This is a genomic window from Slackia piriformis YIT 12062, from assembly GCF_000296445.1.
In the GTDB taxonomy this organism is placed as follows: Bacteria; Actinomycetota; Coriobacteriia; order Coriobacteriales; family Eggerthellaceae; genus Slackia; species Slackia piriformis.
This window is the reverse complement of record NZ_JH815198.1, coordinates 2501-60171: the sequence shown is the minus strand read 5'-3', so window position 1 is coordinate 60171 and position 57671 is coordinate 2501. Positions and strand designations below refer to the sequence as shown.

General features: G+C 57.6%; 45 protein-coding genes, 1 tRNA gene and 2 rRNA genes (2 of these 48 running past the window's edge). 12 read left to right on the top strand and 36 right to left on the bottom strand.

Annotated elements, in window-relative coordinates; genetic code table 11:
* The 10 genes from HMPREF9451_RS00255 to HMPREF9451_RS00210 all read right to left on the bottom strand — a co-directional run.
* Positions 1-1310, bottom strand: partial view of a helix-turn-helix domain-containing protein gene (locus HMPREF9451_RS00255; protein WP_009138290.1) — the 5' portion only. Its footprint begins 208 nt before the window's first position; only the first 1310 of its 1518 coding nucleotides appear in the window; the start codon lies at positions 1308-1310; its stop codon lies beyond the left edge, outside the window.
* A gap of 165 nt (positions 1311-1475) precedes the next feature.
* Entirely contained in the window at positions 1476-2468 is a 993-nt protein-coding gene (locus tag HMPREF9451_RS00250) for a 4Fe-4S binding protein (protein ID WP_009138289.1), read from the bottom strand.
* A complete protein-coding gene (locus tag HMPREF9451_RS00245) occupies positions 2465-3160 on the bottom strand; it encodes a 4Fe-4S dicluster domain-containing protein (RefSeq protein ID WP_009138288.1) in 696 nt (231 codons plus the stop codon). Before HMPREF9451_RS00245 ends, HMPREF9451_RS00250 begins: the two co-directional genes overlap by 4 nt.
* On the bottom strand, positions 3157-3918 hold the full coding sequence (locus HMPREF9451_RS00240) for a TorD/DmsD family molecular chaperone (RefSeq protein ID WP_083851879.1): 762 nt from the start codon (positions 3916-3918) through the stop codon (positions 3157-3159). The genes HMPREF9451_RS00245 and HMPREF9451_RS00240 overlap by 4 nt, the downstream gene beginning before the upstream one ends.
* A 126-nt stretch (positions 3919-4044) precedes the next feature.
* Entirely contained in the window at positions 4045-4866 is an 822-nt protein-coding gene (locus HMPREF9451_RS00235) for a DmsC/YnfH family molybdoenzyme membrane anchor subunit (RefSeq protein WP_009138286.1), read from the bottom strand.
* Positions 4867-5463, bottom strand: a complete 597-nt coding sequence (locus HMPREF9451_RS00230; protein ID WP_009138285.1) for a 4Fe-4S dicluster domain-containing protein — start codon at positions 5461-5463, stop codon at positions 4867-4869.
* The gene (locus tag HMPREF9451_RS00225; RefSeq protein WP_009138284.1) at positions 5463-8267 is read right to left on the bottom strand and encodes a molybdopterin-containing oxidoreductase family protein; all 2805 of its coding nucleotides are present in this window, start codon (positions 8265-8267) and stop codon (positions 5463-5465) included. Before HMPREF9451_RS00225 ends, HMPREF9451_RS00230 begins: the two co-directional genes overlap by 1 nt.
* A gap of 32 nt (positions 8268-8299) precedes the next feature.
* Positions 8300-9091 carry a hypothetical protein gene (locus HMPREF9451_RS00220; protein ID WP_009138283.1) on the bottom strand — a complete coding sequence of 264 codons (792 nt, stop codon included), beginning with the start codon at positions 9089-9091 and terminating at the stop codon, positions 8300-8302.
* A gap of 394 nt (positions 9092-9485) precedes the next feature.
* The gene (groL, locus tag HMPREF9451_RS00215) at positions 9486-11132 is read right to left on the bottom strand and encodes a chaperonin GroEL (protein ID WP_009138282.1); all 1647 of its coding nucleotides are present in this window, start codon (positions 11130-11132) and stop codon (positions 9486-9488) included.
* Positions 11133-11214: 82 nt separating this feature from the next.
* Positions 11215-11505: a co-chaperone GroES gene (locus tag HMPREF9451_RS00210; RefSeq protein WP_009138281.1), complete on the bottom strand. Its 291-nt coding sequence runs from the start codon at positions 11503-11505 to the stop codon at positions 11215-11217.
* A 704-nt stretch (positions 11506-12209) separates the two neighbouring features.
* Between HMPREF9451_RS00210 and HMPREF9451_RS00200 the strand changes: the two genes are divergently transcribed.
* The 3 genes from HMPREF9451_RS00200 (at position 12210) to HMPREF9451_RS00190 (ending at position 15328) form a co-directional block, all read left to right on the top strand.
* The gene (locus HMPREF9451_RS00200; protein WP_009138280.1) at positions 12210-13028 is read left to right on the top strand and encodes an ABC transporter substrate-binding protein; all 819 of its coding nucleotides are present in this window, start codon (positions 12210-12212) and stop codon (positions 13026-13028) included.
* A gap of 87 nt (positions 13029-13115) precedes the next feature.
* Entirely contained in the window at positions 13116-14570 is a 1455-nt protein-coding gene (locus tag HMPREF9451_RS00195) for an amino acid ABC transporter permease (RefSeq protein WP_187364023.1), read from the top strand.
* A gap of 11 nt (positions 14571-14581) precedes the next feature.
* The gene (locus HMPREF9451_RS00190; RefSeq protein WP_009138278.1) at positions 14582-15328 is read left to right on the top strand and encodes an amino acid ABC transporter ATP-binding protein; all 747 of its coding nucleotides are present in this window, start codon (positions 14582-14584) and stop codon (positions 15326-15328) included.
* Between the two features lie 207 nt (positions 15329-15535).
* On the opposite strand, the gene HMPREF9451_RS00185 is transcribed toward HMPREF9451_RS00190, so the two are convergent.
* The 5 genes from HMPREF9451_RS00185 to HMPREF9451_RS00165 all read right to left on the bottom strand — a co-directional run bounded on the left by HMPREF9451_RS00185 (position 15536) and on the right by HMPREF9451_RS00165 (position 21356).
* Complete coding sequence (locus HMPREF9451_RS00185) at positions 15536-16177, bottom strand: TetR/AcrR family transcriptional regulator (protein ID WP_009138277.1); 642 nt, start codon at positions 16175-16177, stop codon at positions 15536-15538.
* Positions 16178-16404: 227 nt separating this feature from the next.
* Positions 16405-17763: an MFS transporter gene (locus HMPREF9451_RS00180; protein WP_009138276.1), complete on the bottom strand. Its 1359-nt coding sequence runs from the start codon at positions 17761-17763 to the stop codon at positions 16405-16407.
* A gap of 298 nt (positions 17764-18061) precedes the next feature.
* Positions 18062-18622, bottom strand: a complete 561-nt coding sequence (locus HMPREF9451_RS00175) for a hypothetical protein (RefSeq protein ID WP_009138275.1) — start codon at positions 18620-18622, stop codon at positions 18062-18064.
* Positions 18623-18820: 198 nt separating this feature from the next.
* The gene (locus HMPREF9451_RS00170; protein ID WP_009138274.1) at positions 18821-19957 is read right to left on the bottom strand and encodes a DMT family transporter; all 1137 of its coding nucleotides are present in this window, start codon (positions 19955-19957) and stop codon (positions 18821-18823) included.
* 250 nt (positions 19958-20207) lie between these two features.
* Entirely contained in the window at positions 20208-21356 is a 1149-nt protein-coding gene (locus tag HMPREF9451_RS00165) for a serine/threonine protein kinase (RefSeq protein WP_009138273.1), read from the bottom strand.
* Between the two features lie 553 nt (positions 21357-21909).
* Between HMPREF9451_RS00165 and HMPREF9451_RS00160 the strand changes: the two genes are divergently transcribed.
* Together HMPREF9451_RS00160 and HMPREF9451_RS00155 are read left to right on the top strand one after the other, a co-directional pair.
* Positions 21910-22686 carry a dimethylarginine dimethylaminohydrolase family protein gene (locus HMPREF9451_RS00160; protein ID WP_009138272.1) on the top strand — a complete coding sequence of 259 codons (777 nt, stop codon included), beginning with the start codon at positions 21910-21912 and terminating at the stop codon, positions 22684-22686.
* Positions 22687-23321: 635 nt separating this feature from the next.
* Complete coding sequence (locus tag HMPREF9451_RS00155) at positions 23322-25283, top strand: DEAD/DEAH box helicase (RefSeq protein ID WP_009138271.1); 1962 nt, start codon at positions 23322-23324, stop codon at positions 25281-25283.
* 106 nt (positions 25284-25389) lie between these two features.
* On the opposite strand, the gene fusA is transcribed toward HMPREF9451_RS00155, so the two are convergent.
* The gene (fusA, locus tag HMPREF9451_RS00150; protein ID WP_009138270.1) at positions 25390-27459 is read right to left on the bottom strand and encodes an elongation factor G; all 2070 of its coding nucleotides are present in this window, start codon (positions 27457-27459) and stop codon (positions 25390-25392) included.
* A gap of 389 nt (positions 27460-27848) precedes the next feature.
* On the opposite strand from fusA, the gene thiC reads away from it, so the two are divergent.
* Positions 27849-29150, top strand: a complete 1302-nt coding sequence (gene thiC, locus HMPREF9451_RS00145; RefSeq protein ID WP_009138269.1) for a phosphomethylpyrimidine synthase ThiC — start codon at positions 27849-27851, stop codon at positions 29148-29150.
* A gap of 133 nt (positions 29151-29283) precedes the next feature.
* On the opposite strand, the gene HMPREF9451_RS00140 is transcribed toward thiC, so the two are convergent.
* Complete coding sequence (locus HMPREF9451_RS00140; protein ID WP_009138268.1) at positions 29284-30714, bottom strand: helix-turn-helix transcriptional regulator; 1431 nt, start codon at positions 30712-30714, stop codon at positions 29284-29286.
* Positions 30715-30948: 234 nt separating this feature from the next.
* Between HMPREF9451_RS00140 and HMPREF9451_RS00135 the strand changes: the two genes are divergently transcribed.
* Entirely contained in the window at positions 30949-32601 is a 1653-nt protein-coding gene (locus HMPREF9451_RS00135; RefSeq protein ID WP_009138267.1) for an FAD-dependent oxidoreductase, read from the top strand.
* Positions 32602-32723: 122 nt separating this feature from the next.
* Here the strand turns inward: HMPREF9451_RS00135 and HMPREF9451_RS09580 are convergent, their stop codons facing one another.
* Positions 32724-33662: a TM2 domain-containing protein gene (locus HMPREF9451_RS09580; protein WP_009138266.1), complete on the bottom strand. Its 939-nt coding sequence runs from the start codon at positions 33660-33662 to the stop codon at positions 32724-32726.
* Positions 33663-33785: 123 nt separating this feature from the next.
* Complete coding sequence (locus HMPREF9451_RS00125; protein WP_009138265.1) at positions 33786-35006, bottom strand: MFS transporter; 1221 nt, start codon at positions 35004-35006, stop codon at positions 33786-33788.
* Positions 35007-35195: 189 nt separating this feature from the next.
* On the opposite strand from HMPREF9451_RS00125, the gene HMPREF9451_RS00120 reads away from it, so the two are divergent.
* Together HMPREF9451_RS00120 and HMPREF9451_RS00115 are read left to right on the top strand one after the other, a co-directional pair.
* The gene (locus HMPREF9451_RS00120) at positions 35196-36254 is read left to right on the top strand and encodes an aldo-keto reductase family protein (protein ID WP_009138264.1); all 1059 of its coding nucleotides are present in this window, start codon (positions 35196-35198) and stop codon (positions 36252-36254) included.
* Positions 36255-36350: 96 nt separating this feature from the next.
* On the top strand, positions 36351-37238 hold the full coding sequence (locus HMPREF9451_RS00115) for a trimeric intracellular cation channel family protein (RefSeq protein WP_009138263.1): 888 nt from the start codon (positions 36351-36353) through the stop codon (positions 37236-37238).
* A gap of 35 nt (positions 37239-37273) precedes the next feature.
* Here HMPREF9451_RS00115 and HMPREF9451_RS00110 read toward each other — a convergent pair whose 3' ends face one another.
* The 13 genes from HMPREF9451_RS00110 to serS all read right to left on the bottom strand — a co-directional run bounded on the left by HMPREF9451_RS00110 (position 37274) and on the right by serS (position 50539).
* A complete protein-coding gene (locus tag HMPREF9451_RS00110; protein WP_009138262.1) occupies positions 37274-37879 on the bottom strand; it encodes an HD family phosphohydrolase in 606 nt (201 codons plus the stop codon).
* Positions 37880-37933: 54 nt separating this feature from the next.
* The gene (locus HMPREF9451_RS00105; RefSeq protein WP_040625885.1) at positions 37934-38878 is read right to left on the bottom strand and encodes a putative manganese transporter; all 945 of its coding nucleotides are present in this window, start codon (positions 38876-38878) and stop codon (positions 37934-37936) included.
* 153 nt (positions 38879-39031) lie between these two features.
* Entirely contained in the window at positions 39032-40000 is a 969-nt protein-coding gene (rsgA, locus tag HMPREF9451_RS00100; RefSeq protein ID WP_009138260.1) for a ribosome small subunit-dependent GTPase A, read from the bottom strand.
* Positions 40000-40764 (bottom strand): hypothetical protein, encoded by a 765-nt coding sequence (locus HMPREF9451_RS00095; protein WP_009138259.1) that lies wholly within the window; start codon positions 40762-40764, stop codon positions 40000-40002. Before HMPREF9451_RS00095 ends, rsgA begins: the two co-directional genes overlap by 1 nt.
* Positions 40754-42277, bottom strand: coding sequence for a TrkH family potassium uptake protein (locus HMPREF9451_RS00090; protein WP_009138258.1), 1524 nt, complete (start codon positions 42275-42277; stop codon positions 40754-40756). Before HMPREF9451_RS00090 ends, HMPREF9451_RS00095 begins: the two co-directional genes overlap by 11 nt.
* Before the next feature lie 280 nt (positions 42278-42557).
* Positions 42558-43415, bottom strand: a complete 858-nt coding sequence (locus HMPREF9451_RS00085; RefSeq protein WP_009138257.1) for an exodeoxyribonuclease III — start codon at positions 43413-43415, stop codon at positions 42558-42560.
* Positions 43416-43504: 89 nt separating this feature from the next.
* Positions 43505-44347 carry a TVP38/TMEM64 family protein gene (locus tag HMPREF9451_RS00080; protein WP_009138256.1) on the bottom strand — a complete coding sequence of 281 codons (843 nt, stop codon included), beginning with the start codon at positions 44345-44347 and terminating at the stop codon, positions 43505-43507.
* Positions 44348-44386: 39 nt separating this feature from the next.
* Positions 44387-45445, bottom strand: a complete 1059-nt coding sequence (locus tag HMPREF9451_RS00075) for a PRC-barrel domain-containing protein (RefSeq protein ID WP_009138255.1) — start codon at positions 45443-45445, stop codon at positions 44387-44389.
* Positions 45446-45517: 72 nt separating this feature from the next.
* Entirely contained in the window at positions 45518-46222 is a 705-nt protein-coding gene (locus HMPREF9451_RS00070) for a YtxH domain-containing protein (protein ID WP_009138254.1), read from the bottom strand.
* A 53-nt stretch (positions 46223-46275) separates the two neighbouring features.
* Positions 46276-46785, bottom strand: a complete 510-nt coding sequence (locus HMPREF9451_RS00065; RefSeq protein WP_009138253.1) for a cyanophycin synthetase family protein — start codon at positions 46783-46785, stop codon at positions 46276-46278.
* Positions 46785-48104, bottom strand: coding sequence for a hypothetical protein (locus HMPREF9451_RS09295; RefSeq protein WP_051000942.1), 1320 nt, complete (start codon positions 48102-48104; stop codon positions 46785-46787). Before HMPREF9451_RS09295 ends, HMPREF9451_RS00065 begins: the two co-directional genes overlap by 1 nt.
* A 51-nt stretch (positions 48105-48155) precedes the next feature.
* Complete coding sequence (locus HMPREF9451_RS00055) at positions 48156-49094, bottom strand: hypothetical protein (RefSeq protein WP_009138251.1); 939 nt, start codon at positions 49092-49094, stop codon at positions 48156-48158.
* Positions 49095-49246: 152 nt separating this feature from the next.
* Entirely contained in the window at positions 49247-50539 is a 1293-nt protein-coding gene (serS, locus tag HMPREF9451_RS00050) for a serine--tRNA ligase (protein ID WP_009138250.1), read from the bottom strand.
* A 325-nt stretch (positions 50540-50864) separates the two neighbouring features.
* Between serS and HMPREF9451_RS00045 the strand changes: the two genes are divergently transcribed.
* Complete coding sequence (locus HMPREF9451_RS00045) at positions 50865-51056, top strand: DUF6724 family protein (protein WP_009138249.1); 192 nt, start codon at positions 50865-50867, stop codon at positions 51054-51056.
* Positions 51057-51281: 225 nt separating this feature from the next.
* Here the strand turns inward: HMPREF9451_RS00045 and HMPREF9451_RS00040 are convergent, their stop codons facing one another.
* Positions 51282-52166 (bottom strand): PfkB family carbohydrate kinase, encoded by an 885-nt coding sequence (locus HMPREF9451_RS00040; protein WP_009138248.1) that lies wholly within the window; start codon positions 52164-52166, stop codon positions 51282-51284.
* Positions 52167-52482: 316 nt separating this feature from the next.
* On the opposite strand from HMPREF9451_RS00040, the gene HMPREF9451_RS00035 reads away from it, so the two are divergent.
* Positions 52483-52569: transfer RNA gene (locus HMPREF9451_RS00035), tRNA-Leu, on the top strand.
* Positions 52570-53093: 524 nt separating this feature from the next.
* Positions 53094-54416 carry a homoserine dehydrogenase gene (locus tag HMPREF9451_RS00025; protein ID WP_009138247.1) on the top strand — a complete coding sequence of 441 codons (1323 nt, stop codon included), beginning with the start codon at positions 53094-53096 and terminating at the stop codon, positions 54414-54416.
* Positions 54417-54578: 162 nt separating this feature from the next.
* Here HMPREF9451_RS00025 and HMPREF9451_RS00020 read toward each other — a convergent pair whose 3' ends face one another.
* The 3 genes from HMPREF9451_RS00020 to HMPREF9451_RS00010 all read right to left on the bottom strand — a co-directional run.
* Positions 54579-54812, bottom strand: coding sequence for a DUF1653 domain-containing protein (locus tag HMPREF9451_RS00020; protein WP_009138246.1), 234 nt, complete (start codon positions 54810-54812; stop codon positions 54579-54581).
* 243 nt (positions 54813-55055) lie between these two features.
* Positions 55056-55170 (bottom strand): 5S ribosomal RNA (gene rrf / locus HMPREF9451_RS00015).
* Positions 55171-55283: 113 nt separating this feature from the next.
* Positions 55284-57671, bottom strand: a 23S ribosomal RNA gene (locus HMPREF9451_RS00010) (it continues 587 nt past the right edge of the window).

Sequence of the window (57671 nt, the reverse complement as noted above, 5' to 3'; positions counted from 1 at the left end):
TATTTCTCGCACGCACGCTCAATGATTGCGCAGAAGGGGCTTTTTTTCGCATCAACACCATGAAAAGGCTCGATGTCGAAAAGGCGCTCGAGGCTTTCCTGGTCGCCTTCGGGCGAGAAAAGCCTATCGAAATCGCGCTCCGAAAACAGGACGAACACGCACCCGAGCACCGTCAGAGCCAACACGAGATAGACCGCGAACTGAGAAGACGGCCCCGCAATCAAGGGGATGACATAGATGCTTCCCATCCACCCCAAGGCGCTGCCGAGCATGAAGCTTCCGTATCCGAAGCCGAACACCACGATGGACGAAATCCGCTTCTGAAACGCCACGAAAGCCAGAATGCACCAGATGACGAACTCGAAAACCACCGATACCGCCGAAACCGACATGCCCCATCCCACGTTCAAAGGCCCGAAGACTGGAACGAACGCAACGAAGACGACGGCTGCGACCATGACGAACGAATAGATGCGGCCGAAGTCGATCTTGCGCTCGAGCATCGCCATGAACGCCAAGACGGCGGCCATCGCGATGCGCACGATCATGAGAACCGCATTGGTGTCCTGGGTGACCTCGGGCGGCATCACGTAGACGATATTCGCCCTCACGGAATTTTCAACCAATGCGAACACGAAGATGGCGACGACCATCTTCCAAAATACCGGCGGCACGTCTTTTCTATCCGTCGTTACCGCATGGTCTTTGCCTGGCACCATGGCGGGAAGACAGGCAAGCAGCGCCGTCACGACGGGCAGGCCAACAAGCGCGATGATTCCCATCAAAGACGGACCACCCGCAACAGGCTGCCACTGGGGCGCTCCCATGGCGACGAAATACACGCATGCGATCACGACGTGCGAAAGAGCCGTGTAAAGAATGGCCTTCCTCGGTACGAGCCCCGCATACAGCCTGGCACAGCGCAAGCCCAGAAACGACGTCGCAACGCCGGTCAAACAAGCGCCCGGATAGAAAAGATCCGAAACCGCAAGATAATACGAACCCGCAAGGATAACCATGACACATCCCAGCGAGGCGGACAACCCCGCCCCGAGCGCGCAGGCATCACTTTGCAGCAAGCGCTCGATGAAAGGCGTCTTCAGCGGAGCAGCAAGCATAGCGATTGCGAACGAGACCGTCGAGGCGATGTAGAACCCCGCGATGTTCGCACCATTCGTTTCCACGTCGGAAAGCCACATCGACCCGCTATACGCAAGATAGGCCCAGGCAAGCCAAACACCCAAAGCGATATAGGGCAGCGAGGGCCAGGCGGCCGTCAGATCATTCGCAATGCGGGAATCTCGAATCATACATCCCCCCTTCGAGACGCAAGCGCTCTTCCAAAATATCGCGCGCAACAAACGACCGTCAAGGCCGTAATCCGCCGCCAAGCAGGGTCGAGCACACACAAAAAAGAAAGCGCCCCCACGACAACATGCCGCGAAAGGGCGCAGAGAGGGGTTGACCGAGGCGTGCTAATAAGGCCTCGATGCGTTTTCGGACGATGCCGCGTCGCTCTTTTCAAGCGTTGCCTCGCCACGATTCTGAGACGAGGCATCGCGCATCGCGGCCGGACGCAAGGGGAAACGGATGGCCGACACCGGGCATGCTTGCGCACAGGTCTTGCATTTCGTGCATTCGACCATGGAGCGCTCGCCCGCATCGGCGTACGGGTCAATATGCTCGGGACAGACCGACGCGCACGTTTCGCACGCCACGCCGTCGCAGCGCAGGCACAGCGAACGATCGACCGTCGGCCTGAAAGTCTTGTTGCCGCGCGCAAGAAGCGACAGCAAGGCGCCGAGGGGGCAGATCTTGTGGCACCATCGACGCAAGACGACGAATTCCACGATGAGGATCGCGGGAAACACCAGAAGACCGATCGTGGGCTCGTTGAACTGGACGAACCGCCACATCAGGATGAACGTGGCGAACGTAAGCCCGACCGGGCAGATCAGGCAGAACACCGGGAACCCGAACACGGCCGCCGAAAGCAGCGTCGCGCCCAAAACCGCATGGCGGGAATCGAGCGCAGGCTTCGTGCGCTCTTCGCATCCTTCGCGCCATGCGACAATGGATTTCTTCGCAGCCTGGACGCGTTCGTCGTGTTCGGCCGCCTTCGCCTTCTTCGTCGTGAAGAAGCGCTGGAAATGCGGAACGGGGCACACCCAGCCGCAGAAGGCCTTTCCGAACACAATCGCGACAAGGGCGATGCCTGCGAACAGCAGCAACGCACGCGGCAGGAAGGCCCATGCACCGAACATGGCCTCGAGTGCCCCGAGGGGGCAGATCGCGGCAATCTGCCCGACGCCGATGGCCGAAAGGGTTCCCGTGCCCGTGGAAAACGCCAGCCCTACGCCGACGAGCACGAACACGACCACGAAGACGACCGTGCGCTTCGTCGACGTTTTCATACGGCCCGTCTTGCCGGGCCGCTGCTGCTCGTCATGTCCGCGATTCGCGCTCACGATGCATCGCCTCCCCACGCTTCGATATTGATTCCGCGCCTCGACGAGCCGGTATACGACCCGTAAGACGACGAGGGGCAGGCATGCTCGCATGCCCCGCACCCGTTGCACGCATCGACATCGACGCGAAGATACCCCGAGTCGTCGACGGATAAGGCCTCGTAGGTGCACGCGTCGATGCACTCCTTCGAACAACGCCCCGAGCCGCTGCGATACAGCAGGCATTCCTCGGAATCGACCACGGCCATGCCGATCTTGTTGCGGGCGGGATCGAAGCCGAACCGTATGGCCTCGGTGGGACACACCTCGGCGCATTTGCATGCGCCGTCGCAAAACGTGCAGTATCCCTTCTTGAAATCCATCACGGGGGTTCGCGCATTGACCAGCCCGTCTTCAAGGTGGGCCACGTCGATCACGCCTTCGGGGCACACGCTTCGGCAGCGGTCGCATTTGATGCATGCGCCCCAAAGGCGCGCCTCATCTTGGGCGCCCGGGGGACGCATGAGCACCTGCTGCCCCGCAATCGCCTTGCCGGCGCCGCCAAGGGCGAACAAAGACGCCACGCTCAGGGCCCCGGCCACGAACATTCGCCTCGAAGGCGCATGGGCGCGCCCCTCGGCGCTTTCGGGCTTTTCGGAAACGGCCTCAGGCGACGTTTGCGATTCCGTGGCTTTCACGCTTTCGTCGTTCATGCCGCCCTCCTTGCCTCCACCTCCTCGAGCATTTCGCGCATCACATCGCGATCGAGCTCGAAAAAGCCTTCCGTCATCTCAAGGACTCCGCGGTAGAAGCGGCCCTTGAGGATCTTTTGCGCCAGGTCGGAGAAATCGGCGAACCACGACATGATGTGCGCATCGAGGAAATCGCGCGATGTCTCGAGGTCTTTGCGCGCCTTCACCCACTCGCCCGCGCGCATATGGCTTTCCGCATGGTCGGAAAGAATCGCCATGAACTCGCACATGAACGAGAGATGGTCGTCCGGATAATCGAGCCCGTCGCGGCGGCGGACGCAGTTCTGCTTGAAAGCAGAGAAGACCTCGCGGTAGCCGTCCTGGTACATCAGGCCCTCGTCGCTGGTGAACACCGACTTATACGGCACTGCATAGCGGCCTTCCCAGCTCGACGTTCCCGCGAAGGCGGCGGTGAAATCGACGGCGAGGTCTTGCCTGGTGCCGGTGTTGCGCTTGCGCAGCATGCGCCCGATGTCCGCAAGCCCCTTGTCGAACGCCTCGTTGACGCTTTCATAGGCTGAGAAATCGGCCTGGGCCATGCGGTCGATCTGCTCCTGGGAAAGGGGTTTGAAATAAAGGGCGGATATCATGCGATAAAACGCCGATCTGCCTTTCAAAGCCGCGCCCATGGCCTCGACGTCCGCATCGGCGGCCACAGACCCGCATGCGTCGACCGCCTGCACGCCGTGCTCTTTTTCCTGCAATGCACTTCCTGCCATACCAATCACCATCTCGCAAAACCCGGCGGCGTCGGCGCAACCGAGGCCGAAGCGGCCGCGATGGCCCGCCCCGAAACGCCGACGCCGCACCCTCAATACCGTCGCATCGAAAACGCCCGTTCGCCGCTATACGCCGAGCACGGCCCTTCCTGCCGCAAGGGAGAACATGTCGATGAATCCCGTGCCAGCAAGCCACATGGCCGCACGCAGCGCGATACCGCCGACGAGCGCCGCCGCGAAGACGGCCCACCACGCAAGAGGCGTCTTGCGGGCGAAGATCGCGCACGCCAGGGCCACGACCGAACCGACGCCGACGCAGCCGCCCCAGTACAGAGCCGCGTCGATCGCCGATGCGACGACTGCCCCGTAGGCGGCACACGCCGCAAGCTGGATGACGATGGCGACAATCGCCACGACGCCGACGAGCTTGAATTCGGCGATATCCTCCTTGAAGGCGGCCATAATCGCACAGTACAGCGCGCCGCCGCAGGCAAGGCCGCTTCCCATGTATGCGAGGGGAAGCAGGACGGTGTTCCAGTTCGGCTGAGACTGCATGACGTAACCATTGCCGACGACGAACGTCATGACGACGCCCGCGATGACTCCGACCACGGCAATTCCCCGCATCACCGAAGACGACGCTTCCTTACGCGAGGCGATCAGATACGCCACGCCCACGATCACGTTGACGCCGAGCATGATCAGCTCGACGGAAATGCCCGAGAAGCTGAACACGTTGGCGGCAGCAGCCATGATATTCGCCGGCTGGGCAAGGTGCACAACGCTTGCGCAGCCTCCCACTACCAGCAAGACCAGCGCACAGGCGACGGCGGCGTTGCGCGTCTTCTTGGCGACGCCCGTCGCCTCGGCCACGCCCGTGAATGCAAGCAGCGCGCCGCCGCTGCCTGTCAAAAGGCTGAATACCAACAAGGGCCATTGGATGCTCATTTACACCAGCCCCTTCCATTCCGCAGTTTTCTTCGAGAGGATATACACCGTTGCGGGGTGGGAATCGCCCGGGTCGGGGAGATGGTGGACGCTTTCGCTGTCCTTGGCCAGCGCCGCCGCAACCGCCTTCGACGCATCGCTTTCTGGATCGTCCAAATCGCCGTAATAACGCGCACCGCAGCAGCAGTTGTGAACGCAGGCGGGAATGCCCGATCCGTCAGCGGTCAGATGGCTGCACAGCGTGCACTTCTCGACGACATTGGTTTTCTTGTTGAGGATGCGCACACCGTAAGGGCAAGCCATCATGCAATACTGGCACCCGATGCACTTATCCTTGTCCACGAGCACGACCCCGGTCTTCTCGTCGCGATACGACGCCCCCGTAGGACAGACGTGCACGCATTGGGGGTTTTCACACTGCTGACATTGAACGGGCAGCCAATACTGCTCGATGTCGGGAAACGTACCCGTCGGCCCGACAGGAACGACCCTGTTCCAGTAATTTCCCAGGTCGATTCCGTTTTCGTGCTTGCACGCGACGACGCAGGAATCGCATCCGGAGCAACGGTCGAGGTCGATAACAAGACATCTTTTCATCAGAACACATCCTTCGTCTGCGGTTCGCTCTGAAGCGTCGGCATGAACGGCTCGAACTCATGCGGCTCGACCCATACATTCGAAGGCTTCTCCGACTTCTCGATTTTCACCGTGAAGCCGCGGTTGGTGTACGACCCGAACACTTCATTGAACGGCGCGTCATTTTTCGTGAGCACGTTGACGTTGCACTCGCGCCAGCCGGCCGTCTTGTTCGGCTGGGACTCGTCGTAGCATTCAGGATTCCAGAAGCGCTCCATCCATACCGTGCGCGGAGCGACGCCTTCGGTCAGGTACGCACGGGCATGTACTTCGCCGCGGCGGCTCGACACCTTCACCCAATCCATATGGCTGATGCCCAGTTCGGCAGCCGTGCGGGTGTTTATGCGAATCTCCGCCGTCGGGAACAGCTCGCGGGCGAACGCCGCATGGCGCATGGTTCCGTGATGGAAATACGGCACTCGTCCGCTCGTGAGAACAAAGGGGTATTCGTCGTCATCGAGCGGGCTTTCCGCAGGCTCGATATAGGTGCAGATCGGGCTGTAGTCGGCACAGGCTTCCTGCTCGTACGGATAGCAGAAGGGGTATCCCGTACGCGCCATCTTGAGCAGAAGGGTGCAATACACCTCGAACTTACGCGACTCGGTGCCAAACCCCGCAGGCAGTCCATCGTCCACAATCGTTTCGTACTGCTTGTAGTGCCAGTAGTCCTCGGGCGGAATGACGCACGGGACGTACTTGTCGGTATTGTTGATAAGCTCTTCCCAGCTTGGAGCCTGCAACGTGGCCGCCACGCTTTCCTTCACCTCGGCCTCGGTCGCGCTGCCGATATAGCCCGGAGTCAGCCCCGGCATCGTGCCGCCCCATTTCTCCTTGCAGCGCGCGATTACCTGCGCTGCGGGAATGCTGTGGGAAACCGTCTCGCCGATATGCACGCATTCGTTCTGGAGCCACGAGGTGTTAAGCTGCGTCATGTTCACCATGGGCTCTTCGAGCCATTCACGCACGGGGAACACCAGGTCGGCCGCCTCCACATGGAACGACGTCAGCATGGGATACTGTCCGATTATGAAATCGATTTCAGGGAACACGTCATACCACGACTTCGCATTGCCGAGCATAGCAAGCTTGTTGCCCGACATATCGAACCACACACGCGGTTTGAACGGCTCGCCCGTGGCAATCGCCTCGCGCACGGTGGGGATATGCGAGTGGCACCACGTGTAGAGGCCCTTGTGATCTTTCATACCTAGACGGTCGAGCAGGAGCCTGCCAAACTGCTCTTGCACCGCAGGGTCGAACGAGGCGATGCGCTCTGCGTTTTCCTCGTCCGATAGCCCAACCACGGCGCCGCAGCCATACATGTCGGAAAACATGCCATCGAAGCCGTTGTGGTAAGTGACCGGACGACTCGTGGGATTGGCCACTACGCCTGTGCCGTACTGCGTCATCGTGCAGCCAGGAATGTCGACATAGCCCATGATGGCATCGAGACCCATGCATCCGAGCGGAACCTGACTCGCCGATTCGGTCATGTCCGACGCAACGCCGTTGACAATGCCCGCAACGCTTGCGCCTGTGTACAACTTGACGGCCTCTTCGATCTTGTCGGCCTGAAGCCAACAGTTCTCGGCGGTGTGCTCAAGCGTCCACGGTTCGGCCTCTTCTTTATAAATCTGGCCGGCAGACTTGTACTGTTTGCCATCGATTTCCACCGTTGCGAAAATTTCGGGGTCCACATCGGCGTTTTCGGGGAGTGAGAACACAAATGGCTTCGGTTCGCCCGATGCAGCATCGACGCACACGTAGGCGGGCGTGTTCTCAGGAGTCGGCGAGACGAAGTCTTCGAATAGCTCTTCGGCTTTGACGGGGAGCTTGGTATCGGGGTCGATCAGGAACGGCAGATTCGTCCAGAACTTCGTGAACTCCTCGTTGTAGAGCTTGTTTTCGAAGATGTAGCGGAACCAGCACAGAAGCAGGCCCGTGTCGGTACCGGGACGGACAGGAAGCCACACGTCGGCCTTTTGCGCATCAGGGCTGAAGTTGGGGTCTACGACGATTGTCTTGACGCCCTGTGCGCGCAGCTCGGCCATACCGCGGCCTGATTCGGCCGTCTGACTCACCGAAGGCTGAGCGCCCCAGAGAACCACGGTGTCCGCCTTGTTGTCTTCCACCTTGAAGATTTCCTGCACGGCGTTGTCGGCAACGGACTGGTCGTTGCCGCCGTACATGTATTTTGCCATGGCATAACGGGGAAGATAGCACTGGGCGCAACCAGGCTCGAACACCGTGGGCGATCCGAAGGCCATAGGAAGCGTCATTGCCTCCATGAACGAATAGGAGCCGCCTCCACCGACACTGGCGAAAAACGAATATGGACCGTACTTATCAATGGTGCTCGTGATCTGCTCGGCCGCCAGGTCGAGCGCCTCATCCCAGGAGATGACCTCCCACTTGTTTTCGCCACGCTGCCCTGCACGCTTCAAGGGATGCAGAACGCGGCGAGGGCTGTACATGGTGTGCAGCTGATTGAGGCCCTTCAGGCATAAGGAACCCCTGCTCACGGGCGCGTCCGGATTGCCTTCGAGCTTGACCACTACACCGTTTTCGATATAAGCACGCACGGGGCACATCTGGATGCACCCGTGACACGACGTCTTGACGACCTTCGTCTCGACGGGCTCGTCGGCATAGGCCGGTTCGGTTTCAACAAGGGCGTTCGGCATCGATACGCCGATTGCGGCAGCTGCGCCAGCAAGAGTTGCAGCCTGCACGAAAGAACGACGCGTCAAGTTTCTTTCTTGCATCATTCCTCCTATCGATTTCAGAAACGTTATCCTTACTCACCTCTCAAAGCGTCCAGGCATCCCCTCCCCTCCTGCGACAACGACCAGCCATCGCGCCATTCAAGGATCCCCGCACGCTCAAGCTTGTCGACGAACACGCTCGGCTGCAACGGCAGGCCAGATTTCTTCTCGGAAAGCAGCACTGCGTTGCTGCGAAGAAGCGTTTCTATTTCGGTGTAAGGTCGGGGGCGCTCGTTGCAAAAGCCGAGCAGTTCGATATAGCAGTTTTTACGAACAGGTTCGGCGTCGAGAAGTTCGGCGAAGCGACGTCGCGGATCGTGCTGACGCACGAACGTCCTGCCCGTTTCGGTGGTCTCGAATAGAACCGAAGCCACAAGATCGTCCGCCTCGTCTTCAGTCGACTCCCTCTTTTGCAGGTCGGTAACCTCGCGGCCTTCTCCATCGAGCTCCGTGCGGCGTAAACCGCCCGCATCCTCGAGGAGGCATACAAGGTGATAAGGGTCCTGGGTTGCTTGGGCTGCTTCGGGGAACGAGAGCATGCGCTGTTCGAGAGCGCTCAATTCCAAAGGATCAAGGCAAAGTTCGAGAGTTTTGTACAAAAGCTCCCTGTTTAAAGGATGACGACAGACTTCCCGTTCAAGAAAGTCGAGACATTTCTCCTGAGACCAAGCACCCGCATTGGGCTTCTCAGGCGTTGCTTCGGACGATGCAAGATCCGTCTCGGCGGGATCAAGCATGCCGTTGTCGCTCTCAATGCCGTCGTCGGCATCCCCCCAAGAAACATCGCGGCCGTATTCCGCATTGCGCAAATCCCAATCGTTCATGCCATCCCCCTTCATGATCATGAATCGTTTCGCATCCGGCGCTTTCGCGGCCAAGCAGACGGTACAACGGCATGGGACGCAGGCGAAAACTGCGCGGTGCGTGAAAGGGGCTCATTCGGAAGAAAATTTTTCGTACGGCATGCGCTAACGCAGAATGCGTGAGACGATGACTAGGAGATACATGACATGAAAAAACGCATTATGCGCCTTTTCAAAGCCAGTTGATTGGCTAAATCAGGCTCGAGAACATATGATCACGGACGAATGCGCGGGCCGACACCGCATTCCTCAGCATCGCATCCTTCCTCAACAAGATTTCTACTGCGCAAAGAAAGAGGCCGCGCCGAAGCGCGACCTCTTTCTCATGCATTGGATTTCAGCGTAAGCATGGAGCCTACATCATGCCGCCCATGCCGCCGCCGTTACCGGCTGCGAGAGCGGACAGGTCCGGACCCTCCTTCGGGATCTCGGAAATGGTGGCCTCGGTGATGAGGATAAGGCCTGCAACAGAAACTGCGGACTGCAGAGCGGTGCGGGTAACCTTCACGGGGTCGGAAACCTGCATGTCGATCATGTTGCCATACTCGCCGGATGCGAAGTTCAGACCCTCGCCCTTGGGCAGAGCCTTCACCTTCTCGATCACAATACCGGCTTCCATGCCAGCATTCTGAGCGATGGTGCGCATGGGGGCCTCGAGGGCCTTGCGGACGATGTCAACGCCGACCTGCTCGTCGTGGTTTGCGCACTCAACGTTGTCGAGAGCCGGGATAGCGTCGACAAGAGCGACGCCGCCGCCTGCGATGATGCCCTCCTGGACAGCAGCGCGGGTTGCCTGAAGAGCGTCTTCAATGCGGCTCTTCTTCTCCTTGAGCTCGGACTCGGTTGCAGCGCCGACCTTCATGACGGCAACGCCGCCGGAAAGCTTAGCAAGGCGCTCGTTCATCTTCTTGCGATCGAACTCGGAATCGGTGCGCTCAAGCTCTGCGCGAATCTGCTCGCAGCGATCAGCAATAGCCTGCTTGTCGCCAGCGCCGTCGATGATGACGGTGGAGTCCTTGGTGACCTTGACGGTCTTGGCGGTGCCGAGCATGTCCAGCGTAGCCTCGCCGAGAACCAGGCCGAAGTCCTGAGCGATAACCTGGCCGTTGGTGACGACAGCGATGTCCTCGAGGATGCGCTTGCGACGGTCGCCGAAACCAGGAGCCTTGATGGCAGCACAGGTGAAGGTGCCGCGCAGACGGTTCAGGAGGATGGTGGAGAGAGCCTCGCCCTCGACGTCCTCAGCAACGATGAGCAGCGGGCGGCCCTGCTTGCTGATGGCCTCGAGAATGGGGAGGATATCCTGGATGGAGGTGACTTTCTGGTCGGTCAGCAGGATGTAGGGATCCTTGAGAACGGCCTCCATACGCTCCATGTCGGTAGCCATGTAGGGAGAGATGTAGCCGCGGTCGTACTGCATGCCCTCGACGACCTCGATCTCGATGCCGAACGTCTGGGACTCTTCGACAGAGATAACGCCGTCTTTGCCAACGACCTCCATAGCCTCGGCGATTTTCTCGCCAACGCCGTCGGCGGTCTGGTCGTCACGTGCGGAAATAGCACCGACGGAAGCGATCTGCTCCTTGGTGGAAACAGGAATGGCGTCTTCAGCAATGGCGCCGACGACAGCATTGGCAGCCTTCTCGATACCTGCACGGATGGAGATGGGGTTAGCGCCCGCAGCGATGTTGCGCAGGCCCTCGCTTACCAGGACGTCGGTGAGAAGCGTTGCGGTGGTGGTACCGTCACCTGCGACGTCGTTGGTCTTAGTGGCAGCTTCTTTGACGAGCTGAGCGCCCATGTTCTCGACAGGATCGGGAAGCTCAACCTCTTTGGCGACGGTAACGCCGTCATTGGTTACCAGGGGAGCGCCGTAGGTGCGCTCGAGAGCAACATAGCGACCTTTGGGGCCAAGGGTAACCTTGACAGCGTCGGCCAGCTTGGTGACGCCTGCAGCAAGAGCGCCACGTGCGTCGGTATCAAACTGAATATCTTTTGCCATGGAAATTCACTCCTTTGTGAAACATAAGCATATCGGCCATCGCCATGCGACCACGGCCGATGAAGAGCGGGAAAACCCGGATTTAGTCGGTATAAACGCCGTAGAGGTCTTCGGAGCGAAGAATAACTACTTCCTCGTCATCAACGGTGACCTCAGTGCCGCCGAATTTGCCGTACAAAACGCGGTCGCCAACCTTAACGGGAACGGGAACCAGGTTGCCGTCCTTATCGAGCTTGCCCTCGCCGACTGCCAGAACGATGCCGCTCTGGGGCTTTTCCTTGGCAGCGGAAGCGATGTACAGGCCGGAAGCGGTGGTCTCTTCAGCTTCGTCGCGCTTGATGATGACGCGATCGCCCAAAGGCTTGAGATTCATATTCTTGTCCTCTCTCTAGCTACCCTTAGTAATGGGGCTTCGTGAGTGCTAGCACTTCACGACTCCGAGTGCTAACTGATAGCAATAGTACCATCGCCGACAGCGGATGCAAGAAAAATCATGGGGTTTCGCCTCGTTTCTTCTCATTCGTTACGCCGCCGTCATATTCATCGCCTTACCCCGCAGCAGCACTGGCGCAAGACGACCGCACCCGCCCCGCTCTACGCCGCTTACCGATCGCGTGCATTATTCGTCATTTTTCCCTCATTTGTATGCAGAAAAATGTTTTCTGCCGCAAAAACGTTCTCCATGAACTAATGCGCCTGATTTACCTGGTAAAACTGTTGCCTTTTTCGAAAAACCACGACGTTTTCTTCCTTTATTTTCATGCATGTATTGCGCATAAAACCAGACATTTACTCTCTTGCGTCAAAACCACTATTGCAAAATGGAGTACCGTGGTACATAATATCTTCACTATATTTTTGTTAGACTGCACAAAAATATTGAGCTTGAAAATACAAAACACCTATTCAACACCGCTTTTTTTATTGTGTAGGTGCATAAGATTTATTCATTTAGCCCTCTAATACTTGGCATTTACTCCAGCAATCATCTCTTTTTCAGCGTCGCATGGCGCACCGTTCGTCCGACCGCGGCCTTGTGCCGCTTCGGTATACCTGCCCTGCATAGAAAGGATACATATGAAGATGAAGAAGCTCCTCTTCCTCGCCATGGCAGCCGCATCGCTGTGCGCCCTGCCACTGATGGCCTCCTGCTCCGGCGGGGCCGAGACCGACACCCCGGCAGAGCCTGCGGCGGACGGAAGCTACACCCTGGTCGAAGACGGCAAGCTCACCGTTGCCGCCTCCCTCGACTTCCCGCCGTTTGAAAACCTCAACAACGGCACCGTGGAAGGCTTCGAGGTCGACCTCATGAACGCCATCGCTGAAAAAATGGGGCTCGAGTGCAACTACCTCCCCACCATGAAGTTCGACACCATTATTCCTGCCATCGTTGCCGGCGGTACCGCTGACGTGGGCGTCTCCGGATTCACCATCACGCCGCAGCGCGAAGAGGAAGTCGACTTCTCCACCCCAATCTGCGACACCAACCAGTGCATCGTCGTCCTTAACGGCTCGGACATCACGGACGAATCCATGATGGCAGGCAAGCGCATCGGTGCCGAAACGGGAACCACTGGCCTTGACTGGGCCAAGGAGAACCTGACCGATGATCAGGAGATTGTTGCGTTCGATGAATACCCCGCGGTGTTCGCCGCCCTTCAGTCCGGTCAGGTTGCTGCCGTCGTTCTTGACAAGCCCGTCGCCGACTACTACATCAAGGTGGCCTATTCCGACTGCCAGGTCGTGAAGGAAATCCCCACGGGCGAGCAGTACGGCATCGCAATCAGCAAGGACAATCCGAACCTCACCGCCGCTATTGATGACGCCATCGCCCAGCTTGAAGCCGACGGCACCATCGACGAGCTGAACCAGAAATGGTTCGGCACCAACGCCTAGCACATTCCTTCTCCATGCAGCTGCCGCATCACCTACAAGCGCGCGGCAGCTGCGTCCATGGGGCGCACGACAGCAAACGTGCGCCCCATGGACGCAATGCGCCCCGAACGCCAAGTCCGAAACCGTCAGAAAGGCACGATCGTCATGGGCACCTGCTCTTATGCAACCTCAGCACCATCGACCGCAAAACGCATCATTCGAGCCGCTCTCGTTGCGCTTGCAACAGTTCTCGTCGGCATGACGCTTTTTGCGGCCGCACCTCATAATGCCTACGCACTCGAGGTCGAATCCTGCACTGCTTCACCCAACGAGGACGGCGGCGACCGCATCCTCGGAGACACGCCCACCCGTGTTACCTGGCGCGCACACGCTGACGAAGCAGAGTCTCTTTCTAAAGTGACGCTGGCATTCCCTGAAGGCGCGGAATTCAATGCAGACAAAGCTAAAGTCACGGGTCTTTCCGGTCTCGAGCGTGTCGAGCTCAATGCCGAAGTCACCTCGCCTGGTGACGGAACCCTGGTCATCTCCATGCCCGAAGGCGCACCCGCCGGCGTTTCCTTCCTGGTAGAGATTTACAATGTGGTCTTCCCGGGAGAGGGCGGAGAATTCCAAATATCTGCTTCCACCGAGTCCGTCGACGGACAAAGCGTCGACCTTGGGCCTCAAGGCGGCGTCATCACGGTAGCGGGCATCAGCACGGCCGAACAGATTGCTGCATGGCTCAATAACCAGGCCTGGGTCCAAGCCTGGAACACCAACAAGTTCCTCCACCTCTTCTTCGACCCGGCCATCATCGTCACCAGCATCCCAAATGTTTTCAACGGCTGGCTGACGGCCCTCGGCATCGTCGCCGTTTCCTTCCCGTGCGCTATTCCGGTCGGTTTCATCCTCGCCCTTATGCGCATGGCGCGCTTCCGCGTCCTTCGCGCGCTTGCGGCCACCTTCGTTAATGTCGTCCGCGGCACCCCGATGTTCTTGCAGATTTACATCGCATTCTTCGGTCTTCCTCTGCTTGGCCTCAATGTGAACAATTTCGCACTCGGCTGCTGCGTTATGGCCCTCAACTCAAGCGCCTACCTTTGCGAAATCTTCCGAGCCGGCATTCAATCCATCAGCAAGGGCCAATTCGAAGCTGCTCGATCCCTGGGCATGAACGGCGCCCAGACGATGATTCACGTCATCGCTCCGCAGGCTTTCCGTCGTGTCATTCCCACCATGACCAACGAGCTCATCCTGTTGTACAAGGACACCTCCCTGCTCGCTGCCGTCGGCATCATGGAAACCGTTATGTATGCGAAAACCATCACGGCAGCCACCGGAAACATCACCCCGTACATCGTTGCCGCCATGTTCTACCTTGTTGTCACTCTTCCCATGAGCCGTATCACGCGAGCAATGGAAGACCGCACCGGCAACCGCAAAGTGGCAATCAAGAAAAAACCCGCCGACAAAAAGCCGAAATCCGTCACCAAAAAACAAGGTTGGTCCCCCGATCTCAACCAGGCTAAAGACGAGCTCGAAATCAAGACGGCCGACCTGTAGGAGAGTTCATCATGGCTATCGATAAGACGAAATCCATCATCCGCATTCGCGACCTCCATAAGAGCTATGGAGATACCGAGGTGCTCAAAGGCATCGACATGGACGTTTACAAGGGAGAGGTGGTCGTTATCCTGGGTCCTTCCGGCTCCGGCAAGTCCACCATGCTCCGCTGCGTAAACCGCCTAGAAGAACCCACGAGCGGCCATATCTATTTCGAAGACACCGAAATCACCGACAAGAAAACCAACATCAACGAGGTTCGCAAGCATGTTGGCATGGTGTTTCAGAACTTCAACCTCTTCCCTCATCTGACCGCGAAGAAAAACGTCATGATCGCCCAGGAAAAGGTCCTGAAACGCTCCAAGGAAGAGGCGGAACGCATCGCCATCGAGCAGCTCCAGCGCGTAGGCCTGGGCGACCGCATGGACCACTATCCTGATGGTCTTTCGGGCGGCCAGCAGCAGCGCGTGGCCATTGCCCGAGCTTTGGCCATGAACCCTCATGTCATGCTTTTCGACGAAGCGACAAGCGCCCTCGACCCCGAATTGGTCCGCGGCGTATTGGACGTTATGCGAGAGCTTGCTCGCGAGGGAATGACCATGATGGTAGTGACGCATGAGATGGGCTTCGCCCGAGACGTTGCCGACCATGTGGTCTTCATGGAAAACGGCGTGGTCATTGAACGCGGCGCCCCCGACGAGGTGTTCAACAATCCGAAATCGGAACGCACGAGGGCATTCATCGGCAATATTGCCTAATTGGAATTCTGCTCGATACCACCCGAACGCAGCCCTGTTTCATTTCGCTTCATGCGAACCTTGGCAGCGAACACCTTGCCAAGCGGCAGCCTCAACGGCTTCCCAAATTCGGCACGGCCTTCTGACGCAGGCCCTAATTATCGCGAAGTTCATAATACAAAACCGGCCGGGAATGATTCCCGGCCGGTTTTTTGCACTCAACAGGCGTTAGTTGCCATTGCCGCTTCCGTGCTCTTCGGCCAAAAGACCGTCTCGCCTCATAACGGGATAAACCCATTCCGCAAGAAGATCGCGTGCGCGCTGATGGGCCGATTCGCCCTCGGAAACCGCCGAAACAGCCGCACCGTCAACGAGGGCTATGACGAAACGAGGGGTTACATCCTTCAGGCCCACTCGTTCTATTATCCTGCCGATTGCAGCATCAAGACGAATACGACCGGCACGGTAAGCTTTCGTTACCGCGCCCGACTCGGAGGCAGCGAGCAGCTGCATATAATGCGGCGCAGCCGTTCCCGTATCCGCGGGCATGCAGGCAGATAGAAACAAATCAACTACATGCTCGCGACAGGACGCCACGTCCATTTCCTCCGCCTCGTCTGCAACCGATTCGGCACGTCTCGCCCAAGAACGCATGTTGTAATCCCCCGCCTCATAGAGAAGGTCGGATATGGAATCGAAATAATACCCCGTAGAAGAGGCGGCAGTGTTCGCCCGCTTTGCGACGCTTCTGTAGGTGACAGCGGAAGGCCCTTCTTCCTGCATAATTGCAGCTGCCGCAACGACAAGAGAGGCGCGAGTGATCTGAGCCTTTATAGACTTTGGCTCTTGCGTTGTTTTCTTCACAACCATAATAAGACCCTAATCATGCGTACGAATATGAATACGCTCAATACGACAAAAAGGCGGCGTCCACGCCCTTGCGTAGACGCCGCCCAACCGAAGATACAGAATATCATCGGCCCGCCTCATGACCGAGTTGAAAGACCGGCTCAATAAGATGAACAGACTCTACCACCCGAACAACTCAAACAGAGGCGCAATCGAAGCGAGCACGTACAACCCGAAAACAAACCAAACTAGTCGATTTCGGTCAAATCCTTGCCGGTGTGCTCATGCGAAAGAAGCATTGCGATAAGGGCGATGGCGGAAATAGCTACCATATACCATGCCGGAGCAATAGCATTGCCCGTTGCTTCAATCAAACCGATCGAGATAAACGAAGCAGAGCCGCCGAAAAGCGCATTGGCCAAGTTGAAGCTCAACGCGAAACCAGAGTAGCGCACGTCGGTCGGGAACGTCTCGGTCAGATAGCTCGAAAGCGTACCGTCGTTAATCGTCAGCAGGAAGCACATCACCAACTCAACAGCAAGAATGGTAAAGAAGTCTTTCGTACCCAGCAGATAGAACGCGGGAATGGTCAGGACAACAAAACCGATACATGCCGTGACGAGCATCTTCTTGCGACCGAACTTATCCGAGATATGCCCGGAGAAGAAGATGAATGCGATGTAGACAACCAGACAAATCGTGGTAATCAACGAAGCCGAAGCGGAATCGTATTGAACCGTATCGATGAGATAGTTCGGCAAATACGTCAGGACTGCGTAGAATCCGACAGCATTCAGCATGCATGCGCCAAAGCTAATGAGCAAAACGCGAGGATGCTTCTTGATGAGCGTCCTGAAGGGTGCACGCACCGTGTTGCCCTTCTTCGACTCAAGGTCATGCTGCATCTTTGCATACACGGGAGAATCGCTGAGGTGCTCTCGCATGTAGTGGGTGATAAGACCCAGCGGACCTGCCAGCAGGAACGGAATACGCCACCCCCAGTCGGTGACGAATGCGGAGTCGTGGCCGAAGACGGAATACATGACCGTTGCAAACATCGATCCGCACAAAAGACCGGTGGCCGTAGACGCAGGAACGACAGAGCAGTACAGTCCACGCTTGTTGGTAGGCGCATATTCAGCCAAGAACGTCGCAGCACCGGCGTACTCACCCGACGCAGAGAAGCTCTGCACCATGCGGAGCAAAAGCAGCAGTACGGGAGCAAGCAGGCCGATCATGGCATATGTAGGAAGGCATCCGATAAGGAACGTTGCGCCGCTCATCAGCAAAATAGATGCGGTAAGGGCCCATTTGCGACCCTTCTTATCACCCATATTGCCCCAGAATACCGCGCCGACCGGGCGCATCAAGAAAGAAAGAGCAAAGACGGCGAACGTCTCAAGAAGAGCAACGGTCGGGTCGCCGGATGGCATGAAAACCAATGCAATGACCGTTGCGAAATACGAATAGCTCGCATAGTCGAACCATTCGATGAAGTTTCCCAGGAAGGAGGATACGACGACGCGTCGAAGAGTTTTTCCTTGTTCTTCCTGGCCAGGGTTCTGCATCTCCGCAACCTGCGAAGACGTGGCGGGTTTATCCGTCATAGAGAATCACTTCCTCTGGGATTCGCTTCCGGCGAATTCAGAAACGATATCCCCTAGGCAACTCGTTTGAACTGGTCGAGTTGCGAAACCAAGGCGAATCAGCATCATAGGACTCCCCATGTACCATAATACCTCATCATGCCTACGCTCATATTTCAGAGCGATTTCGACGAATCCAACGGCCGCGACACAGACTCCCCTTGTCCACGATTCGCCCACGGCCAAAGAGAATGGCCTGTTGAATCCGTAACGACCATGGGCCGATACGCCTAAACGCATCGGCCCATGGAAGTATAGCTTAGTAGTCCTCGACCATGTCGACCTGTGCCTTGCTGGCGCGCAAGACAAAGGCACGTTTGGCCTTCTGACCGCCCTGTGCGAGTTTGCGCAGGATAACGCGCTTCAAGCGAGGATAATCGTTGATGCCGTACCAAGCAAACGCGGTACCGCCAACATATACCTCGACAATGCTGTGCACGGGAGCGGAGGCATCGCGCTCAGCATCGAGCTTGAGATATTCCGCAATCTCATCGGAGCAAACGTCGCGGATGACTTCGGGGGCAATCTCAAGGTCGTGCGCCAACTGCTTCAGCTGATACTCAACTTCAGCATCATCAGCGTGCGGGAAGAACGTTACATCATAAGTGACTGCAGCGACGCCGGAAGCCTTGGCAAAGCCAAGAAGAGTGTCCAAGGAAACCATCTGAACATGGTCTTCCGTGCGTTCCGCGATGTCAAGCTCAGCCTCAAAGCCCTGAATGCCGAACTCTTCGAATTTGGCCTTCAAAGCATCCTCGGTAACAGCAGGCTCGAATTCGACTGCCGTGGCAATGTGCGTCAGATTCGTGGTGATCTTCATATCCGCACCTTCCTCTCCTGTGATAGCCCAATCCATGGGCCAACGGTGCTACGAAAACCATTCAATCGCTCATAGCACCTATAAAGCCATCAAATGAGACTCTGCGCACGAAGATAGTTTTCGTGCAATCAAGAACGAATTTGGCAAAGCGGCCGAACAGAATCCGGCCGCTTCCAGCCAAATTAAGCTACGAGGAAATTACTTCAAACCTTCCTTTTCCGCTTCAGCTTCAAGGTTGGCAGACAAAGTCTCACGGACTCCCTCTTCCTGCTTCTGCTTCCTGCCGGCAATCATGCCCCTGATGGAAGGAACAGCACCGCCACCAACGATCAAGATAGCACCGATGATGGTATTCGCGGTCAAAGCCTCACCGAAAACGACCAGGCCGATGAAGATTGCAACAGGGACTTCCCAGTATGCAATGGTACCGTAGTCAGCAGCCGGAAGGTTACGGCCAGCAACGAGCAAGAAGCCCAAAGCGACGGGGCCGCAGACAATCCACAGAAGGATAGCGCCAACCCAGTTGAAGGGAGTGAACTCGAAAGTGAGAATCCAGTTCTCAGCACCAGCTGCCACGCCATAAACGTTCATAAGGACAACGATGACGACAGCGCCGATAGTTGCAAAAATAAAGTTCCAGACGCCACGAGCGGTGGTGTCGGCATCCTTGCGATAGCCATTGAAGAACATCGAAGCGCCATAAAAGAGGCCGGAGAGCAGACCGAAGATGTCGCCGACGCCCTTCATCGGGAACTCAGGAGTGGAGGTAGCGAGGTTGAAGTCGAAGCCGAAAGCCTGGCCGCCAACACCGAAGCCGAGAAGGTTGTTGCCGAAAAGCATACCTACGAATACTGCTACCAAGCAAATCCACTGGAGAATCGAAATAGGCTCCTTGCGGAAAATGCGAGCAAGCAATACGCAAACAACGGGGCCGATGTAGATGAACAGAACCGCATTAGCGACCGTGGTCATCAACGTCGAGGTGACATAGCATGCAAGAGACATGCCGATCATCAAACCGCCGAGTGCAATAGCGGGAGTGAGCTTCAACTTCTTAAAGGTTGCAACCTTGTGTGTTGCAAACAGCAGGATGACGAAGAAGATGATGCCCATGCCCATGCGGCCGCACGCCATCAAAGCACCGATGGAGTCGCTGCCCGCAAGACCCTTCGTACCATCGAACATATCGATACGTGTAGCCCAGCGGCTGAACAGCGGCACCAAGCCCATGCCCGTTGCGGAAATGAGCATGGCAATAGTGCCCAGGCCAAGTTTCATTTCATAGCCGTTTCCTTCCCCCGAAGAAGCGGCGATGTTGTTTTTTTCTGCAGCCATTGGTCCTCCTTAAAACCAACAAGCCGTTAATCCCCTCTTTAACGTAAGCGTGCCATTTTGCTTCGCCTTGCCGAACAGAGCAGCAATATCTGCATCGTGTCACGCACGCCGTCTGCACCATCTGGCAAAACGGCACGAATTGTCAAAGAAGCCTAGAGACTAAGCGGGGTTCGGCCCGCCATGGGCAAACCGAACCCCGCTGTTAAGCTGCGCTAGCTATGCAGCTAGCATATGTTTTGGAAGACCCGAATTAGTCGTTCCACATCTCAGGATGGATGAGGGTGTCGTCCTTGACACGGTTCGGGAAGTAGTCCTCGCAGCCGCCTTCACGGTAGACGTCGGCGGTGGAGCAGTGCAGGCCGCCGCCGAACGGATAGGCGTCGCGCAGGTCGACGGGGACGACGTTCATGCCGAGCTTGTCCATCTGCTCCTGCTGATGGACCTCGGAGGCCTCGACGATGACGGTCTTGGGGTCGAGGACGAGGCAGTTCATGGACAGCCAGACGGAGCTGTAGCACAGCGCGGGAGGCTCGTCATGGGCGGGCTGGGCCGCGTCGACGACTTCCCAGTCGTTGGCCTCGAAGATGGCCAGCTGGCCCTCTGCGGGGTGGCGGTGCGGGTTGTTGATGATCAGGCCCGGGCGCAGCGGCACGAAGGTCGCGTCGATGTGGATGGGATAGGGGTCGCCGGGGAAGTTCATGGCGTGGACGCGCAGCTCGGGATAGTAGCGCTGGAACCATTCCATAGCGGTGCGGTTGGTGGTCAGACCATGCTGGATGAAGAGGTCCTTGCCCATACGCATGACGTCTGCGGCGTCCCACATCGGCTCGACCTCGGTGGTGACGAAGTCCTTGTTGGCGGTGCGGACGAGGCGCTCCTCGAGGGTGATCTTCTCGTCGTAGTAGTTGTGCTTGTAGGAGGCGTCGGTCAGACGGGGGCGGGGAGCCTGGGTCCACTTGAACTCGGGGTCCTCGTCGAAGTACTGCTTCATGAGCGGCCAGTACGCGAGATACTCGAAGTAGCGGCAGCGGAAGGAGTTGGCGGAGGCCATGATCTCGTTGCCGATCGTGAGCAAGATGTCGCGGGGAGGCATGCAGGTCATCATGGAGTCATTGCGGAAGTCGGGGGTGCCGATTGCCTGGTTCCACTGCAGCGGGGTCGGGCGGTCGACGACGACGCCGCGGTCCTCGACTGCCTTCACGAGGTTCTCGAGGCATTCGTTGCCGCGCTCGACGGTAGCGAGCGGGCGGAGGCCCCACATGCCGCGCATCTCGGAATCAACGGGCACCTTCTCGGAGGTCGCGGGCTCCTCGGGCGGAATCATGGAGTTGTCGCAGCGGCCGACGATGACGCGCTTCAGCGGATCCCAGTCGTTCCAAGAATTAACGATCTTTGCCATAGCTCTTCATCCTTTCTGGGAGATGCCCCATCTCCCATACTATCCGATGCATATTCTTACCAAATAAGCATCGGGATTGGATTATCGACAAGAGACTGAATTTGTCGGCGCCAACGCATTCAGTCTCTGCCGTTTTCACGGGTCAAATCATATCACCAAAATTGATAGCTTGTAATAGATCCATAAGCTTCTTTTTATTCATCAAAATGCATATCAAGTCTATGACCTGGTATTTTGTTTAGTTCTATTTTTGTTCATACTCTCAAAAATTTTCTAATGCTTTGCAAATAGTCTGCGCCTTATGCAGCTGCTTACATTCCCTATTAACGCCACGCGTCCGGGCGTGTACACGCCGCTTTTTTCAGCTCCTTCCAAATGCATCTTTTTGTCATTTCATGCAATTTGGACAGGTGTGGCGATATATCCCGTTCTTTTTATTCAACAGGCGCAAAACACTGCCGTTCGTTGTCCCCAATTGTCCGTTTGCGGTATTACAATGGAACGTTGGGAAGGGCTTCATCCAAAGCCGAAGGATTCAGAGAGAGGAATTCCCATGACAAAGTTTTCTCATGTCATCATTCGTCGTCCTGGCAAGTCTTTGTGCAACGGCATCACGAGCGCGCCCGAGCTCGGACAGCCCATATATGAGCGCGCGATTGAAGAGCACTACGACTACGAGCACGCACTTGAGCAGTGCGGCGTTGACGTGACGGTTCTCCCCGCTCTTGAGGAATACCCCGATAGCTGCTTCGTCGAAGACCCCGCCGTTATCACTCGCTGCGGCGCCATTATCACCAATCCTGGCGCAGATTCCCGCAATGGCGAGAAGAACGAAATCGAACCCGTCGTCCGTCGTTTCTTCGATGATGAGCACGTGAAGCACATCGTATCCCCCGGCACCCTCGATGGCGGCGACGTCATGATGGTCGGCGACCACTTCTACGTGGGCCGTTCCGCACGCACCAACGAAGAGGGCATTCGCCAGTTCATCGAAATCCTCGAGGGCTGGGGCCTCGAAGGTTCCGAGGTTCCGCTGGAGGAAGTCCTTCACCTCAAGACCGGCGTGAACTACATCGAAGATAACAACATGCTTGTTTCTGGCGAGTTCATCGATAAGCCCGACTTCGCGAAGTACAACAAGATCGTCGTTCCCGAAGACGAGGCCTACGGCGCGAACTGCATCTGGGTAAACGGCACCGTCATCGTGGCCGAAGGCTACCCCACCGTCCTCAAGGCCGTTCAGGATTTGGGCTACAAGACTCTGGTTGTCGACACCTCTGAATACCGCAAGGTAGACGGCGGCCTTTCTTGCCTCTCCCTGCGCTTCTAAAGAATCAATGTTCACAAAAGAAGGGTCTTCGGACCCTTCTTTTTTATGGGGTCATTCGTCGCGCCCGACAAATCCCCTCCCCGGCAAACAGGGAGCAGAGGACGCTCTTTCGATATGCTACATTCGCCCTCGCAACGCATCACGTTCATTCGACGCCCCGCATCGCTCAGCGCAACGGTTAAACATCAATCCCCCACATCGCAGACAAGAACCCAAACAATGGCGCGCAGAAACATGTGCAAAGCGTGAACTTTTTACCTCAAGCAAGTTTTTCGCTCGATGATTCGTCGGTTTCGTCATAATGAGCATTTCGATGTTATTCGCAGCTTTTTCGATTATCACCAGCTGCGCCATGAGCCTTGACGGCCCTTCGCATGAACGACATGCGCCGAATTTCGTCTGAGGCTCCGTTCGAGACGTCGCTTCAGAGATTCTTCTCGGCAGCATAGCGCATATCATGTGCCAAACCTCCGTGCAAAATCTCATGCAAAGCCTGGTTTCCGGGCTTTCTTTGCGCGCCGTTTCGATTCGACGCGCCGCCACGCTTATCGCATGAAGCACGACCGAAGGAGACCGTCATAGCTACCTTTGCTGAACTCGGACTTTCCGAGAAAACGCTCGACGCCGTCGAGTCTTTGGGTTATTCGAACCCCACCCCCATTCAGGAGCAGGCCATCCCCCTCGTCCTCGAGGGGCGCGACGTCATTGCCGCAGCCAAGACCGGCACGGGCAAAACCGCCGCATTCTCCCTTCCTTGCATGGACAAGCTTCCTCATCGTGAGCGCGGCCAGCGCGGCCCCTTCATGCTCGTCATCACCCCAACGCGCGAGCTCGCCAGCCAGATCAGTGACACGTGCATGCCTATCGGCAAACATACGCGTCACTTCATCGGAACCTTCGTGGGCGGCGTGTCCTACGACCCCCAGATTCGCAAGCTCGAGCGCGGCCTCGATGTCGCCATTGCCACCCCCGGCCGCTTGATCGACCTCATGGAGCGCGGCGCCATCGACCTCAATTCCGTCGAAATCCTCGTCCTTGACGAAGCGGACCGCATGCTCGACATGGGCTTTTGGCCGCAAGTAGAACGCATTGTGAACGCAACGCCCGAAACCCGTCAGACGCTGCTCTTCTCCGCGACGATCGACCGCAGCCAAGACCGGACGATGTTTTCCATCCTCAACGATCCCGCCATCGTCGAAATCGCCCAGCGCGGTGAAACGGCCGACAAGGTCGACCAGTATGTCATCCAGACCACCCGCCGTCTCAAGCCCGAGCTCCTGAATTCCTTTATCAAGGAAAAGGGCGGCACGCGCGTCATTGTCTTCACAAAGACGAAAGGATGCGCGGACAACTGCACGCGTCGCCTGCGTCGCGTCGGCATTCCGACGGACGCCATCCACGCAGACCGCTCGCAGGCTCAGCGCAGCCGCGCCCTCGATAGCTTCCGCAAAGGAACCACCAACGTCATTGTTGCCACCGATGTTCTGGCGCGCGGCATCGACGTTCCCGAGGTGGACTATGTCGTGAACTACGACCTTCCCCTCATGCCGGAAGATTATGTGCACCGCATCGGCCGTACCGGACGTGCGGGCGCAGGCGGGTTCGCCGTGTCCTTCGTCACGCCCGATACCAAAAATCTTCTGAAGAGCATCCAGAAGTTCATCGGCCAGACCATCGACGTCATGGAGTACAAGATTTCCGAAGATGCGTTCGAGCCGCTTGATAACGCAGACCCCCGCGTCGTCGCCCAGGGCAAAGCCGAGCTTGAAGAGCGCGCTGCACGCAAGGAACGCGAGCGCGGCCGCAAAGGAGCAAGCATGGGCGAAGGAAAGAAGGGCGGCAAGAAGAAGACGCGCCAGCGCGACAAGGATCGCAGCGCCGAGTTCAAACGCCGCAAAGAAGCGGAAGCCGCTGGAGAAGAGTACATCGCACCGAAGCGCGACCACGCAGAGAAAGGGCCCCACAAGCCCACTCTCGCCGAGCGCCAGGCGGCAGCCGAAGAGGCCTTCAACGCCATGTTCGATATGCCCAACATTCCCGGCGAAGGGTCGAAGAAGAGCAAGACCAAGGGCAAGGGCGGCAACGGATACTCTTACGCAGCGTTCGAAAAAGGCAAGAAGCACAAAGGCGGCCATGACGGCTACGAACGCGATTACAACGAAGAGCCTCGCAACCGCAAAGGAAAGCGTTCCTTCGACCGCGACGGCGATTTCGGCAATCGAAACGATCGTTTCTTCGACGAAGGCCGCAACGACCGCAAGCCTCGCGGCAAGAAATACAGCGACAAGCAGTATTCCGACGGCTGCGGCAGCAAGCCAGGCAAAAAGTTCAACAAGTCCGGCAAGCGCGGCGCTTCGTTCGACGGACGCGGCTCTTCTGATGGCTACCAGCGCAGCGGCAAGGGTCGCGGATCGTCCGACGGATTCCAGCGCAGCGGCAAAGGCGGATACGGCAAACAGGGCGGCTCTTTCTCCAAGGGTGGAAAGAGTTCGTTCGACAAGGGTCGCAAAGGCAACGGCGGAGGACGCGGCAAAAGCGAATTCCGCCCCGGTCGCGGCGGCCGCAGCGGATACGCCGGAAAAGGCGGCAAGCGCTAGGCATCGCCCAGCAACATCATAGAGACAGAAAGAAGGCGCTCCGCGGAGCGCCTTCTTTCAGGATGAGAGCAATAGCCGAATGTGTCTATTGCCGGATTTACATTTGCTAGTTACCAGCAGCACGCTTTTCTTGGTATTCCTTGACAAGACGCTCCTGGACGTCGTGCGGGGCTTCTTCGTAGCCTTCGATTTCAAGCGAATAGCTGCCGCTTCCACGCGTGATGGAACGAAGGTCTTTGGTGTAAGAAACAACCTCGGCATAAGGGACACGCACGATAATGATCGTCTCGCCCGCATCGTTAGAGTCAGTGCCAACAATGCGTCCGCGACGCGTCGAGATATCGCCCATAACGGCACCCGCGTACTCTTCGCCGACAGCGATGCTCATATTAGCCATCGGCTCAAGAATGACAGGTTTGGCCTGCTCGCACGCGGCGCGGAAGCCGATTCGCGCAGCGGTCTTGAACGCCATCTCGTTCGAGTCGACCGAGTGGTACGAACCGTCGTAGAGCGTGCATTTGATGTCGACCATGGGATAGCCCGCCAAAAATCCTTCGGCCATGGTCTCCTGAACACCCTTGTCAACGGCAGGAATGAGGCCGTTAGGAATCGCGCCGCCCTTGATGGCGTCAACGAATTCATAGCCTGCGCCAGGATTGGGCTCAAGACGCAGCCAGCAATCGCCGAATTGGCCGGCACCGCCGGTCTGCTTCTTGTGACGACCCTGAGCTTCGGCCGTGGCGCGAATGGTTTCGCGATACGGAATACGAACGGGAACCAGGCGCGCTTCGACATTCGCCTGGTCTTTCAGGCGATTCAGGATGGTTTCGATTTGCGCTTCTCCCATGGCGGTGATAACCGTCTGGTGGGTTTCTTCGCGACGCTCGATACGAATCGTGGGATCGTTTTCCGCCACGCGCGCAAGGAAGGTCCCCAGCTTGTCTTCCTCCTTCTTGTTGACCGCCTCGATAGCAACCGGATACTGGGGAATGGGCAGCGGCAAGGGATCGATGGCAATGTCGCCCGTATGAGAAAGCGTATCGCCCGTGCGCGTATCGGCAAGCTTCGGAACGACGATGATATCGCCCGCCATAGCGCTCTTCACGTCGATGGTTTCTTTACCCTTCATAATGCACACGTGGCCCAAACGCTCCTTTTTGCGCGTGCGGGAGTTGATGAGCTCAACACCGGGAGCAAACACACCGGAAAATACTTTGATAAAGCTCAGACGACCGACGAAGGGGTCAGAGAGCGTCTTGAAGATGAAGCCTGCGGCCTGTTGGTCGCCTTTCGTCACGCGAATCTCCCCGCCATCGGCCAGACGGAATGCGCCATGAGCCGTAGGATGCGGGAAGTAGGTGCAGATATCCTCCATCAAACCCTGAATACCCTGCTTGATGATGGTGGAGCCAACGAAAACAGGAATGAACAGCTCCTGGGCGATTGCCTTATCGAACAGGCCTTCGAGCTCTTCCTGCGTCAGCTGCTCTTCACCGTCAAGATACTTCATCATGAGGTCTTCGTCGGCTTCGGCAACGAGGTCGCACAGCTTCTCGCGGGCGGCTTCGGCCGCATCGGCGTATTCGGCAGGAATATCCTCCACACGCTCGGCATCGCCTTCGAAATAACGGGCCTTCATGCGAAGCACGTCAATAACGCCCTTGAAATCTTTATCCACGCCGATAGGGATGGTAACAGCACCCAGGCGACTGCCGAAACGTGCATGGAGCGCAGCCATGATAACGTCGAAGTTCGCATTTTCGCGATCGATGTGGTTGATGAAGACGGCGCGAGAAAGGCGCATGCCTTCGGCCTCGCGCCACAGTTTATCGGTCATAACCTGAGGACCCGCGACGGCATCGATAACGAACAGGGCCATTTCGGCAGCCTGCATAGTGGCAAGCGTATCCCCAATGAAATCAGGATGGCCCGACGTATCGAGCAGATTGATTTTGTAATCCTTGTAAGGAATGGGAGCGATGGAGGTGCTCATGGTGAACTTGCGCTTGATTTCCTCCGCGTCGTAATCCATATAGGACTTGCCATCGTGCGTAGTCCCCATGCGCGGAGTCTGGCCGGAAATATGAAGCATTGCCTCAGCCAACGACGTCTTGCCCGCACCATCCTGCCCGACCAACACGATGTTGCGGACATGCAAAGTCTCGGGTGCTGCCATGTTAACCACCGTCCCTTTCTGGGATTTCCCCTTGCGTGGTACAAGTACGCTCTTGCGTCATGATTGTCAGTTTAGCGCAAAGACGAGTCCTTGCTACATGCAACGTCTTCCCAGTTCAGAAACATCTTTTACCACGCATCCGGGCGGTTCCATCACGCTTCTGAGGCAAACAGGAGAGACATTAGAGCCAGCAATCGAAGATGGCCCAACAGGTCAAAATCAACAGCCAATCAAGGATTCCGTCCGAAGAGCCTGGGAGAAACATGCCGTCTGTTGCTTTTCTCCGACAAAACACCTGCCCGTACTTCTAGCGCGAATTGCACGGCTATACTGATCGCATTGCATACTCGTACTTGTGCGGCATAGCCGCACCCCACGATAGGAGCCGTATGACTTATTCAACCCAAATGGAAGCCGCAAAGGCCGGCATTGTCACACCCGAAATGGAACACGTCGCACAGCACGAAGGCATCAAGCCCGAAATCCTTCGCGACCGCGTTGCCGCCGGCACTGTCGCAATTCCCGCCAATCATAATCACACCGCCCTCGTTCCCCACGGAGTCGGCGAGGGACTGCGCACCAAAATAAACGTTAACCTGGGAATTTCAGGAGATATGCGCGATTACGATTGCGAGATGAAAAAGGTCGACATGGCGCTCAAATATGGCGCCGAGGCCATCATGGACCTCTCGAATTACGGTAAAACGCACGACTTCCGCCGCGCGCTCGTCAAAAAGTCGCCCGCTATGATCGGCACCGTACCCATGTATGACGCCGTGGGATACCTCGAAAAAGACCTCGCCCACATCAGCGCCCAGGACTTCCTTGAAGTAGTACGTGCCCATGCCGAAGAAGGCGTTGATTTCGTCACCATCCACGCCGGCCTCAATCGCAAGGCAATCGACAGCTTCAAGCGCAGCGGACGCAAGATGAACATTGTCTCTCGAGGCGGCTCGCTCATTTACGCTTGGATGGAAATGACCGGCAACGAAAACCCGTTCTTCGAGCACTACGACGAACTGCTCGACATTCTCTACGAGCACGATGTCACCATATCCCTTGGCGACGCACTGCGTCCGGGCTGCTTGGCAGACGCCTCCGACGCAGGACAGATCGGCGAGCTCATTGAACTGGGATTGCTCACCACGCGCGCATGGGAGCGCAACGTCCAGGTCATGATCGAGGGCCCGGGACACATGGCCATGAACGAAATCGCCGCGAATATGGTCATGGAGAAGCGCCTGTGTCACAATGCGCCGTTCTACGTGCTTGGGCCGCTGGTGACCGATATCGCCCCCGGCTACGATCACATCACCTCCGCTATCGGCGGAGCTATCGCCGCCGCAAACGGAGCTGACTTCCTCTGCTACGTGACACCCGCAGAGCATTTGCGCCTTCCGAGCGTAGAAGACGTCAAAGAAGGCGTCATCGCAAGCCGCATTGCAGCGCACGCCGCCGACATTGCCAAAGGCATTCCCGGCGCACGCGACTGGGACGACCGCATGGCGGCGGCGCGTCAACGACTCGACTGGCCCGCAATGTTCGATGAAGCCATCGACCGCGAAAAAGCCGAAGCGTACGTAGCAACCACCAAACCAACCGACCCAAGCACCTGCACCATGTGCGGCGCCATGTGCTCCGTCCGCACCATGAACCGAGCCATGAACGGCAAGAACGTAAGCCTGCTCTAAGAAGCTTGCTCCGCCCACAAAAAACGAAACGAGGCCGCTTTTGCATGCGGCCTCGTTTCGTTTTGTAACGCCTGCAGTCCGAGCGAAGACATCCAAGAGCGACTTAGCGTCAATGCAGCTCCTTTGTCGCGCGTCACTGCCCAACCAGCTCGTAAACGTCCGACTTCGAATGAATGCCCAGCTTTGCATAGATATGCCTGACATGCGTCTTCACCGTATTCTGAGACAGAAAAAGCTCCTGCTCTATCTCGGAACGAGTCTTCCGCTGCGCAATAAGCGTCAGCACTTCGGTCTCCCGTGCCGTCAGAGCATGCATTTGCGCAAGCTGCTCGCATCTGACGATCAGACGCTCTCGAGGTCCCATGACGCGTTCTCCGCTTGCGACCTCTATTCCCGCCGCGCCCCAATCGGCATTAACAGCACGTTCGCTTCGCCACAGCAGCACGCACACGCAAACCGCGACAACACCCGCGCATGCGCTTATCAGCAACACCGTCCCATCCTGAGAAAGGCCCGAGCTTTGGAGGAATCCACGCATTGTCACTCCGAGAAATATGGCCCCTTCGCTGCATGCGCGAGCAATGGCAAACATACGCAAAGTAGGGACTCCAAAACGAAAGGCAAGGTTGGCAAGCAGCATTAGCGCGAATATCGTGAACCACACGTATGCAAGTTTTACGAGAAAAGAAACCGCAAAGCCGGCATTCGACCATGCAGCCGGCATCAACACACAGGCAGCAAGCGCCAAGGGAACGCACGCCTGCGCAAGAAACCGCGCGTCAAACTTCTCGGGACGAAGCAAGGCAAGGCCTAAAATCACAGCGCCCGCAACCCCTGTTGCCCATATGCGATGAACGGCCCCTTGCCCATCGGGATTCAAGAGCACGGACCCCGCCAAACCCGACGCAAAACCGGCAAGAGCCATGATGGCAACAATTTTCCACGGCACCGCATAGCGCGCCGCTTTGGACCTGGCCACTTCACGCGGAACGAGGACAAAACTCGACGCAACACACGCGAAAGAACCCACAGGAAGCAGAGCCGTTGCAAACACGGCATACGGGTGCATCATCGTGCTCACGAGAGCATAAAGGCCAAACGCCACCAGGCAAGACCCGGCGCCGTACACAACTATTTGGGTGGAACCCATCTGAGAGTACACTTCCGCCCACAGGCAGAACAGAATCGCGCCGCCCAACGCCGTTGCGGCAGAAGCCGTCATTACCACCTCGACAGGAGCGCCAATCGGAACAAGAATCAGCCCCGTGAGCGCAGTGCCCACGCAACAAACGGCAACAAGAACTCCAGCGATCTTCATATGGGATCCCAAAGAGCCTATGCGCGATGCGCATGCCGCCAGCAACAAAAACATCCCAATGTCTCCGTAACGCATTCCCGTAGATGCGACACGGCGAAGCGCGTCTGATTCGCCGCAGTAAATATCAGGAACATGCGTGCAACAAAGCCAAGCGATAAGCATTCCCATGCCGAGAAAGCGAAGAGGCCGCAGCGTTCGATTGCGCTCCTCTTCGGTCGGAACACCTGCCTCGAAGATATTTCCCATTCAACCCCTCCTCGCGAGCATTATAGACAAGAAATACTCGCTCGAGCTTCTGACGTGGGAAAACGCATGGGTGAGCTTATGGGTGAGCCCTCAATCGCCCGCATCTTCAGGTGTTTCACCCGCGACTTTTCTTCTAATGCGTCCAAAATAAGCAGCAGTGACGACACCGGTTGTGTCGTATGGGTTTCGTTCAATGCGCTTGGACGAGCATCAACCACACAGGAGGGAACACGCATGAAAACCAACCAGGGAATTTCGCGCCGCAACTTTCTAGCACTCGGATCGATGGCCGCCCTTGCAGGAGGAGCGGCAAGCCTTGCCGCTTGCGCGCCAAGCAACGCGTCCTCAGACGACGACAAGAAGGCCGACGAGGTTTCTGCCGAGGTGAAACCCGCAGACGAAACTATGGAATGCGACATCGCAATCGTGGGTGCGGGCGGCGCCGGCGTCTGGGCCGCCGTTGAAGCCTGCCGCGCCGGGAAGAATGTCATCGTCATCGAGAAGGGCCAGGACGTAGGCGTCGGAAACGGCGCCATCGCAGGCGGCCCCTTCATGGTCGGATCGAAGCTCCAGCAGGATGCGGGCATCGACTTCAGCGTCGAAGAGGCCTTTAACCACATCATGGAATACGGACACTGGTCCACGAATGCCGCAGCCATCAAAAGGGCTGTCGAGCTTTCTGGCTCCACCGTCGACCAGTTCACCGAAGAATTCGGCGTCCCAACGGGTCTTCGCCCCGACAATTACGGCGCAGGCCACGCTTCCGTTCGCTGCAACTTCCAATCCGACCCCAAAGACTCCAAGACCCAAAAGAAAGGCGTGGACCGCATGGGTCCTCTGCAGCAATGGGCCGAAAGCAATGGCGCTCAATTCGTGTTCAACACCACGGGCAAAACGCTCATCATGGAAAATGGCGCATGCACGGGCGTTCAGTGCGAGCAGGAAAGCAAGATAATCGACGTCAAAGCCCCAGCCGTCATCGTATGCACGGGCGGCTTCCTCGGAAACACCGATATGATGCTGGAGCGTTTCGGCACGTTCGTCAATCCTTTGGGCAGCGTTCTTTCCGTCGGTGAAGGCATCGACATGGTTCAAGCGGCCGGCGGCCAACTCTCTACCCAATGGGGCATCGCCGGCAACGAATTCTCCGGGTCGAACCAGAACGCGGAAGGCATCTGGGGTAAAAAGAACGCCGCATTCGCAATCGGCATCTATGGAACTATGCTGGTAAACAACCAAGGACGCCGCTTCTCCAACGAGGGGAAATTCGCCAACCTCCCCCTGGCTCTTGGCGGCGCTATCTCCTTGGTTGGAGGCCAGTATTACGCCATCGTCGACCAAGCCTATATAGACGGCCTGAACAGCGGCGTCGACGCATGGACCCTGTGCGGATCGGACTCCGAGAATTGGCGTACCGGCGAAATGACCTTGAAAGACAAGCCCCTCGAAAACGTACAGGCAGACATCGACGCCGCTGTCGAAGCCGGTTGGGTGTTCAAGGCCGATAGCGTAGAAGCGCTTGCCGAGGCAATCAGTGCACCTGAGTTGGTCGAAACCGTCGAAACCTACAATGCATATTGCGCCGAGGGCAAAGATGAGCAGTTCTACAAGCCCGCTTGCTTCCTCCAGCCCGTTGCGGAAGGCCCCTTCTACGCCATGCAATACGAGCCTTCCGCATGGGTAACCATCGGCGGCATTCGTACGAACGACAGGCTTCAGGCAATAGACAGCAAAGGACTCCCCATCAAGGGTCTTTATGTCGCAGGCGCCGACAATGGCACGCTGATGAGCGCACCCTACTGCGACTACGAAGGATACTCCCTCATGTGCGCATACAGCGGCGGCCGCATGGCCGGCATGTACGCAGCGGGGGATATCGAAGCGTAAGAACCACCCCACCAATTCACGCAGGGTTTCTTTTGCCCCTCCCAAGAAAGAAACCCTCTCACAAACAGAAACGAGGTCGCATGCGTATGCGGCCTCGTTTTGTTCGCAGCGTTTGAACGGTATTAGAACCATTCCCTCTTCGAGAATACATAGGCCTGCTCGAATTCGGCCTGATTTTTCACGAGGTAGATAATGCCTTCGATAAGACCGATGAGCCACACGATGCTCGTCGCTATGCCGAAGGAAAGAAGCCCTCCCAAAATGGCGACGCCGAGCATGATGAAGCCGGCCGTGTTGTATCCAAGGTAGAACTTGTGCACGCCGAGAGACCCGAGGAAGATTCCGAGCAAACCGGCTGCCACATGGTCTTTCGTTCGAACGACAGGCTGCTGATAAACGGTCTGCCCGTAAGGGTTATACGGAGTCTGGGCGGAAGAGCCGTAGCTGCTCGAATAAGAAGCGCCGCCGCTCTGGTACGCCTGTTGCCCTGTAGGATGCCCGTAATACGCCTGCTGCTGTTGCGCTGCCTGCTGTGCGGCGGCGTCGTAAGACGGCGGCGGAACGGGTGCCCCCGAGACAAACGGTTGCGTCTGCTGGGCGGCATAGCCGGAAACGGGATTCACGGGCGGCTGATACGCCGCCTGCTCAGAAGCGCAGTATACATTTTGCGAAGAAACACAGCTTGCCGCATATGTCTCCCCGGGGGCAGAAACGGGCTCTACCGAAGGGCTGTTGACAGGCCTTTCTTCTGAGCTTACGTGAGAAGCGCCTTCTCCGTTTGCGGCCTTATCGGAATCGCCCCCGTCCGCCTCCGATGACGCACATGCGTCCGCCGCGTCATCCTGCCACGGTTCTGCTTGGTCGGAGCAGGGCTGCGCTCGCACAGGATCAAAAACAGGCTCAGCATCTTGAGAGGACGACTCGTCGTTTTCGACGTCCTCAACGTCAGCAGACTGCTCGGCGCACAGCGCATCGAGACGCCTCTGCATCTCTTTCATCTGTTCTTGCAATACACGTATTTCTTCGGCGGCTGCAGCCGCTTCTTTCGGAGACTTCGTCATTGCGACCTCCTTCAGGTCCGCACTCTCAATGGGCGAAATCATCCTACAACGAAACGCTCCTTGGCAGAAAAAACGCTGCCGTCCCGTAATACACACGTCAAGAGCACGTTATACGAAATAACGCTACGAATGCTCGGGCACCTTGCGCAGAAGAACGAAACCGACAATGAACAAAATCACGAGGGAGAAAACCCCGAAGTTCGCTTCGCCGGTGAGCTGCGTTATGACGCTGACCAGAAGCGTCCCCATGACCGCAGCGTACTTCCCGAAGATATCGAAAAAGCCAAAGTACTCATTGGCGTGCTCCTTCGGAACAAGCTTGCCGAATTCAGAACGCGAAAGAGCCTGGATGCCACCCTGGAACAGCCCCACCATGATGGCGAGAATCCAGAATTCAACCTCGCTCTTCAGGAAGAACGCACCGAAAAGCGTAATGCACATGTACGCGAACACACCCACGAGCAGCATCCTCTTGGTTCCTACGCGCGCCCCCAATCGCCCGTATGCGATGGCCGAGGGAAACGCCACGAACTGCGTGACCAGCAAAGCAAGAACCAGCTGCGTCGAATCGAGCCCCAAATCGGTGCCGTAGCTCGTGGAAAGCTTGATGATCGTGTGGACGCCGTCGATGTAGAAGAAATACGCAAGCATGAAATAACGCAGCGACTTCGTGCGCCATATGCGCTTCAACGTTACCAGCAGGCCTTTGAATGCATCCTTTATCACGTGCTCGGAGCGCGCCTTGAAATGCGTCTGGTGTACGTTCTTGAACACCGGCACGGTGAACGCCGCCCACCAGAGCGCCGTAATCACGAAGGCAATCTTCATTCCCGTAGCGCTATCGATGCCTATAGCGCCTCCTCCCAGCACGATAACCAGACATGCGATGAAAGGAATGCAGCTGCCAATGTAGCCCCACGCGTAGCCTTGGCTCGAGATTTCATCGTAGCGTTCGTCGGTTGTTGCATCCACCAACAAAGCGTCATAGAAAACCATGGAGGAATTCAGCATGATCGACGCAACGACGTAAATAACCAGAAACGGGAACGCATCGGTCGTCAGACCCAGTGCACAGCAGGCAAGAGCGCCTGTGCCAACCGTGCCGACAAGGAACTTCTTCTTCATGTGGCGCAAGTCCGCAAGACTACCCAGCACGGGCATGGTCGAGGCAATGACGAGCGCGGCAATGGTTTCCGCATAGCCCCAGGCGACAACCACGCTTCCTGTGGCGATAGAGCTGAAATAAACAGGAATGAGAGCCGTCGAAAGAAGCACGAACGCCGAATTGCCCACATCGTATGCAATCCAGCTTTTCTCCTGCTTCGTCAGTTTTCCAACGGCCATGCTTTTCATCCCTTCGTTGATATGGTGAAAGCGTTTCGCGGTACGCAACGCCTGGGCAATTGTATATCATGTGCCTCGAAGCAAAACGCGCCCGACTGCCCTCCAGCGTCAAATCATTGCAAAAATCAAACGCTCATGGCAACCGAACGCAGCATCCCTTAGCCTGCGGGCTCGAAAAAGGAGGAAGCTATGCCAGCCATTATGACGCATGATTTCTTCGGCAAGGAAGTCTACGCCGTTCACGCGAAAGCCATCGGTGCCTCGGCGGACGAACGCGACGCTTTTCTTTTAGGCAATCAAGGGCCAGACCCGCTGTTCTACCTCGTTCTCACCATGAGGATGAAGCCGTTTTTCCGGCTTGGCGGGAAAATGCACCACGAAAATCCAACGAAGCTTCTCTTCGCTCTCAAAGAAAGCCTCGGCGTTCTTGAAGATGACGAAGTCTCCATTGGGCGCGCCTATGCGGCAGGGTTTTTGAGCCACTACACGCTCGACAGCTCGATGCATCCCCTTGTGTACAGTCAGCAATTTGCTATCTGCGATGCGGGCATCGTCGGACTTGACCGCAGCGACGGCAACGAAGTCCATGCGGAAATAGAGCGAGAATTCGACGAAATGGTGCTTTTCACAAAGCTCGGCCGCACCATCGCGTCGTACAAGCCCTACGAAGAAGCGCTTCGCGCAAGCGATAGGGTTCTCGCCATCATCGGAAAGATGTACGCGTATTTCTGCATGGTCGCACTCCATGAGTTCGTCCCCGTCGATATGTTCCCCGCAGCCGTGAAGAATTTCCGCACCATCCAGAAGCTCTTCTACTCCCCGAAGTCAAGGAAGCAGGGCATCGCAAACACCGTGGAAACCCGCGTGCTTCGCCGCAACCACTCGTTCTTCAAGTCCATGGCGCACAGGGACAACCCTATCGTGAAAAGCGATTTCGACAACCGCCTCTGCAGGCAATGGGTCAATCCCTTTACGGGCGAGGTATCCTCGAAAAGCTTCTGGAATATCTTCGACGAAGCTAAAGAAAAAGCGGGCAGAAACATCGCCTTGTTCCTTTCTGACGAGTTCAGCCCCGAGGATGCGCGCGCGATCACAGGCGGTCTTGACTTCAGCGGAGAACCCGTCGAAGATGCGAGGAATGCGCACGACGACCCCTCGAAAGAAGTCGCCTACACCCGCTCGCTTGCAACCGAGGACGGCGCAGCTCAGCTTGTTGCGCACGCACTCGAGGAAAACGAGTCCCTGTAAAACCACGAACCCGAAAAAGACGGCTTTCTTCGCCCGGGTGCCGAAAGCCGTAACGCACCGACGACCACCCCGCACAGAAACCGGAGCTGCCGCATCATGCTCGAAAGCGTTCTTGCCATACCGTTTTGGATCGAATTCGCCGGCACGATCACCGGCGGCCTTGCGGGCGCCATAGCGGGCGTCAACGCTCGCTATGATGTTTTTGGCACGACCACGCTCGCATGCGTCACAGGTCTCGGCGGAGGCATCATGCGCGATGTCTTGCTTCAGGATTTCGGCATATACGCATTTCAGCACCCCATTCTGCTTATAGCATGTGCCGTCACCGGCGTGCTCGTCTTCTATTTTCACAAGCTTGCTGACGCATTCGATTGGTTCATGGACTTCCTGGACAACCTCTCCGTAGGACTGTGGGCCGTCGTTTCCGTAGGAAAAGCCCTGTCTGCAGGACTCGACACCATACCTTCCATCATCCTCGGAACAATTACCGCCGTCGGCGGCGGTATCATCCGGGATATCCTCATGGCGCAACGCCCTACGGCGTTTCAAGCAGGAACCCTCTACGGCACCGCATCGCTTATAGGGTCTGCCGCGTTCGCCCTCATGAAACAAAACGACGTACTGGGAGACTACGCAGCGATCACCTGCGTCATGCTCATCTTCATCCTGCGTTACGCCTCGGAATTCTTCGGGTGGCATACGCATCCTGCCCAGGATTACAGCGACCGCGTTATCGAACCGGTGAAAAAGGTTGCCCACGTTGCCGCGAAACCCGTCAAAAAGGCGGTGAAAAACGCTGTTGAAAAGCGCATCGTCACCACGCCTCCCCCGCCGCAGGTGCCGCATCATGAAAAGGCCGCCCACCGCGAGCGTCTTCGCGCTGAGGCCCAGGCCCGCATGGCCGCAAGCATAGCGACCTCGGGCGCATCGAAACAAGAAAATACCGAAACATCGCCTAACGAAAGCAAAGAGCGCCCGAAATGACCGGGCGCTCTTTGCTTCTCTAGGCTCGAAGCGTGTTACGATTCGACGGGCACGAAGGTGTCCTTGTCGGGCGCAAAGCTCTGCATGGCCTTAATGGTGCGGTCGAAAAGCTCGTCGAGCTCCCAGCCGAGCATCTCCGCGCCCGAGCGAATCACGTCGCGATTCACGCCGGCCGCGAAGCGCTTGTCCTTGAACTTCTTCTTGAGCGACTTCACCTCGAAGTCCATGACGCTTTTCGAGGGCCTCATGATGACCGCCGCGCCGATCAGACCCGTCAGCTCCTCTGTGGCGAACAGAATCTTTTCCATCTGAAGCTCCGGGCGGGGAAGCTCAGGGTTGAAATCTGACGTGTGGCTTTGGATGGCACGAATAAGCTCAGGCGTACCGCCGGCCCCCTCAATCAACGGAGCGGCATAAAGCGTATGCTTCTCGGGCTCGTCATCGTGCTCTTCCCAGTCAAGATCGTGCAAAAGACCGACGATACCCCAGAATTCCTCATTTTCGGAATCGAACTCCCGTGCGAAATAACGCATGGTCTGCTCGACCGTTTCCCCATGCTCGATATGAAACGGATCCTTGTTATGGTCCGTCAGAAGCGCAAACGCCTCTTCTCGCGTCACTCCTGCCTCAAGCTTCGTCATACACGCCTCCTGTTTTCGCGATTGCAGCTTGTCCGCCTTCCATTGTAGTCCTGGCTACAACACAACGCCCAGCAGAGTAAGAACGCCGCCAACCGCCATGCCCACCAGCAAAAGCAGCGCCAGGATGGCAAGATTGCCCTTTAGAGGACGATTCGTTCTGAACAGTACCAGCAGACCGACGCCCGCGCTCACCAACAGACCTCCGATCATCGCGCCCGCGCCAAGCGTGCCGTCAAGATAAAGCTCTGTTATGGCGACCGATGCGGCACAGTTCGGAATGAGGCCGACAAGAGAAGCGGCCACGACGGAAAGACCGGGGTTGCCCTCCATGAACGCAGCGATGGCCTCTTCGCCCACCGAGTCCATCACCACTTCAAGGGCCAGTGTGACTAAGAAGATGAAAAGCGTCACCTGCGCGGTGTGCTTGAGGGCGCTTTTGACGATCGAGCCGCCTTCGTGATCGTGATCGTGCTCTTTGTCGTGCTCGAAATCATACGCCAACTCGGGATTGTTCCCACACGCTTTGCAGTCCCCGTTGCAATGGCAGTTGTCCCGTTCGCATAACTCGTGAATGCGCAGATGCTCCTTGTCGCGACGCATCGCATGCAAGACGGCATCGATAGCGAATCCAACGACCATGCCGACAACGACCTTGATAGCGAGCACTTTGACGATAAGCGCCATCGGGGCTTGTTCAGCAATAAGGATGGGAAGCATCTCGTCGCTCGTGGAAAGAAACACCGCGAACAGCGTACCCAGGGACACGACGCGCGCGGCATACAGTGTCGACGCCGCGGCCGAGAAACCGCACTGCGGAACCACTCCCAACAACGCGCCGATCGCAGGCCCCGCATGGCCCGCCTTGCGCACAGCCGCCTCGCTTGCGACACCCGCATGATGCTCAAGAGCCTCCATGGCAAGGTATGTGACGAAAAGGAAGGGAACGAGCTTCAGCGTATCGACAAACGCATGCTCAAGGGCATGCATCATTATTTCCATAATTCAAACCAGTCCTTCTATAGCATCGACGAACAGTCATCCAGGAGCCGCCGTTCACCTTCGCGAAGCTCTCAAGAATGCGATTCTACATACCATAGCGCTAACGTCCTCTGCGGGCAGAAGGACGAAAATAAATAATATCGAAAGAGAAAATCACCCTCGCCACCTTCGAGGATGCCCGGTGCGAGATTTTATGCGGCGAGCTTCCTCGGCTCGCTTGCGAGCGGTCTGCACCTCGTCACGCAGGCGAAGGTAGCTTTCGAAGCGCTCCTGGGCAAGACTTCCCTCCTCCACGGCCGCACGTACCGCGCACCCCGGCTCGGCCCCATGACGGCAGTCCGAGAAACGGCAGGATTCGGCAAGTTCTTCGATATCGGAAAATGCAGCGTCAATTCCTACATTGGAATCCCACAGCGCAAGGCCCCTCACCCCCGGCATATCGACGACGCAGCCGCCGCCGGGGATTCTCACCATTTCACGAGAAACCGTCGTATGTCGGCCTTTCCCGTCGCCTTCTCGCACGGATCCCGTCGCCTGAACTTCGACACCGACCAGCAGATTCACAAGACTCGATTTACCAACGCCGCTTTTGCCCAGAAGCACGCCAATGCAGCCGGAGGGCACGCACGAACGAACCTCTTCGACGCTTTCGGGATCTTCCGAAGAAACAACTAGCACGCGCGTGCCCTGAGCAACCCGCTCCACCAGGGTTTGCACCCTACGCACTTCTTCGGAACTTTCCGCCTGGTCTGCCTTCGTGAGAAGAACGATTACTTCAGCGCCGCTCTCATGAGCGAGCACCAATTCCCGCTCAAGCCTTCGCACGTTTAGCCCGGAGCACGGCTCCGCAACGAACACCTTGTCGAAATTCGCAGCAAGAACCTGCGGCTCCATACGCTCGGTGGGATCTTTGCGCACGAAAGCATTCCGGCGGGGAAGAACACGCTCGATGATTCCTTTGTCATGCCCTTCGGGGACAGAAATCTCCACGCGATCGCCGCACGCCGCGCGCACGTCGGCGGTCTTGACGAGGGACGTCGCATGTTCGCAACGGTATTGCAGACCGCCCTCAAGCTCAACAAGAGGGTATCCACGATCGAGTTTTACCACTATACCCTGCATTATCGAGCCCTTTCTCGTGCGTAGAAAAACAATGCCATCAGGAACAAGCCCATGACCACGGCGATAGCTCCCGGTGCGAAATCGCGCGCGACAAAACGATCGGGATGCGCAAAGCCCGCCTCTTCGACTGTGACGGCCGCTGCGTGAATATCGCTTTCCCCCTCATGCTCCTCGCACGCAAGGTTGTAGACGCCCTGGACACGCAACCGCGATCCGGTCTTTCCGTAGACGCCGAACATATCTATCTTCTGGACATCGGAATTCGCCATCACAACCGACACCGACGAGCCGGAATCTCCGTCTTGCAGCGTGACCCAGGAAAACCCTTCTTCTCCCCCCGTAAGGCGTATGGCCTCTCCGACGGCTTCGCCCCTCACCTGGACGGTCTGCTTGTCGTAATATGAATCAGCGCCGACAAGGTCGGCGATGGCGGCATCGTAGAGGAACGAATTGTCGGAAACCTGTCCGTCGTTGATGGTGTTTCCCTCCGCGTTCAGCGCCGAAGGCTCCTGCGCTTCATCGGCCTCCGTCGATGCGTCTTGCTCTTGGGAAGTCTGCTGCGCCTGGGTATCGGGCGGCGCGCCCCATGCGGCGTTCGAAGGCACAACGCTGATGCAAAGCGCAAGGACAGCGCAGCACATGGCACCAAGCGAGCAACGCACAACGCGGTTCAAGACGCAAGTTCCCCATGCTCCGCAGCACAACCGAACGCGGCCCTTTCCCGCATGCAAAAAACCGAGCCCACAACGAGCCTTATCGAGCACGGCGCAACCTCCTTCTGGGCCTAAACGATGCGACGATGGAAACGATCAGGGCGATGAGCGTGATGAACTCGAGACGTCCTGCCCACATGTCGAAGATATAGAGAAGCTTCAGCATGTCCGGCATGCCCGGCTGAATGATGCCGCTCGACATACCGATGTTGGAAACCATGGAGACAGACTCGAACAATGCCGGCGCAGCATCGTATCCGTACATGACCGTAGCGATCGTGCTAATCAGGAACATTACGCCGTACAGCATGAACACCGCAAGATTGGCTCGCACAAGGTCGCTGTTCAAAGGACGACGACCGACATGGTAATACGTGACAACCTGACGCGCCGAAGCAGGGGCAAGCAAATCTTTGATATAAGCGACCAGCTCTTTAACGAGGATGCCGACACGAAGAACCTTGATGCCGCCCGTGGTGCTTCCCGCAGAACCGCCGACCGCCATGCAGAATACGATGATCAGCAGCGCGCCGCTCGAAACAACCGTGGTCATCTGATTGACGCTAATGGTCTGAAAACCCGTCGAAGAAAACGCCGCGATAACAGTAAACACCGCGCGGCTGAGAAGCACAGGAAGGCTGTCGTAGATATTGGCGGTGCATAGCGTCGCGACGAACGCGGCAACGATGACCGAAAGCCAGATCGCAAGGGTCCTAATCTCAATGTCCCTGAAGAAATGCTCCAGGCGGCCTTTCCATATCTCGCTGTGGAGCGTGAAATTGATCGAGCCCATCAGGATGAGAACCATCACGACGACCTCGATCAAGCCGCTATGGTAATACAGGATTCCCGTGCTCATGGCGGCCATTCCTCCTGTATTGAAAGAAGCCACCGCAAGCCACAAGCCATTGAAAAACGCACGAAGAGGTTCCATGCCCACGAACAGGCACAACCCCGTCAGGATGACCGTCCCCAGCACGATGAACGCTGCCGAAAAACGAACGATGAACCGCGTCGTCTGCATGATGTTGGGAATAACGTGCTCGCTGCGCCCCTCGGACGAATACAAAGACGAATCAACGGCGCGCCCGAACAACCCCAAAGACAGCGCGATAACGACAACACCTTGGCCGCCGATGCATTGCATGGTGAAACGCCAGGTATTGTCCGCCACGGACATGTGGTCAAGGTCCTGCGCAAGCGAAGCTCCCGTCGTCGTCCACGAGCTCATCCCCTCGAACACCGCATCGAGATACGAGCCGTAATGCCCCGAAAGAGCCATGGGGATGGCCGCCAGAAGAGCAAGCACGAGCCATGCGAAGCCGGTTACCGCAAGCGCCTGTTTGGGAGAAAGCTTTCCGGGAGTCACCAGGCACATGCGCAGCAAGGACCCCACGACCAGCGCAAGGCCTATCCCCAGCAGATAGCGAGACGCCGGGTTCCATTCGCCAAGCACCAGCGCAACACCGAAGGGAACGCATTGGGCAACAGCGAGGAAAAGAACCAATACCCCCAGGTAGTGCGCTATGACCCGAAAATCATACAGCGAGAATTTCTGCCACATAGCCCTACCCTATCAAGGCCTTCATCACAACGACGACAAAACCGAGCCACATGAGGAAGAGCACGCTTGCGGCAAGGACGGACAGCACCGCGACGAGCGGCGTCCTCAACGACCGAATCCTTTCCCTGGTGTTTAAGCGCGGCGACACCGCCCCATCCTTTCGAATCAAGCCTTCGCGAGTTCAAGGCTCTTTGCGAAATCGCACGCTCCATACGTCCCTCAGGCAGCGTGCGGAGTCTTTTCGCCCTTCAATCCATCGGCTCGATGGATAATCCAGTGATTATACGTCAAGTTCGACAGAGACGGGGCAGTGGTCGCTTCCCATAATGTCAGCGTGCATGCGCGCGTCGTGAATAGCATCGCGCAGCGATTCGCTCACGAGGAAATAGTCGATGCGCCATCCCGCATTGTTCTTGCGAGCGTTGAAACGATAGCTCCACCACGAATACGCCCCCGCCTCATCAGGGTGCAAGACACGAAACGTATCCACGAATCCAGCATCGAGCAAGCGCGTGAATTTCTCTCGCTCTTCGTCCGAGAAACCGGCATTTCCTCTATTGGGGCCGGGATTCTTCAGGTCTATCTCCTGATGAGCAACATTGAAATCACCGCACATCACCACAGGCTTCGCGGAGGTACGCTCGCCTTCTTGCGTGAGGGGAAGCTCCGAAATGGATACGTGCCCCTCGCCCTCTGCGCAATCCTGCACCGCAACGCCTGCAGGAATCGCACCCTTCTCGAGGTTCTTGCAGAAATCCCTGAACGCATCATCCCACGCCATGCGATGGTCTATGCGGGCAAGCTCGTTTTGCGCATTGGGGGTATATACGTCCACGAACCAGTAATCGTCGAATTCGAGCGCCACGATGCGGCCTTCGTCGTCAAGCGCGGAATCGCCGAGCCCATGCAGGGCCCGAAGGGGTTTTTGCCGACAGAATACCGCCGTGCCCGAATACCCCTTTCGCTCGGCGTAGCTCCAAAACTGAAAATACCCCGGCAACGACAGGTCGATCTGCCCTTCTTGAAGCTTCGTTTCCTGCAAGGCGATGATGTCGGCGTCGAGCGCGGCGACGGACTCTTCGAACCCCTTCTTCACCGCAGCGCGTAATCCGTTTACATTCCAAGAGACAAAACGCATGGCGCCCCTTTCCTCCCTCCAGCAAAAAGGCCCGACGATTCGTTCGTCGAGCCGGAATCGATTTCGTTCAGATTATCAGGTATCGGACGTTATTTCTTCTTGGCGAAAGCATGCATGATCTTCTCATGAAACACGATAGCAAGCGCAGCGATGCCCGCCGCCACCAGAAAGAGAAGAACGCTTCGCATGATATCGCCCTCCATGAGGCCGTCTGCGGCAAGCGTCGACATCAAGATGCCGGGAATACGGCCGACGGTCGAAAGGACAAGAAAGTTTCTCATGCTCATATCCGTCAGAGGCACCAGGTAGGTAAAGACGTCTTTGGGAAGCCCCGGAATGAGAAACAGCACGAAAACCATTACATCAAGCTTGTCGGTCCCCTCGAAATCTTCCAGCTTTCCCATCCACTTCTCGGGAATCATGGCACGCACGAACGGCGCGCCGAGCTTATGGACGATAAAAAAGACAAACGCGCTCGAAATGACGCACCCTACAAGCACCACCGCGGCACCGCCCCATGGGCCATACATCATGCCCGCGGCGACCTGCACTACCTCGCCAGGAATAAAGGCAACCACGACCTGCAAAAACTGCATGCCCAAAAGGATCAGAACGCCTCCTGGTCCTGCGTTGCGAACGTCCTGGACAACCCGCTCCACACCGCCTGGCTCAGTAAGCTCCAGGATAAGCGGGGCAATGGCCACGCATACCACGGCCATCAAAACGAAAAACGCAATCAAGCCGCCGAATTTGAAAAGGTCGGCCTTGGTGAGACGCGCAAGCGCAGGACGGTCGGACACGGGCTTTTCGAGCCTTTCTTCAAGTTCCCCGAAACGCTCTTCCTGCCGTTCTACGAAGCTTTCCTTTCGCTCTTCGATTCTCTCCATTTTTAAGCGGATAGAACCCGTCATTCCTGGTCGTTTTTCGCCCATGAACACCAATCCTCTGACCTTCGCTGCTCCTCGAAGGTCCTAATCGTCATATCGTGCCTTGTTGTATTCCTCTTTGAATGCGGCAAACATGCCCGAAACGGAAGAACCCTTCGACGTCTGCGCTGGCTTTTTCTTCGCCTTCGGCTGCTCGTCGTCTTCGTCGAAAACATCGTCGACCTGCGCGTCTTGAGCATCGAGCTCGGAACCGTCGACGTCGCAATCAACGGAAGCGTCCCTTTTCTCGTCTTCCCGGGAATCATCGGCCTCGCTCGAAGCGAGCTCTCGGGGCTCCTCCCCGAAACGGGCCTTTTCGTATTCTTCCTTGAAGGATGCGAACATCCCCTTGCTTGCGGCAACCTGCTGGCCGACGGCATAGGCTCCTTCGTTTATGGCCTCGCCCGCCGCATGCGTCACCTCTTGGACCTTCGGCTTGGCTTTTTCGGCGGCTTCGTGCATGCGAGCGCGCGCCTTTGCGGTGAATTCGCCGGCAGATTCTGCCCAGCCGCCTTCGGGGGAAAGCTCCCATACATCGTCCGAAACAACGATCGCACCCTTGAACTGTTCCTGCTCTCCCGCCTCGCGGCTATCTTCTTTCACGACAAGATCGACGCCCATGCCCCGCTTGAAGCCCTTGATGTAGTCGGCAGGAACCTCGAGCGTTCCCAGCAGATATTTCGCCGTGGTGCCGTTCGAGGCCTCCACGCTCTCAATCTCGCCGCTGCGCAGCGAAAACGAGATATTGCCAACGCAGCCGATAGCCGTTCCGTCAGTCGTCATCAGGGGCATGCCCTCCCAGATGACGCAACGGTCCCAGTCTATGCCCATGCGACGGCAGGCTGCGGGGCCCGTCATGTCGCCTTCGTCTTTCACGACAATACGGCCGTCAATCAAATCGAAACCGTCAAGGGCGACGAATAGGTCTTTGCGATGAAACATCCACAACAAGTCGGGACGCTTCACCATGAAACCGACGCAGCGCTTTTCGCTCGGATGAAACACGCATGATTTCACCTTCCCTATGCGCTTCGTGCGACGCTTTCCGCCGAACACGCGCATTTTGCACATATCGCGACTGGTTACCATTTTCTTACGAGCCATAGCCTTATCCCTCACGAAAAGGGAGGCCGACGCAAGCCGGCCTCCTCCCTGCATTATGCGAAAACGCGCAAACTACTGCTGTTCCTTATTCACCTCGGACTGAGCCTCGGGGGCCGAAGCCGCAGGCTGAACGGGTTCTGCCTCGTACATGACAGACGGAGCTTCGGAAACGGGCGCCTGCTCGACGGGCGAAGCGGCCTGGGCGTCGGAAGAAGAGCGCGCAGCGGCCGATCCGGCAAGAACGGCGGCGGCGCTTGCCACTTTTTCCTGAGCGGCATCGACGACTTCATTCACCTTCTGCGCCGCAACGGGAACCTTTTCCACGACAACCGCATGGGCGGCTTCGGCGTTCTTCGCAACTTGCGCCGCGATGCGCTCGCGCGCTGCGTCTATCTTGGCGCGAAGCTCGTCGTTCTTGTCGGAAAACGCCGGCTTTACGGCATCTGCCGTCTTCTGAGCCTTCTGGGCAGCGCCCTGTACATGATGAGCCGCCGTCTCGTAGACCTGCCTGCCCTTTTGCGTTACGTCGGTATAAGCCGCCTGCGTTCCCGCCACCGCATAGTCGTATGCTTTCTGACCCTGGACAACGGCGTCTTCATACAAAGCCTGACCGCGCTCAACGGCCTGATCGCCAACCGTTTTCGCCTGGCCGAACACCGTAGAGGCTTTTTCGGCAACCAAAGCCCTCGTCTCAACGCCCTTTCGCGGAGCGCACAAAAGCGCAACGCCGGCGCCTACTAATCCGCCTACCACGAATGCGCTGAACTTGTTACCCATTGCAGCCTCCTATCTCGCAGCACGCCACGATGACACGCCGCGTCTACCGTTCTTCAGCCATTATATGGGATACGAAAACAACCAGCGCTTTCGTTGCCGTTACGTTTCTCTGTTTTCAAGGGAGCTTCACCGACGCAAAAGCGCGCTTCCTCGCGCTCGGCGAGCAGATAGTCGACAAACAGCACCGCCGCGCGCAGGGAGGCAAGCGCCACCAAATCGTCTTCGTAGCTTATTTCGACCCGTGCGAGCAGCTTGGCCCTGTTCGCCCACGAGGTCTTCCCGACAAAGAGGCTCTTCGCGCCCGATGATACGCGGGCCTGCCCCTCGATTGCCATGTGCTCCACAAGATGAGCCACCGAAGTGCGTGACGCAACAGTGCCGAATGTCTCCCCCCGATCGTTCACGCAAGCGTGATCAAGTAGATGGGGATAGCGGCAAAGAGCCTTGTCAATCATGTCTTCGGATGTAAGGACGCACGCTTCGTCGGCAATTCGGATATCTGCGACAATCCTATCCGGCCGCACCGTAACGTGCTCCACCCATACGCGGCTGCTCCCGGACACTACGAAGCCTGACCTTGATCGGTGGCAGGGCTCGAATCTTGCGCAGCAGCATCGGCGGGCTCCCCGTCAGATACGCCCTCTTCTTGGACGGGTTGATCCGCAGACGCATCGGTCTCGCCCGAGGCGCCGCTCTGGTCGGCCGAGCCAGAAAGAGACTCCGTGGTTATTCGCTCCGATTCGTCGACGATGCGAGGCTCGGCTTCTGCGTTGTCTGAAATCTTAACGAGAGAAAGCGTCGTCTGGTCGTCACCCTCTCCTTCTTTGATGATGAGCACGCGCCTGTCGTCAGAAAAGCTGTACGACCCCGTGCCGCTCAAATCGGTAAACGAGAAGTCGATGGTCTTCGCCCACGTATCAAGCGTGTATTCGTAATCGAGCAGCTCGAGCATCCGAATGGAATCCGAATCTATAACCACCGTCGAGGAGCCGTCGATCACCTGCCATTCCCCTTGTATATCAGCCGCATCGTCGTATCGCAGATACGTATTCCAGAACAAGACGCCGCTGCCTACAAGCACCGCAACAACGAAAACGGCTGCAGACCACGCGAGAATTCGGCGCCTCCTCGCCCGAAGCGCGGCCTTCAAACGAGCCCCCTTGGCCCTTTCCTCTTCGGGAGAATAGTCCGACACCTTCTGCTCTGCGGCGGGTCTCACGCGTCTAAGATCTTCCCCTTTCGAGGAAGAGGCCTTCTTTTTCGCCCTGTTCCGAATGGAAGAAAGTATGCCGACCTTGGAAGCCTTCTCCCCGTCTTTCGCCGGGCTCGAATCGGAAAGCCGACCTTCCTCCTTAGACGAAAGCAACGTTGCCGCCTTTTTCGCTTTGGATAATTCGCCGGAGCTGCTGCTTTTCTTCCGAAGAGGTCCCTTCTGAACAGGTTCGTCGCCGAAGTCGCCCAAATCGAACGAATCGGCCGGGCCCGATTCTATGTCAGGGGCAGAAAACGCCCCGGCCTGTTCGAAGCGAGCCAGCGCGGTCTTTTCCTGTGATGCTATCGTAGCAAGCTCTTCGGAAGCCTTCGCAACCCCGGGAACCACCAGAGCGCCATCATGCGAAGCTCCTTGCGAAGAGGGCAACATACCTTCGCTCGAAGAAGCGGTTTTGGGGCGGTCTTCGCTGCTCGAAGACTCGCTTTCCCCCTCGCGATAATTCTGTGACACATCGGCCTTCAAAGAATCGGAGGAAGGCTCTGTGAAAGGGTCGGAAACCGCAGACGGATGCGCCGATGCGGACGCCGAGGCTCCGAGGGCGCTTTCTGCAACGCGTCTTGTCGCTATTTTCTTTCCTTTTACCGAAGGGCGCTTTCCGGGCGTCGACATAAATCCCATCACCTATTCCCGCGCCGCCATCGCCACTGCGATACACCAACGCTATCCATACCAGGCCATTCCAAGAAGCGATGTCATATTTTCAGACGACAGCTGCCATGCACCGTCTACGCGCTCCACCACGATAAGCGTATCGTTGGTTCTTGGCTCGAGGCCGTCAAAAGACTCGAGCAGCGTCTTTCTGAGGTACTCCTTGTACGATTCCTCATCGGCGAAATCCTGATTGCTGCGCGCCACGGCCGCCGCGAAAACCTCAGCCTGGTCAGAGAAGCTCCTCGACGTGACAGAAACTTCGACCCAGGCCTTATCTCCGTAGGCATCGACGCTCACGACCTCCGCTCCAAGATCGTTGCACAGCTTTTCCGCCAGCTCATCGGCCGTTATTCCCAGGTCCGAAAATCCGTAGGATACGCTTTCGTCGACCCCTTCGTCATAGTCTTCCATAAAGGCCTGCACGTAGAACGTGAGCTCGGAGTTTTCGTTTTTCGAAAGAGCCTCGAACTGACCGGTCACTAATTCGTTCACCTCGCGGGCATCCGCCGTCGCATTCGCATCGAGAACCACGGCGGAATTTCGTTCGGAGTCAGCCTCGGTGGCGCGGTCGCTCGAGCGGGATTCATCGGCATCCGTTTGAGGAGCCATGAAAAAAGCGGCGACGGCAACAATGAGGGCGAGGCAAAATACGCCGGCGGCAACGACGAGGGCACGTCGGTCGGAGACAAGGCTTCGCCCGCGACCACCCGCAGATTTCTCAGCTCTGCGACGGCGGCCAAACGCCTCACTGCGCCCATCGGCGACACCGGCGGCTTCCCCCTCTTCAGGCGCTCGGCCGCACGGCTCTTGAACAAAACCGCGATCATCGTCGGAATCGAGCGCGTCGCAAGGACGCTCCCCGTGCGCTTGAGCCAACTGCACGCTCGGCGCAGGAGGAGGGGGAGCAGCCTGGGATGAAACGGCCTTTTGATCGAAGTCGTTTTCCACTATAGCCTCTCTTCGTCTCCACATGCGCCAATCGCAGCGCGCTCCGTACAATCTCGTCTATCTCGAGCATAGCCCAAAACGAAGATGGACGCCGTGCAGACGCCCATCGAATGCATACATCCCGCAAGTGCGGCACGGCAAGGCTCGAGCAACTATGCCTCGGGAACGATGTACTCCATACCCCCCATATAGGGAACAAGGACGGAAGGAACCTTGATGGTGCCGTCAGGCTGCTGGTAGTTTTCGATAATGGCAGCCATAGTACGCCCGGCGGGAAGACCAGAGCCGTTCAGCGTGTGGACATAGCGGGTTCCCTTGAAATTCGCCGGGTCGCGATACTTGATATTGGCACGACGAGCCTGGAAATCGCCGCAGTTCGAGCAGCTGGAAATTTCCTTGTAGTCGTTGTAACTCGGCAGCCAAACTTCAATATCATACGTCTGACGTGCGGAAAAGCCCAGGTCGCCCGTGCACAGGCTGATAACGCGATATGGAAGCTCAAGCTGCTGAAGCAGGTATTCGGCCTCGGCGGTCATGCTCTCGAGCTCTTCGTCGGAATCCTCCGGAGCGGCGAACTTGACCATTTCAACCTTGTCGAACTGATGCTGGCGAATAATACCGCGCGTATCGCGGCCCGCAGAGCCCGCCTCTTCGCGGAAGCACGGGGTGAATGCGGTATAGCGCTTCGGCAAAGCGGCTGCATCGAGAACCTCGTCGGCATGCAGGTTCGTCAGCGTGACCTCGGCCGTGGGAATGAGGAACTGGTCTTCGCCAACGTGATACGCATCATCTTCGAACTTAGGCAGCTGGCCCGTGCCGAACATGGTCTGGCGCTTCACAACCACAGGAGGCCACCATTCTTTGAAGCCGCGGCTCACGTGCGTGTCGATAAAGTAGTTGATCAAAGCGCGCTCAAGACGGGCTCCCGCGCCGCCAAGAACCGTGAAGCGGCTGCCGGAAAGCTTGTTGCCGCGATCGAAATCGAGAATATCCAGATCGGTGCCCAGGTCCCAATGAGCCTTGGGCTCGAAGCCCTCCGCCGCGAAGTCGCGAGGAGTGCCCCAACGACGGCGCTCGGGATTTTCGGTCTCGTCCTTGCCGACGGGCGTGGCATCGCAAGGAAGGTTCGGGCTTCCCACCAGGATGTCGTTCATCTCTGCATCGATGGCCTCACGCTCGGCGCTTGCCTTCTCGAGCTTTTCGTTGATCTGGCGAACTTCCTCTTTGGCAGCTTCCGCCGCTTCCTTTTCGCCCTTGCCCATCAAAGCGCCGATTTCCTTCGAGGCTTTATTGCGCTGGGCCTGGAGGGCTTCCTCCTCGGCGATGGCCGCACGACGCTTTTCATCCAATTCTGAGAACTTCGCAGCGTCCCACGGGAAATTGCGGTTTGCCATCGCCTGGGCGACAGCCTCTTGATTCTCGCGAACATAGCGAATGTCAAGCATGTCTTGCTCCTTACCAAGGCCGAAGAGCGACCGAAGCGCCCACCCCGCGCGGCCCAAGGCCAACGCGGCAGTTCTTGCGAGTCGCTGCACGTAATCAAATACCGAATCAGTATAGCGTAACGGGCAGGATACAGGGCGTTTTCCCGTCGGCGCATCATGCGCGCTTCACCGACCCACCACAGGAAAGACTTTTTCGCTTGTCAAGGTTTCCCAGGCTCTATAAAATGCCGAAAGATAGTCATTTTCGAACGTTTGTCGTTCTTGCCGCCGGCGCATTCGCCCATTACGCTGCGTATGCGCGGCACCCCTCACGGAAAGAGACCCCATGGATTTCGCATCGCTTTACCACTTCCTCTTCGAAACCTTCGAGGGCATCGGCCTTCTTGTCCTCATCGGTCTTACGATCTCTGTTCTTGCCTGCGTCATCATGGAGTGGAAGACCCGCCGTACCTTCAAAGACCGCGGCCCGGTGGAAGAGGACGATGACGATTTCACATTCTTTGACGACGAAGACTAGCGTTTTTTCTTTTCGAACAGCTCCTTCGTCCTCCAAACAAGTCAGCCGCCTTCGAGCAGCCCTCTCACTTGCCGGACACCGGCCGAAGCGATGGTCAACGAAGGTGCCTAGACCCGCAAAGCAATCGCTGCATATTTCGTAAAAAGGCCGTGTCGCACACGAAGCGACACGGCCTTTGTTTCGATCGGGGCGCTGGACGGTCCCCATCTTGCCTCGCGGCGAATACTACGCGAGCAAAGCAGACACACGTCCCAGCAAGGGCTCGAAACTAACGCCCCTATCCTTGAATGCCGGCTGCTGTGCCGAGACAAGCATGGCGTCATGGGTCAAATCGCCCGCGAAACGCACCGCTTCGGCCATGGTGCGTCCAGCCATGACGGCAGCGAGCAAAGCGCTGCAATACAAATCGCCCGTTCCGTGCAGCATATAGGGCACGAATTCGTTCGAGGCCTCGAACATCTCGAAATCGCGACCGGCGACAAAATTGCGAATGAGGCCGTCGCCTCGCTGAATGCCTTTCAGAATGACGTTTTTCGCGCCCTTTTCCAAAAGGGCGTCCACCAAGCGTTTCGCTTCGTCATCGGAAATATTCACGCCGCCCCATGCGTCCCCGATAGGCTCGCCAAGGATAATGGCCGCCTCGGTAAGGTTCGGGGTGAGGATGTCGGCGTCAGCCGCCAAGTCGGCCATGGCCTGGCACAATTCCGGCGTATAGGTCGGATACACCTTGCCGTGATCCGCCATGACGGGATCAACCACGCGAAGCGCATTCGGATACGTCTCGTAAATACCACGGATGATATCGACCTGCTCGGGAGCTCCCAAAAAGCCCGAGTAGACAGCATCTATCTCAACGTCGATCCCCTTCCAGGCATTGAGGTAATCGGGGAGTATCTCCGTCGTGTCGTGCATGTACCACCCAGGAAACGCCGTATGGCTCGAGAACAAGCCCGTAGGAACCGGGCATACGTCGCATCCCGCAGCCGAAAGAACGGGGATGGCTACGCCGAGCGAGCACTTCCCGTAGCCGCACAGATCATGTACCGCAGCAACGCGCGGGATATAAGCCCCTTCGCGCGTGTAAAGCTTAACCTCAGTTGCCTGGCCCATAATTTCTCCTGTCTCTTTTCTCTTAGAGCAAATCTGCCAGCGTATCCGCGCATGATACACCCATCGCAAGCTATCGCCTTGTTGAAGTTGTGTAACGAATCCATGAACGTTCGAGCAAAGCGGTAAAGCGCCACACAGCGCCCAAAAGCCCCCCTAGCACAAGCCCAACGCAATTCGTGAACCAAAGAGAAACGAAAAGCGGAGCAAAGGAGGCACGGTATTCATTTTTTCGAAAAAAAGGTCTTGCTCATGTACGAAGAATCATGTAGTATTTCTTCTCGTTTTCGGAGTAAACGAAAACAGGCTGTTAAGCCACGCGGGTGTGGCGGAATTGGCAGACGCGTACGGTTCAGGTCCGTATGGGGGCAACCCCGTGAAGGTTCAAGTCCTTTCACCCGCACCATACGAATGTAAACCCGGCATATGCCGGGTTTTTTGTTTCCAGCATTCAATCGCCCAGTCAAGGAACTTCGCGCAGACATTGTTGCGGCGAACGTTGTCCCAAAATTTAGATATCGCGGCGCAAACGCTTGCGCTCACAAGCTGCATACACCACGTTAAACACGGTAAATGCAATTTGCGCCGGTAATGCAATTTGAGTCCCTCCCCACGCAAAGATGGACAGCAATCCACATGCCGCCATGATTCCATGAACAAGCGCACGAACCCCTTCCCTCTTCGCAATCTGCGCGAAGAGGGACGCTCCATGCATGCCGAAATCAAAAAGACCACCGAAAGCAGCACAAACCAAGCCGACGCATCCATCAAACAGAAGAATATCGTCAGGCTCGGGCTCTTCGCAAGAATAGAAGCCCGCACGCGATCTCGCCGTTCGTCTTGGTGCAACAATTCTGTACAATCAACCCCATCGGAACGAAGGCGCATTCCAGCATAGCGCCGCCACGCATACCAGAGATGGGAGTTCGCATGCGAAGCGTAAACATAGGACTTATCGGCCTTGGAACCGTCGGCGGAGGCGTAGCACGCCTCATCAGCACCCATCACGACAAATATCTTGAACACTATGGCATCGACCTGAACCTCAAGCGCGCATGCAGCCGCGATGACGCAGAAGCGAAGCGCCTTGGCCTTGCAGAAGGCGTTTTCACGTTCGACTGGAAAGACGTAGTCGAAGACCCCGAAATCGACATCGTCGTGGAACTCATCGGCGGAGACCATCCCGCAACGGAAATCTTCGAAGAAGCGTTCAAGAACGGCAAGCACGTCGTTTCCGCCAACAAGGCTCTTTTAGGACGCCACGTCGAGCATCTCGCGTCTCTCGCGGCCCAGAACGGCGTGCAGATTCGCTGCGAGGCGGCGGCGGCAGGCGGCATTCCCGTCGTTCATGCGCTTGAGCACGACCTTGTAGGCAACGAGATTCTCACCATCGCCGGCATCATGAATGGCACCACGAACTACATCCTCTCCCGCATGCAGCACGAAGGCCTGTCTTTCGACGAAGTACTTTCTGCAGCACAAGCAGCCGGCTACGCGGAGGCAGACCCGACGGCAGACGTCGACGGCTTCGACGCCGCATCGAAGATTGCCATCCTCTCCTCTATCGGCTTCCAAACGCGCGTCACTACCGATGACGTCTACATGCAGGGCATCCGCAACGTATCTGCGGTCGATATCAAAATGGCCCAGGAATTCGGATACACCATCAAACTTCTTGCCATCGCCCGCAACACGCCCGAAGGCATCGACGTGCGCGTGCATCCCACTATGATTCCTAACACCCACCAGCTAGCAAGCGTCGACGGCGCAATGAACGCAGTCTTCGTGGTGGGCGATGCCGTAGGCGAGACCATGTTCTACGGTGCAGGCGCGGGATCGTTCCCCACCGCAAGCGCTGTGGTCGGCGATATCATGGCGCTGGCCGACCCTATCGCTAAGGGAGGCGCCCCAATGCCCGAGCAGGAGCCCTTCGGCCACAATCTGGCCATACGTCCCATAGATGACCTGAAAACGCGCTATTACGTTCGCCTCACCGTCGAAGACAAGCTCGGAACCCTGGCATCCTGCACCAATGCATTCGCCGAATGCGGCATTTCCATTTCCCATATCAGCCAGACAGAAAGCGAAGACGGGGAAACCTGCACCCTCATCTACGTGACGCATGAAGCGATTGAAAGCGACATGCGCAAAGCCGAAGCAACCCTTGAAGCGCTCGATGGAATACGCGAAGTGTCCTCCATTATTCGCGTCGAGAATATCGATGCCTGGACCGAAGGCGTTTTCGACAACTAACAAACGAAACAAGCGCATATCACGCATCGCAATGGCGGACGTCTCCGATGACGTCCGCCATTTTACTGTCCAGTCGCAGCACCGCACGCCCCTTCTACCATCCGTCCACATCGGCAGAATTCAAGGCGGCCAATTACAGATCGTTCTTCAGATGGCTAGCAATCAGGCACGAATTCTCTCGAAGCGATACTCCTGCTCCGCGTCTGGATAAGTATTCTTGTCGACTTTTTCGCAAAACATCTCAAGAGGTCGAACCCAGAGCCCATAATCGCCGTATAAAGCACGGTACACAACGAATGGCTCTTCTGTTTCCGAATGGTGCGCCACGCCCAGAACTTCGTACTCATTGCCCTTGAAATGACGATAAATCCCCGGCTCTATCTCATGTCGCTTCATATATTTGCCTTTCGTCGCCTTGAGAATATGGCGCGTATTCAAACATGAAGACTACGGGGTGTCTAGAGATGGATGCATGCAATATGAAAAAGAAGCCGGGAAAACGAGGGCAGCGGCCGTGGAATGTATAGCCCCGCATAAAAAAGGAAAGGGGGCCGCGAGGCCCCCTGGAAGCGCGGAAGGGGCCCTGCGGCCCCTCCCCTGCGCGCGCCCTGCCCCCGATGGGGGCGGACGCGCCCTGCGCGAGCGCGGCGTCCCGTCCTCCCGCGGACTTGCTCCGCAGTACTTTGGGCGATGGCGGGCTTAGCTGCCGAGTTCGGGATGGGATCGGGCGATCCCCGCCTCCGTGGCCGCGCTCGCGCAGGGCGCCCCCTGCGCGTCCGGGACCCCACGGGCGCCCTGGCGGCCGCATAGCGTCGTTCGGGAGACGTTCCTCCTCTCGAGACCGCCCGCCCCGGGCATCCGGGGTCGGGAAGCAAGAGCTCGGGCTATTAGTACCGCTCGCCTGAACGCCTCGCGGCGCTTGCAGCTGCGGCCTATCGACCTCGTGGTCTACGAGGGCCCTTACCGGAGGGAGAACTCATCTCGGAGACGGCTTCCCGCTTAGATGCTTTCAGCGGTTATCCGTTCCGGGCGTGGCTAGCCGGCCGTGCCGTTGGTCGACAACCGGGACACCAGAGGCCCGTCCGCCCCGGTCCTCTCGTACTAGGGGTAGACCTCCTCAATTCTCCTGCGCCCACGGAGGATAGGGACCGAACTGTCTCACGACGTTCTGAACCCAGCTCGCGTACCGCTTTAAACGGCGAACAGCCGTACCCTTGGGACCGACTTCAGCCCCAGGATGCGATGAGCCGACATCGAGGTGCCAAACCTTGCCGTCGATGTGGACTCTTGGGCAAGATCAGCCTGTTATCCCCGGAGTACCTTTTATCCGTTGAGCGACGGCCATTCCACTCTGGGCCGCCGGATCACTAGAGCCGACTTTCGTCCCTGCTCGGCTTGTGGGCCTCGCAGTCAGGCTGGCTTGCACTCTTGCGCTCTGCGGGCGATTGCCGACCGCCCTGAGCCAACCTTGCGCGCGCCTCCGTTACTCTTTGGGAGGCGACCGCCCCAGTCAAACTACCCGCCTGGCACGGTCCCCCGCCCGGGTGCACGGGTCGGGGTTAGGCCGCCGACGCGCCGGGGGCAGTATTCCAAGGTCGCCTCCACGGGGGCTTGCGCCCCCGCTTCGCGGGCTCCTGCCTATCCTCTACGCGACGCGCCGTCGGCCAATGCCAAGCTGCAGTAAAGGTTCACGGGGTCTTTCCGTCCTTCCGCGGGTAATTCGCATCTTCACGAATAGTGCAATTTCGCCGGGTCCATGGTCGAGACAGCGCCCAAATCGTTACGCCGTTCGTGCAGGTCGGAACTTACCCGACAAGGAATTTCGCTACCTTAGGACCGTTATAGTTACGGCCGCCGTTTACCGGGGCTTAGGTTCGCCGCTTCGCCTTTCGGCTGACGGTTCCCCGTGACCTTCCGGCACCGGGCAGGCGTCAGACCCTATACGTCGCCTTGCGGCTTGGCAGAGTCCTGTGTTTTTGATAAACAGTCGCTTGGGCCGTTTCGCTGCGGCCCCCCGCCGCTCCGGAGGCTCGCTCCTTCACCGCGGGGGGCGCCCCTTCTCCCTAAGTTACGGGGCCATTATGCCGAGTTCCTTGACCATGGTTCACCCGATCGCCTCGGTATGTTCTACCCGCCCACCTGTGTCGGTTTTGGTACGGGCGCCGGGGCGCCTGCCTAGGGGTTTTTCTCGGAAGCGTGGGATCGCCGGCTTCGCTCGAAGCTTCGTCTCGCGTCTCGGGCCTGATGCGAGGCGGATTTGCCTGCCTCGCGCCCTACGCGCTTTCACGGGGACGTCCAGAACCCCGCCCGGCTACCCTTCTCCGTCGCCCCATCGGTCGTAAGCGCCGCCCCGGCGGTACGGGAATGTCCGCCCGTTGCGCATCGGCTACGCCTCCCGGCCTCGCCTTAGCTCCCGACTGACCCTGGGGGGATTAGCCTCGCCCAGGAAACCTTAGGCTTGCGGCGGCAGGGTTTCTCGCCCTGCTCTCGCTACTCATGCCTGCATCCTCACTTCCGCGCGGTCCACCGGGGGTCGCCCCTCCGGCTTCCGCCCTGCGCGGAAAGCTCCCCTACCATCGTAATGTATACGGTCCGCCGCTTCGGCGCCGTGCTTAGCCCCGTGAATTGTCGGCGCATGTCCACTCGACCAGTGAGCTGTTACGCACTCTTTAAATGCATGGCTGCTTCTAAGCCAACATCCTGGTTGTCTAGGCAAACGCACATCCTTTGCCACTCAGCACGGACTTGGGGGCCTTAGCGGGCGGTCTGGGCTGTTTCCCTCTCGAGCACACAGCTTAGCCCACATGCTCTGACTCCCGGGCTTTCGAATGGCGGCATTCGGAGTTTGGTCTGGGTCGGTAGGCGGTGAGGCCCCCTCGCCGGTCCAGTGCTCTACCTCCGCCATTTAACGCCCGAGGCTAGCCCTAAAGCTATTTCGGGGAGAACGAGATATCTCCGGGTTTGATTGGCCTTTCACCCCTATCCACGGGTCATCCCCTCCGTTTTCAACCGAAGTGGGTTCGGCCCTCCACGGGGTCTTACCCCCGCTTCAGCCTGCCCATGGATAGCTCACCCGGCTTCGCGTCCGCGGCGCGCGACTGAACGCCCTGTTCAGACTCGCTTTCGCTGCGGCTCGGTAGTCCTTAACCTCGCCGCGCGCCGCGACTCGCAGGCTCATTCTACAAAAGGCACGCCGTCACGGAACGCATTGTCCGCTCCGACTGCTTGTGGGCGCACGGTTTCAGGTACTGTTTC

What these genes read in the sequence shown, in the direction of transcription:
- HMPREF9451_RS00245 (WP_009138288.1), bottom strand. Translation starts at nt 3,160, where the DNA reads ATGAACGACGAAAGCGTGAAAGCCACGGAATCGCAAACGTCGCCTGAG.
- HMPREF9451_RS00240 (WP_083851879.1), bottom strand. Translation starts at nt 3,918, where the DNA reads ATGGCAGGAAGTGCATTGCAGGAAAAAGAGCACGGCGTGCAGGCGGTC.
- HMPREF9451_RS00235 (WP_009138286.1), bottom strand. Translation starts at nt 4,866, where the DNA reads ATGAGCATCCAATGGCCCTTGTTGGTATTCAGCCTTTTGACAGGCAGC.
- HMPREF9451_RS00230 (WP_009138285.1), bottom strand. Translation starts at nt 5,463, where the DNA reads ATGAAAAGATGTCTTGTTATCGACCTCGACCGTTGCTCCGGATGCGAT.
- HMPREF9451_RS00225 (WP_009138284.1), bottom strand. Translation starts at nt 8,267, where the DNA reads ATGCAAGAAAGAAACTTGACGCGTCGTTCTTTCGTGCAGGCTGCAACT.
- HMPREF9451_RS00220 (WP_009138283.1), bottom strand. Translation starts at nt 9,091, where the DNA reads ATGAACGATTGGGATTTGCGCAATGCGGAATACGGCCGCGATGTTTCT.
- groL (WP_009138282.1), bottom strand. Translation starts at nt 11,132, where the DNA reads ATGGCAAAAGATATTCAGTTTGATACCGACGCACGTGGCGCTCTTGCT.
- HMPREF9451_RS00210 (WP_009138281.1), bottom strand. Translation starts at nt 11,505, where the DNA reads ATGAATCTCAAGCCTTTGGGCGATCGCGTCATCATCAAGCGCGACGAA.
- HMPREF9451_RS00200 (WP_009138280.1), top strand. Translation starts at nt 12,210, where the DNA reads ATGAAGATGAAGAAGCTCCTCTTCCTCGCCATGGCAGCCGCATCGCTG.
- HMPREF9451_RS00195 (WP_187364023.1), top strand. Translation starts at nt 13,116, where the DNA reads ATGGACGCAATGCGCCCCGAACGCCAAGTCCGAAACCGTCAGAAAGGC.
- HMPREF9451_RS00190 (WP_009138278.1), top strand. Translation starts at nt 14,582, where the DNA reads ATGGCTATCGATAAGACGAAATCCATCATCCGCATTCGCGACCTCCAT.
- HMPREF9451_RS00185 (WP_009138277.1), bottom strand. Translation starts at nt 16,177, where the DNA reads ATGGTTGTGAAGAAAACAACGCAAGAGCCAAAGTCTATAAAGGCTCAG.
- HMPREF9451_RS00180 (WP_009138276.1), bottom strand. Translation starts at nt 17,763, where the DNA reads ATGACGGATAAACCCGCCACGTCTTCGCAGGTTGCGGAGATGCAGAAC.
- HMPREF9451_RS00175 (WP_009138275.1), bottom strand. Translation starts at nt 18,622, where the DNA reads ATGAAGATCACCACGAATCTGACGCACATTGCCACGGCAGTCGAATTC.
- HMPREF9451_RS00170 (WP_009138274.1), bottom strand. Translation starts at nt 19,957, where the DNA reads ATGGCTGCAGAAAAAAACAACATCGCCGCTTCTTCGGGGGAAGGAAAC.
- HMPREF9451_RS00165 (WP_009138273.1), bottom strand. Translation starts at nt 21,356, where the DNA reads ATGGCAAAGATCGTTAATTCTTGGAACGACTGGGATCCGCTGAAGCGC.
- HMPREF9451_RS00160 (WP_009138272.1), top strand. Translation starts at nt 21,910, where the DNA reads ATGACAAAGTTTTCTCATGTCATCATTCGTCGTCCTGGCAAGTCTTTG.
- fusA (WP_009138270.1), bottom strand. Translation starts at nt 27,459, where the DNA reads ATGGCAGCACCCGAGACTTTGCATGTCCGCAACATCGTGTTGGTCGGG.
- thiC (WP_009138269.1), top strand. Translation starts at nt 27,849, where the DNA reads ATGACTTATTCAACCCAAATGGAAGCCGCAAAGGCCGGCATTGTCACA.
- HMPREF9451_RS00140 (WP_009138268.1), bottom strand. Translation starts at nt 30,714, where the DNA reads ATGGGAAATATCTTCGAGGCAGGTGTTCCGACCGAAGAGGAGCGCAAT.
- HMPREF9451_RS00135 (WP_009138267.1), top strand. Translation starts at nt 30,949, where the DNA reads ATGAAAACCAACCAGGGAATTTCGCGCCGCAACTTTCTAGCACTCGGA.
- HMPREF9451_RS09580 (WP_009138266.1), bottom strand. Translation starts at nt 33,662, where the DNA reads ATGACGAAGTCTCCGAAAGAAGCGGCTGCAGCCGCCGAAGAAATACGT.
- HMPREF9451_RS00125 (WP_009138265.1), bottom strand. Translation starts at nt 35,006, where the DNA reads ATGGCCGTTGGAAAACTGACGAAGCAGGAGAAAAGCTGGATTGCATAC.
- HMPREF9451_RS00120 (WP_009138264.1), top strand. Translation starts at nt 35,196, where the DNA reads ATGCCAGCCATTATGACGCATGATTTCTTCGGCAAGGAAGTCTACGCC.
- HMPREF9451_RS00115 (WP_009138263.1), top strand. Translation starts at nt 36,351, where the DNA reads ATGCTCGAAAGCGTTCTTGCCATACCGTTTTGGATCGAATTCGCCGGC.
- HMPREF9451_RS00110 (WP_009138262.1), bottom strand. Translation starts at nt 37,879, where the DNA reads ATGACGAAGCTTGAGGCAGGAGTGACGCGAGAAGAGGCGTTTGCGCTT.
- HMPREF9451_RS00105 (WP_040625885.1), bottom strand. Translation starts at nt 38,878, where the DNA reads ATGGAAATAATGATGCATGCCCTTGAGCATGCGTTTGTCGATACGCTG.
- rsgA (WP_009138260.1), bottom strand. Translation starts at nt 40,000, where the DNA reads ATGCAGGGTATAGTGGTAAAACTCGATCGTGGATACCCTCTTGTTGAG.
- HMPREF9451_RS00090 (WP_009138258.1), bottom strand. Translation starts at nt 42,277, where the DNA reads ATGTGGCAGAAATTCTCGCTGTATGATTTTCGGGTCATAGCGCACTAC.
- HMPREF9451_RS00085 (WP_009138257.1), bottom strand. Translation starts at nt 43,415, where the DNA reads ATGCGTTTTGTCTCTTGGAATGTAAACGGATTACGCGCTGCGGTGAAG.
- HMPREF9451_RS00080 (WP_009138256.1), bottom strand. Translation starts at nt 44,347, where the DNA reads ATGGGCGAAAAACGACCAGGAATGACGGGTTCTATCCGCTTAAAAATG.
- HMPREF9451_RS00075 (WP_009138255.1), bottom strand. Translation starts at nt 45,445, where the DNA reads ATGGCTCGTAAGAAAATGGTAACCAGTCGCGATATGTGCAAAATGCGC.
- HMPREF9451_RS00070 (WP_009138254.1), bottom strand. Translation starts at nt 46,222, where the DNA reads ATGGGTAACAAGTTCAGCGCATTCGTGGTAGGCGGATTAGTAGGCGCC.
- HMPREF9451_RS09295 (WP_051000942.1), bottom strand. Translation starts at nt 48,104, where the DNA reads ATGTCGACGCCCGGAAAGCGCCCTTCGGTAAAAGGAAAGAAAATAGCG.
- serS (WP_009138250.1), bottom strand. Translation starts at nt 50,539, where the DNA reads ATGCTTGACATTCGCTATGTTCGCGAGAATCAAGAGGCTGTCGCCCAG.
- HMPREF9451_RS00045 (WP_009138249.1), top strand. Translation starts at nt 50,865, where the DNA reads ATGGATTTCGCATCGCTTTACCACTTCCTCTTCGAAACCTTCGAGGGC.
- HMPREF9451_RS00040 (WP_009138248.1), bottom strand. Translation starts at nt 52,166, where the DNA reads ATGGGCCAGGCAACTGAGGTTAAGCTTTACACGCGCGAAGGGGCTTAT.
- HMPREF9451_RS00025 (WP_009138247.1), top strand. Translation starts at nt 53,094, where the DNA reads ATGCGAAGCGTAAACATAGGACTTATCGGCCTTGGAACCGTCGGCGGA.
- HMPREF9451_RS00020 (WP_009138246.1), bottom strand. Translation starts at nt 54,812, where the DNA reads ATGAAGCGACATGAGATAGAGCCGGGGATTTATCGTCATTTCAAGGGC.